General features: G+C 38.5%; 56 protein-coding genes, 12 tRNA genes and 1 other annotated feature (1 of these 69 cut by a window edge). Of the genes, 24 read left to right on the forward strand and 44 right to left on the reverse strand.

Annotated elements, in window-relative coordinates; genetic code table 11:
* On the reverse strand, positions 1-1,252 hold a 1,252-nt coding region (locus GVV19_RS03205), incomplete at its 3' end, for an InlB B-repeat-containing protein (RefSeq protein ID WP_201288186.1).
* A gap of 274 nt (positions 1,253-1,526) precedes the next feature.
* Here GVV19_RS03205 and GVV19_RS03210 point away from each other — a divergent pair.
* Both GVV19_RS03210 and GVV19_RS03215 read left to right on the forward strand, forming a co-directional pair.
* Positions 1,527-2,552 (forward strand): alpha/beta hydrolase, encoded by a 1,026-nt coding sequence (locus GVV19_RS03210; RefSeq protein WP_159645501.1) that lies wholly within the window; start codon positions 1,527-1,529, stop codon positions 2,550-2,552.
* Positions 2,553-2,728: 176 nt separating this feature from the next.
* Positions 2,729-3,250 carry a GrpB family protein gene (locus tag GVV19_RS03215; RefSeq protein WP_159645504.1) on the forward strand — a complete coding sequence of 174 codons (522 nt, stop codon included), beginning with the start codon at positions 2,729-2,731 and terminating at the stop codon, positions 3,248-3,250.
* Between the two features lie 90 nt (positions 3,251-3,340).
* On the opposite strand, the gene GVV19_RS03220 is transcribed toward GVV19_RS03215, so the two are convergent.
* From GVV19_RS03220 to GVV19_RS03235, 4 genes are all read right to left on the reverse strand, one after another.
* Positions 3,341-4,060, reverse strand: a complete 720-nt coding sequence (locus tag GVV19_RS03220) for a DsbA family oxidoreductase (protein WP_159639634.1) — start codon at positions 4,058-4,060, stop codon at positions 3,341-3,343.
* Positions 4,061-4,677: 617 nt separating this feature from the next.
* Entirely contained in the window at positions 4,678-4,884 is a 207-nt protein-coding gene (locus GVV19_RS03225; RefSeq protein ID WP_159645507.1) for a hypothetical protein, read from the reverse strand.
* 268 nt (positions 4,885-5,152) lie between these two features.
* Positions 5,153-5,227: transfer RNA gene (locus tag GVV19_RS03230), tRNA-Gln, on the reverse strand.
* Between the two features lie 187 nt (positions 5,228-5,414).
* Complete coding sequence (locus tag GVV19_RS03235; RefSeq protein ID WP_159639636.1) at positions 5,415-6,515, reverse strand: ABC transporter ATP-binding protein; 1,101 nt, start codon at positions 6,513-6,515, stop codon at positions 5,415-5,417.
* Between the two features lie 102 nt (positions 6,516-6,617).
* On the opposite strand from GVV19_RS03235, the gene GVV19_RS03240 reads away from it, so the two are divergent.
* The 13 genes from GVV19_RS03240 (at position 6,618) to GVV19_RS03300 (ending at position 9,954) form a co-directional block, all read left to right on the forward strand.
* Positions 6,618-7,445, forward strand: coding sequence for a helix-turn-helix domain-containing protein (locus tag GVV19_RS03240; protein WP_159645510.1), 828 nt, complete (start codon positions 6,618-6,620; stop codon positions 7,443-7,445).
* A 104-nt stretch (positions 7,446-7,549) separates the two neighbouring features.
* A complete protein-coding gene (pta, locus tag GVV19_RS03245) occupies positions 7,550-8,524 on the forward strand; it encodes a phosphate acetyltransferase (protein ID WP_159636056.1) in 975 nt (324 codons plus the stop codon).
* A gap of 178 nt (positions 8,525-8,702) precedes the next feature.
* Positions 8,703-8,778 (forward strand) — tRNA-Val (locus tag GVV19_RS03250).
* Between the two features lies 1 nt (position 8,779).
* Positions 8,780-8,855: transfer RNA gene (locus tag GVV19_RS03255), tRNA-Thr, on the forward strand.
* Between the two features lie 18 nt (positions 8,856-8,873).
* Positions 8,874-8,957: transfer RNA gene (locus tag GVV19_RS03260), tRNA-Tyr, on the forward strand.
* Positions 8,958-8,962: 5 nt separating this feature from the next.
* Positions 8,963-9,038 (forward strand) — tRNA-Lys (locus GVV19_RS03265).
* A gap of 23 nt (positions 9,039-9,061) precedes the next feature.
* A tRNA-Gly gene (locus tag GVV19_RS03270) sits at positions 9,062-9,135 on the forward strand.
* A gap of 129 nt (positions 9,136-9,264) precedes the next feature.
* A tRNA-Val gene (locus GVV19_RS03275) sits at positions 9,265-9,340 on the forward strand.
* Between the two features lies 1 nt (position 9,341).
* Positions 9,342-9,415 (forward strand) — tRNA-Gly (locus GVV19_RS03280).
* A gap of 215 nt (positions 9,416-9,630) precedes the next feature.
* Positions 9,631-9,706, forward strand: a tRNA-Val gene (locus GVV19_RS03285).
* A gap of 1 nt (position 9,707) precedes the next feature.
* A tRNA-Thr gene (locus GVV19_RS03290) sits at positions 9,708-9,783 on the forward strand.
* Positions 9,784-9,787: 4 nt separating this feature from the next.
* A tRNA-Lys gene (locus GVV19_RS03295) sits at positions 9,788-9,863 on the forward strand.
* 17 nt (positions 9,864-9,880) lie between these two features.
* A tRNA-Gly gene (locus GVV19_RS03300) sits at positions 9,881-9,954 on the forward strand.
* 153 nt (positions 9,955-10,107) lie between these two features.
* On the opposite strand, the gene GVV19_RS03305 is transcribed toward GVV19_RS03300, so the two are convergent.
* Positions 10,108-10,908 (reverse strand): Cof-type HAD-IIB family hydrolase, encoded by an 801-nt coding sequence (locus GVV19_RS03305; RefSeq protein WP_159645513.1) that lies wholly within the window; start codon positions 10,906-10,908, stop codon positions 10,108-10,110.
* A gap of 333 nt (positions 10,909-11,241) precedes the next feature.
* The gene (gene typA, locus GVV19_RS03310; protein ID WP_159645516.1) at positions 11,242-13,026 is read right to left on the reverse strand and encodes a translational GTPase TypA; all 1,785 of its coding nucleotides are present in this window, start codon (positions 13,024-13,026) and stop codon (positions 11,242-11,244) included.
* 363 nt (positions 13,027-13,389) lie between these two features.
* Between typA and GVV19_RS03315 the strand changes: the two genes are divergently transcribed.
* Positions 13,390-14,577 carry an MFS transporter gene (locus GVV19_RS03315; protein ID WP_159645519.1) on the forward strand — a complete coding sequence of 396 codons (1,188 nt, stop codon included), beginning with the start codon at positions 13,390-13,392 and terminating at the stop codon, positions 14,575-14,577.
* A 10-nt stretch (positions 14,578-14,587) separates the two neighbouring features.
* On the opposite strand, the gene GVV19_RS03320 is transcribed toward GVV19_RS03315, so the two are convergent.
* The 3 genes from GVV19_RS03320 to GVV19_RS03330 all read right to left on the reverse strand — a co-directional run bounded on the left by GVV19_RS03320 (position 14,588) and on the right by GVV19_RS03330 (position 17,673).
* Positions 14,588-15,778 (reverse strand): acyltransferase family protein, encoded by a 1,191-nt coding sequence (locus tag GVV19_RS03320; protein WP_159645522.1) that lies wholly within the window; start codon positions 15,776-15,778, stop codon positions 14,588-14,590.
* Between the two features lie 82 nt (positions 15,779-15,860).
* A complete protein-coding gene (locus tag GVV19_RS03325) occupies positions 15,861-16,664 on the reverse strand; it encodes an alpha/beta fold hydrolase (RefSeq protein WP_159639642.1) in 804 nt (267 codons plus the stop codon).
* 334 nt (positions 16,665-16,998) lie between these two features.
* On the reverse strand, positions 16,999-17,673 hold the full coding sequence (locus GVV19_RS03330; protein WP_159645525.1) for a response regulator transcription factor: 675 nt from the start codon (positions 17,671-17,673) through the stop codon (positions 16,999-17,001).
* Between the two features lie 118 nt (positions 17,674-17,791).
* On the opposite strand from GVV19_RS03330, the gene GVV19_RS03335 reads away from it, so the two are divergent.
* Both GVV19_RS03335 and GVV19_RS03340 read left to right on the forward strand, forming a co-directional pair.
* On the forward strand, positions 17,792-18,136 hold the full coding sequence (locus GVV19_RS03335; RefSeq protein ID WP_159639643.1) for a CidA/LrgA family protein: 345 nt from the start codon (positions 17,792-17,794) through the stop codon (positions 18,134-18,136).
* A complete protein-coding gene (locus tag GVV19_RS03340) occupies positions 18,137-18,844 on the forward strand; it encodes an LrgB family protein (RefSeq protein ID WP_159645528.1) in 708 nt (235 codons plus the stop codon).
* A gap of 24 nt (positions 18,845-18,868) precedes the next feature.
* Here the strand turns inward: GVV19_RS03340 and GVV19_RS03345 are convergent, their stop codons facing one another.
* The 10 genes from GVV19_RS03345 to GVV19_RS03385 all read right to left on the reverse strand — a co-directional run bounded on the left by GVV19_RS03345 (position 18,869) and on the right by GVV19_RS03385 (position 24,732).
* Positions 18,869-19,222 (reverse strand): InlB B-repeat-containing protein, encoded by a 354-nt coding sequence (locus tag GVV19_RS03345; protein ID WP_159639645.1) that lies wholly within the window; start codon positions 19,220-19,222, stop codon positions 18,869-18,871.
* A gap of 157 nt (positions 19,223-19,379) precedes the next feature.
* Positions 19,380-20,165: a metallophosphoesterase gene (locus GVV19_RS03350; RefSeq protein ID WP_159645531.1), complete on the reverse strand. Its 786-nt coding sequence runs from the start codon at positions 20,163-20,165 to the stop codon at positions 19,380-19,382.
* The gene (locus tag GVV19_RS03355; protein WP_159639647.1) at positions 20,162-20,737 is read right to left on the reverse strand and encodes an ECF transporter S component; all 576 of its coding nucleotides are present in this window, start codon (positions 20,735-20,737) and stop codon (positions 20,162-20,164) included. The genes GVV19_RS03350 and GVV19_RS03355 overlap by 4 nt, the downstream gene beginning before the upstream one ends.
* Complete coding sequence (locus GVV19_RS03360; RefSeq protein WP_159645534.1) at positions 20,734-21,486, reverse strand: type III pantothenate kinase; 753 nt, start codon at positions 21,484-21,486, stop codon at positions 20,734-20,736. The genes GVV19_RS03355 and GVV19_RS03360 overlap by 4 nt, the downstream gene beginning before the upstream one ends.
* Positions 21,487-21,571: 85 nt before the next feature.
* On the reverse strand, positions 21,572-21,907 hold the full coding sequence (locus tag GVV19_RS03365) for a hypothetical protein (RefSeq protein WP_159645537.1): 336 nt from the start codon (positions 21,905-21,907) through the stop codon (positions 21,572-21,574).
* The gene (locus GVV19_RS10750; RefSeq protein ID WP_166083462.1) at positions 21,904-22,050 is read right to left on the reverse strand and encodes a hypothetical protein; all 147 of its coding nucleotides are present in this window, start codon (positions 22,048-22,050) and stop codon (positions 21,904-21,906) included. Before GVV19_RS10750 ends, GVV19_RS03365 begins: the two co-directional genes overlap by 4 nt.
* On the reverse strand, positions 22,047-22,751 hold the full coding sequence (locus GVV19_RS03370; protein ID WP_159645540.1) for a hypothetical protein: 705 nt from the start codon (positions 22,749-22,751) through the stop codon (positions 22,047-22,049). The genes GVV19_RS10750 and GVV19_RS03370 overlap by 4 nt, the downstream gene beginning before the upstream one ends.
* On the reverse strand, positions 22,741-23,190 hold the full coding sequence (locus tag GVV19_RS03375) for a hypothetical protein (protein WP_159645543.1): 450 nt from the start codon (positions 23,188-23,190) through the stop codon (positions 22,741-22,743). The genes GVV19_RS03370 and GVV19_RS03375 overlap by 11 nt, the downstream gene beginning before the upstream one ends.
* A 230-nt stretch (positions 23,191-23,420) precedes the next feature.
* Positions 23,421-24,407: a CpaF/VirB11 family protein gene (locus GVV19_RS03380; protein ID WP_159645546.1), complete on the reverse strand. Its 987-nt coding sequence runs from the start codon at positions 24,405-24,407 to the stop codon at positions 23,421-23,423.
* Positions 24,397-24,732 (reverse strand): hypothetical protein, encoded by a 336-nt coding sequence (locus tag GVV19_RS03385; RefSeq protein ID WP_159645549.1) that lies wholly within the window; start codon positions 24,730-24,732, stop codon positions 24,397-24,399. Before GVV19_RS03385 ends, GVV19_RS03380 begins: the two co-directional genes overlap by 11 nt.
* A 141-nt stretch (positions 24,733-24,873) precedes the next feature.
* Between GVV19_RS03385 and GVV19_RS03390 the strand changes: the two genes are divergently transcribed.
* Complete coding sequence (locus GVV19_RS03390; protein WP_159645552.1) at positions 24,874-25,986, forward strand: FAD:protein FMN transferase; 1,113 nt, start codon at positions 24,874-24,876, stop codon at positions 25,984-25,986.
* Positions 25,987-26,061: 75 nt separating this feature from the next.
* Here the strand turns inward: GVV19_RS03390 and GVV19_RS03395 are convergent, their stop codons facing one another.
* The 5 genes from GVV19_RS03395 to GVV19_RS03415 all read right to left on the reverse strand — a co-directional run bounded on the left by GVV19_RS03395 (position 26,062) and on the right by GVV19_RS03415 (position 33,740).
* Entirely contained in the window at positions 26,062-26,958 is an 897-nt protein-coding gene (locus GVV19_RS03395) for a UbiA family prenyltransferase (protein ID WP_159645555.1), read from the reverse strand.
* A 3-nt stretch (positions 26,959-26,961) separates the two neighbouring features.
* Positions 26,962-27,900, reverse strand: a complete 939-nt coding sequence (locus GVV19_RS03400) for a polyprenyl synthetase family protein (protein ID WP_159639656.1) — start codon at positions 27,898-27,900, stop codon at positions 26,962-26,964.
* A gap of 12 nt (positions 27,901-27,912) precedes the next feature.
* Positions 27,913-30,009 (reverse strand): FAD-dependent oxidoreductase, encoded by a 2,097-nt coding sequence (locus tag GVV19_RS03405; RefSeq protein ID WP_159636119.1) that lies wholly within the window; start codon positions 30,007-30,009, stop codon positions 27,913-27,915.
* Positions 30,010-30,182: 173 nt separating this feature from the next.
* A complete protein-coding gene (gene leuS / locus GVV19_RS03410; RefSeq protein WP_159636121.1) occupies positions 30,183-32,585 on the reverse strand; it encodes a leucine--tRNA ligase in 2,403 nt (800 codons plus the stop codon).
* A gap of 33 nt (positions 32,586-32,618) precedes the next feature.
* Positions 32,619-32,829 (reverse strand) — a binding site (T-box leader).
* 101 nt (positions 32,830-32,930) lie between these two features.
* Positions 32,931-33,740, reverse strand: a complete 810-nt coding sequence (locus GVV19_RS03415) for a putative RNA methyltransferase (RefSeq protein ID WP_159645558.1) — start codon at positions 33,738-33,740, stop codon at positions 32,931-32,933.
* 104 nt (positions 33,741-33,844) lie between these two features.
* Here GVV19_RS03415 and GVV19_RS03420 point away from each other — a divergent pair, with 104 nt between their 5' ends.
* Complete coding sequence (locus GVV19_RS03420) at positions 33,845-34,372, forward strand: thioredoxin domain-containing protein (RefSeq protein WP_159636127.1); 528 nt, start codon at positions 33,845-33,847, stop codon at positions 34,370-34,372.
* A gap of 66 nt (positions 34,373-34,438) precedes the next feature.
* On the opposite strand, the gene GVV19_RS03425 is transcribed toward GVV19_RS03420, so the two are convergent.
* The 4 genes from GVV19_RS03425 to GVV19_RS03440 form a co-directional block, all read right to left on the reverse strand.
* Positions 34,439-34,846: a GNAT family N-acetyltransferase gene (locus GVV19_RS03425; protein WP_159636130.1), complete on the reverse strand. Its 408-nt coding sequence runs from the start codon at positions 34,844-34,846 to the stop codon at positions 34,439-34,441.
* A 38-nt stretch (positions 34,847-34,884) separates the two neighbouring features.
* Positions 34,885-35,499 carry a LytTR family DNA-binding domain-containing protein gene (locus GVV19_RS03430; RefSeq protein ID WP_159645561.1) on the reverse strand — a complete coding sequence of 205 codons (615 nt, stop codon included), beginning with the start codon at positions 35,497-35,499 and terminating at the stop codon, positions 34,885-34,887.
* Between the two features lie 164 nt (positions 35,500-35,663).
* Positions 35,664-36,266 carry a LytTR family DNA-binding domain-containing protein gene (locus tag GVV19_RS03435; protein ID WP_159639661.1) on the reverse strand — a complete coding sequence of 201 codons (603 nt, stop codon included), beginning with the start codon at positions 36,264-36,266 and terminating at the stop codon, positions 35,664-35,666.
* Positions 36,267-36,425: 159 nt separating this feature from the next.
* Positions 36,426-38,762: a copper-translocating P-type ATPase gene (locus tag GVV19_RS03440; protein ID WP_328598617.1), complete on the reverse strand. Its 2,337-nt coding sequence runs from the start codon at positions 38,760-38,762 to the stop codon at positions 36,426-36,428.
* 279 nt (positions 38,763-39,041) lie between these two features.
* Here GVV19_RS03440 and GVV19_RS03445 point away from each other — a divergent pair, with 279 nt between their 5' ends.
* Positions 39,042-39,506 (forward strand): CopY/TcrY family copper transport repressor, encoded by a 465-nt coding sequence (locus tag GVV19_RS03445; protein WP_159636139.1) that lies wholly within the window; start codon positions 39,042-39,044, stop codon positions 39,504-39,506.
* Positions 39,507-39,583: 77 nt separating this feature from the next.
* Here GVV19_RS03445 and GVV19_RS03450 read toward each other — a convergent pair whose 3' ends face one another.
* On the reverse strand, positions 39,584-40,087 hold the full coding sequence (locus tag GVV19_RS03450) for a hypothetical protein (RefSeq protein ID WP_159639662.1): 504 nt from the start codon (positions 40,085-40,087) through the stop codon (positions 39,584-39,586).
* Positions 40,088-40,194: 107 nt separating this feature from the next.
* Here GVV19_RS03450 and GVV19_RS03455 point away from each other — a divergent pair, with 107 nt between their 5' ends.
* Both GVV19_RS03455 and GVV19_RS03460 read left to right on the forward strand, forming a co-directional pair.
* On the forward strand, positions 40,195-41,076 hold the full coding sequence (locus GVV19_RS03455; RefSeq protein WP_159645564.1) for an RluA family pseudouridine synthase: 882 nt from the start codon (positions 40,195-40,197) through the stop codon (positions 41,074-41,076).
* Positions 41,077-41,089: 13 nt separating this feature from the next.
* The gene (locus GVV19_RS03460; protein ID WP_159645567.1) at positions 41,090-42,868 is read left to right on the forward strand and encodes a glycerophosphodiester phosphodiesterase; all 1,779 of its coding nucleotides are present in this window, start codon (positions 41,090-41,092) and stop codon (positions 42,866-42,868) included.
* Positions 42,869-42,900: 32 nt separating this feature from the next.
* Here GVV19_RS03460 and GVV19_RS03465 read toward each other — a convergent pair whose 3' ends face one another.
* Positions 42,901-43,755 (reverse strand): Cof-type HAD-IIB family hydrolase, encoded by an 855-nt coding sequence (locus GVV19_RS03465; RefSeq protein ID WP_159639665.1) that lies wholly within the window; start codon positions 43,753-43,755, stop codon positions 42,901-42,903.
* A 55-nt stretch (positions 43,756-43,810) separates the two neighbouring features.
* Positions 43,811-44,197: a pyrophosphohydrolase domain-containing protein gene (locus GVV19_RS03470; RefSeq protein WP_159639666.1), complete on the reverse strand. Its 387-nt coding sequence runs from the start codon at positions 44,195-44,197 to the stop codon at positions 43,811-43,813.
* Between the two features lie 190 nt (positions 44,198-44,387).
* On the opposite strand from GVV19_RS03470, the gene GVV19_RS03475 reads away from it, so the two are divergent.
* Entirely contained in the window at positions 44,388-46,325 is a 1,938-nt protein-coding gene (locus tag GVV19_RS03475) for a heavy metal translocating P-type ATPase (protein ID WP_159645570.1), read from the forward strand.
* A gap of 43 nt (positions 46,326-46,368) precedes the next feature.
* Here GVV19_RS03475 and GVV19_RS03480 read toward each other — a convergent pair whose 3' ends face one another.
* The 12 genes from GVV19_RS03480 to GVV19_RS03535 form a co-directional block, all read right to left on the reverse strand.
* Positions 46,369-46,722, reverse strand: a complete 354-nt coding sequence (locus GVV19_RS03480; RefSeq protein WP_159645573.1) for an MmcQ/YjbR family DNA-binding protein — start codon at positions 46,720-46,722, stop codon at positions 46,369-46,371.
* Complete coding sequence (locus GVV19_RS03485) at positions 46,719-47,096, reverse strand: VOC family protein (protein WP_159645576.1); 378 nt, start codon at positions 47,094-47,096, stop codon at positions 46,719-46,721. Before GVV19_RS03485 ends, GVV19_RS03480 begins: the two co-directional genes overlap by 4 nt.
* Positions 47,097-47,139: 43 nt before the next feature.
* A complete protein-coding gene (locus GVV19_RS03490) occupies positions 47,140-48,048 on the reverse strand; it encodes a helix-turn-helix domain-containing protein (RefSeq protein ID WP_328598618.1) in 909 nt (302 codons plus the stop codon).
* On the reverse strand, positions 47,936-49,387 hold the full coding sequence (locus tag GVV19_RS03495; RefSeq protein ID WP_159645582.1) for a DEAD/DEAH box helicase: 1,452 nt from the start codon (positions 49,385-49,387) through the stop codon (positions 47,936-47,938). Before GVV19_RS03495 ends, GVV19_RS03490 begins: the two co-directional genes overlap by 113 nt.
* 94 nt (positions 49,388-49,481) lie before the next feature.
* Positions 49,482-50,498 carry an acetamidase/formamidase family protein gene (locus GVV19_RS03500; protein WP_159645585.1) on the reverse strand — a complete coding sequence of 339 codons (1,017 nt, stop codon included), beginning with the start codon at positions 50,496-50,498 and terminating at the stop codon, positions 49,482-49,484.
* 196 nt (positions 50,499-50,694) lie between these two features.
* Positions 50,695-51,369 carry a DNA alkylation repair protein gene (locus GVV19_RS03505; protein WP_159645588.1) on the reverse strand — a complete coding sequence of 225 codons (675 nt, stop codon included), beginning with the start codon at positions 51,367-51,369 and terminating at the stop codon, positions 50,695-50,697.
* A 90-nt stretch (positions 51,370-51,459) separates the two neighbouring features.
* Positions 51,460-52,581: a MucBP domain-containing protein gene (locus GVV19_RS10755; RefSeq protein ID WP_201288187.1), complete on the reverse strand. Its 1,122-nt coding sequence runs from the start codon at positions 52,579-52,581 to the stop codon at positions 51,460-51,462.
* A 126-nt stretch (positions 52,582-52,707) separates the two neighbouring features.
* Positions 52,708-53,679, reverse strand: a complete 972-nt coding sequence (locus GVV19_RS03515; RefSeq protein ID WP_159645591.1) for a tRNA dihydrouridine synthase — start codon at positions 53,677-53,679, stop codon at positions 52,708-52,710.
* A 152-nt stretch (positions 53,680-53,831) separates the two neighbouring features.
* Entirely contained in the window at positions 53,832-54,029 is a 198-nt protein-coding gene (locus GVV19_RS03520) for a YwbE family protein (protein ID WP_159634224.1), read from the reverse strand.
* Positions 54,029-55,567, reverse strand: a complete 1,539-nt coding sequence (locus tag GVV19_RS03525; RefSeq protein ID WP_159645594.1) for a DEAD/DEAH box helicase — start codon at positions 55,565-55,567, stop codon at positions 54,029-54,031. The genes GVV19_RS03520 and GVV19_RS03525 overlap by 1 nt, the downstream gene beginning before the upstream one ends.
* Positions 55,568-55,795: 228 nt before the next feature.
* Positions 55,796-57,205 carry a 23S rRNA (uracil(1939)-C(5))-methyltransferase RlmD gene (gene rlmD, locus GVV19_RS03530; protein WP_159645597.1) on the reverse strand — a complete coding sequence of 470 codons (1,410 nt, stop codon included), beginning with the start codon at positions 57,203-57,205 and terminating at the stop codon, positions 55,796-55,798.
* A 392-nt stretch (positions 57,206-57,597) separates the two neighbouring features.
* Positions 57,598-57,671, reverse strand: partial view of an IS3 family transposase gene (locus GVV19_RS03535; RefSeq protein WP_159645627.1) — the 3' end only. It continues 748 nt past the right edge of the window; only the last 74 of its 822 coding nucleotides appear in the window; its start codon lies beyond the right edge, outside the window; its stop codon occupies positions 57,598-57,600.

Genomic DNA, 57,671 nt, shown 5'->3' on the forward strand with positions numbered 1-57,671 from the left:
CTTGGAACCAACCGTCAAAGGTATAGCCTTCGCGGATAGGTGCTTCAGGTTGCGCTACTTTTTCTTTGTCTAAAATTGATTGGGATGTGACTTCACTTCCATCGTTACTATTAAATGTCACTGTATGGTATACAAGTTCGGGTAGATCGACAGCGTTTATACGCATCCACATCACACCCTGAGCATCGTAGGATCTATCGGATGATAAGAGAAGAAAGTTTCCTGCCGAAAAGTCGATATGGCCGGAATTAATAATTTCTTCGACATGTTCATTGTCATACACAACACGCCCATCATCATCAAATGTTCCGTAATAAGGAATATCGTATTCACTTAATTTTAGTGGCTCATAACCTACTGATGCTGTCGGTGGAACAATGCAATCTAAATCCAAGAAATAGACATCGTTTTCAGTATCATATGACATCGTCAACATTGGTGTTAAGCCATCGATAGATAACTTACGACGAACACCTGTCTCAGAATAAGGATATGTTAAAGCACTAAAGTCAGTTATTTGATTTCGCTCACGACCGCGATCACTCACACTAACATTCAACGTACTTAAGTTGTGCATCGACTCCACACCATCCAAATTCGTTAACTGCGCATCACTCAAGTTTAATGTCTTTAAATCCGTTAAGTTTGCGATTGGGACGATAGTCGTCACCATAGAATGCTTTAAGGTTAGGCTTGTTAGTGATTCAATCTTAGAAAGCGAAACCAAATGTTCATCACTAAACGGAGAAAAAAACGAAGTAAATGTATTCAACTTTAGATTCTCAACAGGAACCAAAAAATTTTCATTCGATGCAATGGCATTATGTGTTATATCTGATTGTTCTGTAAATGTGAGTGACTTAAGATTCATTAGGGACTCAAGCGCAACAATATCCTCAATCGGTAAATTGGATAGACTCAAAGAGGTTAACGAATTTTGCAACACTTCAATACCATCTAAAGAAGTCCAACCTGTATTAGCAATTGATAATGACTCCAAGTTCTCTAATTTTCCTAGATCGCTATCAAAGGACACATGTCCATCATCTTCATATAAAGAGAGAGATTTAACGGTCCGAAGATCGTTTTCTGTAATGTCATCTGTCTTTTTAAGGACCTGAGCGACAGCCTTGGCTGTTTGTGGACGACTGAAATAGTCATCAATTGATTTACCAGCAGCACTGATATTCATGATTGGCACGAGTAAAAGTACCATGCAAAGTGAAAACCCTAGTTTAATTATTTTTTTCATAATATGTACCTCTTGACAATATATTAATAAAATTTAAGGTTTTCATGTTCAAGATGTATTAAATGTCTCAAATCACGTCACGAACACCACCCTGTATAGCCTAAAAATAACTAAGTCACTTGCCTCATGTGCAATCCAGGACAATTACAGATAATTGTCATAGTATTTTAATTAAAATAGGATTATGATAAAGAATATATGACAACCTGCAATTTCATGGATGCAACACCATTTCTGCATCCACATGATTGCATCGATGAAAAGAGGAACTACCATGGAATTTATGGATAACAAACAAAAGAAAAAGCCAAAATTAAGATACATCGTTGGTGCAACTGTACTTTCTGTAATTCTTGCACTCTTCATTGTTAATCAACTTACTCCATGGCCATTCGATATGATGTTTCGAGCATTTAACAGTCAGAATAAAAATGCAATTACCCTCGGCCCTTATGAGAATGACATTGCTCAAGTTGTAGCCCAAGAACCAATATCCATTCCTGTGACCGGATATCCGGACGCAACAATCACAATATATGATATCCCTAACAACCAAACCAAGCCACTTGTTTTCTTTATTCACGGTGGTGGTTGGATACTTGGTGACTCAACACAGCTTGAGTCATTAGGAAAACTTATCGCATCACGAGGATACGTAGTTGCATCCTTAGACTATTCTTTAGCACCCGAGCATACTTATCCGACTCCAGTTCACCAAGCACTTGAAGCACTTAGCTATTTAAACCTCAATGCCAATACGTATAACATTGATACAGAAAACATTTTTATTGGTGGTAATTCTGCCGGCGCACAACTCTCAAGTCAAATTGCCTCCATTACTACGCAAACAAATCTTCAAGAACTATTTCCAGTAACATCTTACATTGAACCATCTCAGATTAAAGGATTGCTTCTTTTAAACGGTGTCTATAACTTTGATTCAGTAGGCAAAGCCGGGTTCCCAGGATTTGGAATGTTTGCATGGAGCTATACCGGAAAAAAACAATACACAAGTTATGAACGCATTCGTGAGTTATCAACCGTTTATCACGTTACCAATCAATATCCACCAACATTCATTACTGCCGGGGATGCCGACCCGTTAGAAGCACAGTCTTTCGAGTTCGAACTTAAACTCCGCGAAAATAATGTCCCTGTCACAAGCGTATATTGGACAGGAAGTCACGAAAATCTCAATCATGATTACTTCTTTGATCTAAGTAGAAAAACCTCTCAAGAGATGTTTGAAACAATGATGACATTCATGCAGCAAAACGTTACACAGCCTATTAAAAACTGAAGCACTAATACTATGATGGCATAATAATCCAACGAGATTTAATGTCATCTTTTTTTATGTCATAATCCAATTGATTGCGCCAACAACTATAATAGCGATATAATGATGTAATCGAATTAATAAAAAGAAAGGAGTCTATTCGTTAATTCAGAGACACTACCGATAAGGAGATCTTTATGAATATTATTGTTGAACCATATAATGAACAATGGCCAATACACTTCGAGATAGAAGCACGTAAAATTAGTGATGGATTAGGAGATAATTTAGTACAACTCCATCATATAGGAAGTACTGCAGTCCCAGGTCTCAGTGCTAAACCAGTTATCGACATTCTACTCATCGTTTCAAGTTTAGAAGTACTTGACCAAAATGATCATCACTTTGGCGTTCTTGGCTACGAGGTCATGGGCGAATTTGGAATGGAAGGTAGACGCTACTACCGTAAAGGTGGTGATGACCGAACGCACCAAATCCACGCATTTGAAGTCCGTAGTATTTATGACATAGAACGGCACTTAATCTTTAGAGACTACCTGCGCGCTCATTCCACAGACCGTCTCGCATATGGTGATCTTAAAGAAAGAATTGCACTTGAATACCCCTTCGATATTGACGGTTATGGGGATGCAAAAGACGCATTAGTAAAAGAACTTGAGCGGAAGGCTCTTCTTTGGTACTACAAAAACAAACGCTAGTTAGAGAATAATTAAAAGCTCCATTATTAGGAGCTTTTTTAGTGGTAGTTTAACTTATAAATTATCGTAATAATGACATCGATTACTGCCTTAATCACAGTTCCATTTCCCATTTTCAAAGTTGCAAGCATTTCCACCTGGTCCTTCTTCAACAAGTTCTAAGTGATGCTCTTGCTCCTTTTCAGCAAGTTTTTTCTTAAGAACCTCAATGAGATAGTTTTCATCGAGCGCGCCATTAATGAGATATTTTCCCTCAACAACAAGACTTGGTACGCTTCGGATTCCATATGTCTTTACACGCTCAAAGTCAGCTTCAACGGCATTCAATGCTTCACCAGACTCAAAATATTTTAACCACAGATCGAAATCAAGATTTACCGTCTTGATAATGTCTTTAACGACTTCAACGTTACTAACATCACGAGTATCCGTAAAGAGTCCTTTTTGTAGTGCATCAAATGCATCCCAATATAAATCATCGCCACCTACTAAATACGCTGCTTTTGCCGCAGTCAATGGAACGAGTGATGTCGGAAATAGAAACGACTCTTGTTTCATTCCTTCAATGTTAAAACGATGTAAAGTATCATTTTCATTTGCATGTTCCCAATGATTCATGATTTCTTTTTTTGCACCCTCATGCGAGCCAAACATCATTACGAGATCATCCGAGCTTTGTGCAAGCGCAAATGACCGATGAATAATGTTTAACTCAGGCACGGCTTTAGAAATCTCCCTCATTCTATATGACATTGGATAGCAAAAACTACAAATCACGTCATGAAAAAATTCTACATTTAATGTTGCCATAATTTCCCCTCCATCATTAGTTTACTTTTCAACTATATTTCTATTATATCAATCGAACGCAACGGTGACTAGAAGCATGCATTATACTTTTTCATGTAGATTGACTCCGATGCGCTAAGGACACATTAACAAACGACACCCCTTAAATCTTTTTCGAAATTTTCGAATCATGTCCGACCTGCAACATAAATCCAGACATCCTATTACTACATAGAGTTTTCTTACTAGTTTTCTAGTACTACACTTCAACATGTGTTATAGTTATAACACAATAACACAATCGATATAATTAGGAGGTTACAATCATGGATCAAACAATGAAGTATTTGTTGTGGTTAGGAATTTCGTTGTCTTTTTTTGGTGGAATTAAAGGCGTTAGGTCGTACTATTCTAAAGACAAAAAGAAGTAATCTTTCATATTTTCTTTTAAAATAGGGTAATTCGTGTCATACCATTAACTGATTCAGATTGCTTCGTAGTCGCTAACTTTAAAAGACTTGATTACAATCCAATAGTTTGCAAGAAAAAGAAAGCATCATTATTCAAACTTATTGTGTTTCGACAATAAACTGAATGGACGATGCTTTTTATAATAGAACTCTTGGTTAGCCCATAATCTATATTCTCTTTATCGCAGCTGATATATGAAGTAGCCCAATAACGGTACAAGCAGCACGTATTAAGTAATCTACTCCAACTACGAAAGTAATTCCCGATGGATAAAATTGTTGAGATAACTGAGGCCCTTCTCCAGTAAGTAGAATAGGGGTGAAAATAATTAGTACTCCAATTAATATATCAATATATTTTGTCTTTTTTTCCATACCCTCTCACCTCTCCTTTATAATTTAATTATATCACATTAGAAATTTGTCATTAAAACCTGATTTTAATTCAAACGTGAATATACAACTATCATTCTTGGTATATCAAGGTAGACTTCCAGTATCTGAATAGAATGAGTTTATATATTCATTTAAGTTTGCGAACACTGCTTTTTAAGGTAGAAGTCCATTGACTGATAAGATACTTTAGATTTATGTAAAGCACAAAAAAACGAGTTCAGTAACTGAACTCGAATTAAATTTATATTGGCTGGGCCACCTGGGATCGAACCAGGGAATGTCAGAGTCAAAGTCTGATGCCTTACCGCTTGGCTATGGCCCAATATATTGAGTGCTTTCAAGGCTATTCCCTTGATTGCTTACTCATTATATCATACGACATGTACAATGCAAGCCTAAAATACAAAAATTGTAATAATTTAGATTAGACCCACTTAACACACGATTTTCTACTACATAAAGTATGTTTATTAGGAAGAAAAGTGGTGAATAAGTCACCACTTTTACTATTATTTAATGACGAGTTCTGTCTCTGGATCGAAGAAGTGTGCTTTGTTGATGTTGAATGATAATTCAACTTCTTGATCAGCTTTATAAGTTTGGTTTACACCAACTTTTGCGATAAACTCATGACCACCAACAGATGCGTGAAGCATTGTCTCAGCACCCAATAATTCGGATACAACAACTTTTGCTTTAACAACTGAATCAGGGTTTGATTCAAGAACTAATAACTCATCATGAATATCTTCTGGACGAATTCCAAACACGACAGGTTTTCCTTCATATCCTTTTTCTTTAAGAAGTTTTAGTTTTCCTTCAGGAATGCGGAGGTTTAAGCCATGGCATTCAATATGGTCATTTTCAACAACACAGTGGAAGAAGTTCATTGCAGGAGATCCAATGAAGCCAGCAACAAACATGTTAGCAGGTGTGTTGTAGACTTCTTTAGGTGTTCCGACTTGTTGTACAAATCCAGACTTCATGATTACGATACGGTCAGCCATTGTCATCGCTTCCGTTTGGTCATGGGTAACATAAACTGTTGTTGTTTGAAGACGGTGGTGTAGTTTTGTGATTTCAGCACGCATCGCTACACGTAATTTTGCATCCAAGTTACTCAATGGCTCATCCATCAAGAATACTTGTGCATCACGAACAATTGCACGACCCAACGCAACACGTTGACGCTCTCCACCAGATAATGCTGATGGTTTACGGTCCAAGTATGTATCAAGTCCTAAAATTTCAGCTGCATTTTTAACAGCTTTATCAATTTCGTCTTTTGGAGTCTTACGAATTTTAAGACCGAAAGCCATGTTGTCATAAACTGTCATATGTGGATAAAGTGCGTAGTTTTGGAAAACCATCGCAATATCACGATCTTTTGGTTCAACATCATTTACAAGACGATCTCCAATATAGAGTTCCCCTTCTGTAATATCTTCAAGACCAGCAATCATACGAAGAGTTGTTGATTTACCACATCCTGAAGGTCCAACAAAGACGATAAACTCTTTGTCTTCAACCTCTAAATTAAAATCTGTTACTGAATAATTAGGGTTTTTATCATATTTTTTATGAATCCCTTTTAATGAAATACTTGCCATTGGAAAGTCCTCCTAAATTGTAATTCAATTATAATATAGCGGTTACATTTATGATATAGTATTTATGACCAATGATTTTGTGCAATGTGCAAGGAGACGATTATGGACTTCAAACAGTTAAAAACTTTATATCCAATTGGGACAATTCAAAAGCATAAAAGTAATCTTACCTCAGTACTATCCTTATATAATGGTTACGAGTATTTTGTCCTACCGAAAGATTTGCTGAGCAGTAGCGAGATTCAATTATTACAATCACTAACAATTCGACAAGAACGTTCCTCACCATGGTATGATTTTTTGTATCATCAAATCCTATCATCACAATTTGAATCAAAATACTTTCAAGTGATACACTTCATGGTTGAGAATCTTCACGATAGCTACGACCTTTGGCTTGAATCGTTCACATCATTTATACCCAATATCGAAGAAGCATTTTTTGTCGATGAACGGTATGGTATCTGCATTGTGAATTCACCGATTGTAAGTTCAGAACGTATTGAAGGGTCTATCGCTACATTGGATGATGATTTTGGAACTAAAACATCCTTATTTATTGGGATCAATGCACCAGCAGATAATTCATTCCCTTATATATATAACGAAGAACGTGCAATTTTCACTTCGAACTATCAGAGTCAAAAAGTTCAATCTTTTAAATCCTTATACATTCGTCACTACTTGAAATCAAGCCTTGTCGATTCCACCTATGTTCAAATTATCAAACACCAAATCTACAGTTTTGAAGATATGGAAACACTCATTCGAACAATGTGGAATGAGCAAGGAAATATAACATCTACAGCACAAGCACTTTTCGTACATCGGAATACACTTAATTACCGCATCGATAAATTCTATGAACTAACAGGACTTCAGCTTCGAAAACTGGACGATTTATTGCTCTGTTACTTAATAATTCATTAAAAGAACATTAATTGTGTTCTTTTTTTGCATATCTTTGGCATAACTATAATATAGAACTTTCATCGTGCTATAATAAAAAGGTTATAGGAGGATTATTGATTCATATGGATTTATTTGAAGGACTTAAATCAAAAATTAAGGGACGCGATATTAAAGTTGTCTTCCCTGAAGGTACAGACGCACGTATCATCGGAGCTGCTGTCCGTTTAGCGTCTGATGGATTACTACACCCAATTGTATTAGGTGATCCAGCAGAAATTGCAAAAATTGCTGAAGAAAAAGGATTTATGGTAGAGCGTTTGGAGATCATCAACCCTGAAACTTATTCAGAAAAAGATGCAATGGTAGATGCATTAGTAGAGCGTCGTAATGGCAAACTTGCACGCGAAGATGCATTTAACTGGATTAAAGATGTTAACTATTTTGGTACAATGTTAACATATATGGGACTGGCAGATGCTATGGTCAGTGGTGCAGTTCACTCAACAGGTGACACTGTCCGTCCTGCATTACAAATTATCAAAACAAAACCTGGTGTCTCGCGTACAAGTGGAGCATTCATTATGTCAAAACGTAATGAAACATACCTATTCTCTGATTGTGCAATTAACATCAACCCTTCAGCTCAAGAATTAGCTGAAATTGCTGTTGAATCAGCACGCACAGCAGAATTATTCGGAATTGACCCTGTTGTTGCAATGATGAGTTTCTCAACAAAAGGATCAGCATCAAGTCCAGATGTTGAAAAAGTTATCGAAGCAACACGTATCGCTAAAGAACTTGGACCAGAATTCAAGATTGATGGCGAGTTACAATTTGATGCAGCATTCGTTCCAACAGTTGCTGAACTAAAGGCACCTGAATCAGATGTAGCAGGACAAGCAAAAGTATTTGTTTTCCCAGAAATTCAATCTGGAAACATCGGATACAAAATTGCACAACGTCTTGGTGGATTCGAAGCAATTGGACCAATCTTACAAGGTTTAAATAAACCAGTTTCTGACCTTTCGCGCGGATGTGTTGAAGAAGATGTTTACAAATTAGCAATCATCACTGCAGCACAAACCTTGCTTTCATAATTCAATCAAATATTACATAAAACTATCTGTATTCAGATAGTTTTTTATTTGCTTAAACGCACTTAAATAGCCGTAATTTTGCATTTTTTAAATTAAATCAAAATAATTCATATTTACTGTTGACTATCCTTAGGGGGTCATGGTATATTATTAAGGCGTTAAGGAAACAAGACGTCATGGAGGATTAGCTCAGTTGGGAGAGCATCTGCCTTACAAGCAGAGGGTCAGCGGTTCGAGCCCGTTATCCTCCACCATGCCGACTTAGCTCAATTGGTAGAGCAACTGATTTGTAATCAGTAGGTTGGGGGTTCAAGTCCTCTAGTCGGCACCAGTTTTTAATAAGATGAATGGGGAGATAGCGAAGTGGCTAAACGCGGGTGACTGTAAATCATCTCCTTAGGGTTCGGCGGTTCGAATCCGTCTCTCCCCACCATTCGTGTCCCGTTAGCTCAGTCGGTAGAGCAACTGACTTTTAATCAGTGGGTCGTAGGTTCGAATCCTACACGGGACACCATTTCTTATTATAACAATAAATATGCGGGTGTAGTTTAATGGTAAAACTCCAGCCTTCCAAGCTGGCTACGGGAGTTCGATTCTCCTCACCCGCTCCAATATAAAATCAACACATCGATAAGATGTTTTTTTTTGCTTAAATCGATCTCAAATGTAAAAAAATAACAGAATTTCGAAATAGTTATTTACTCTGAATTCAATTAGAAGTATAATAACTATACGCAAACGGAGGATTAGCTCAGTTGGGAGAGCATCTGCCTTACAAGCAGAGGGTCAGCGGTTCGAGCCCGTTATCCTCCACCATGCGGGTGTAGTTTAATGGTAAAACTCCAGCCTTCCAAGCTGGCTACGGGAGTTCGATTCTCCTCACCCGCTCCAATATGAAAACAAAACCACGTAAACGTGGTTTTTATTTTGATTATCATCGATGTTTTACATGACTTTGCCATCAATTTCTATATGTAATACTGACGCATTAATACTTTTCACTCACTGTAAAAACAACACTTGATTGTATTGTCCCGCTTTTATACTTTTTTTATCTTTTAGGCTTTACATGTGTACTGATTCGGTGTATTATAGGTAAGCGTTACGGAGGATTAGCTCAGTTGGGAGAGCATCTGCCTTACAAGCAGAGGGTCAGCGGTTCGAGCCCGTTATCCTCCACCATGCCGACTTAGCTCAATTGGTAGAGCAACTGATTTGTAATCAGTAGGTTGGGGGTTCAAGTCCTCTAGTCGGCACCATGTTGTCCCGTTAGCTCAGTCGGTAGAGCAACTGACTTTTAATCAGTGGGTCGTAGGTTCGAATCCTACACGGGACACCATTTCATATTATAAAAATGCGGGTGTAGTTTAATGGTAAAACTCCAGCCTTCCAAGCTGGCTACGGGAGTTCGATTCTCCTCACCCGCTCCAATATAAATATCGATAAACGTCTTAAAGAGATTGCATATTCTTGAGACGTTTTTTTATTGTTATAGGATATTCAATTGTTAGTATCACTACTAAAATCTTAATAAAAAAAGACAGCCACTGAATGACGAATGCATTCGGTGTCTGCCTTTCAATCTATTGTTGAGCCACTAAAATAGCTTCAATAAAATCGAGTATCGCTTCTGAGTTATTGTCTTTTTCTAATACCACATCTGAGATATCTTTTACTCCTGGTCTTGCATTACCAACCGCGACACCTATTCCTGCTTTTTTAAGCATTTCGATATCATTATCGTTATCTCCAAATGCAAGAATTTCTGAATCTTTAACATTCAATATTTTTTGGATTTTTTCTATCCCTTTAGCTTTGTGAACTCCAGGTTGGATCAAATCTATTGCAGTGTTTCCGCTCGTGACTGGCGTGATACCATCCCCCAAGACACGATGAAAATCTTCAAGTATTACCTCTAAATCTTGAGGCTCCACAATAAGTGCAAATTTGAGAATATCATCCGCAACATTTTCCAGTGAGTCAACCCACTGAATTCGATGATTATAGTTAATAGCAAGGTCATAGAACGCTTGTGTTTGTTCTTTCGTTAGATATGCAGACTGTTTACCACATACCAAAATATTTACACCTTCGTATCCCCCAACGATATCGAACACTTTATGTACGGTATTCCATGGTATCACTTCATGATCAACGTCTTGGTAATGGTGAATCACGTTAGCACCATTATCCGACACAAAGGACATTTCTTTATGGCGGTGAAAGAATGAACGAAGTTGGTAGTATTGATTCCCACTTGCTACTACGAATTCGACATTTTGTGTTTTCATCATATCAAATAATAAATCAAAGCGTTGTCGATTGTATTCTTTCACATCACTTAAAAAAGTTCCATCCATATCAACAGCAATCAATTTTATCATATTTTAGTCACCCTTCTTATGATCAAACTCAGTGTTCTGTAACCCAAATCTTCGAGGCACCATCTTTTTCTTTGACTTTCTCAAAGATGTGGCGCAACAATCACCCGTCCAGTTCTCATGAGTTTCCAATCTACTGATTACATTTATTATACAGACCTCAAGTATTGTTGAACAGTTAGAAGAAACTCTATGGTTTTTTTCACACGAACTTTAGATTCAAAAGCACACCCTAAAGTTACCCACTATCTAAAAACATCTCTTACAAATAGGGATAGTGGAAAATCCCTTTCTTGTTATTACAGCAGAAAGCCACCTTCAGAAGAAGGCAGCTTTCTATTGTTTTAAATGCTTCTTACGTAACCGAATATTCAAAGGCGTCACTTCAACAAGTTCATCATCATTAATATAATCTAGAGCATACTCTAAAGTAAGTGCGATGGGCTCTTCAAGTTTCAATGCATCTTCTTTACCACCGCGTCCATTACCACGGTAACTATTCAATCGTTTATTACGAATTACGTTGACCCACATATCGTTTTCTTTGTTCGTAACCCCCACTATCATTCCCGGATAGACTTCGGTTTGGGCTCCGATAAAAAAACTTCCTCGGTCTTGAATATGAAACATAGGAAAAGACATCGAATTACCTGCAGCATTGGAAATTAGTGAACCTCGTTTGGGAACCTTCATCGTACCAGCTTGCACATCATACTTATAATGCTGACGCATCATGATCGCATTACCACGCGTCATATTAATAAGATCTGTTCTAAATCCTAAAATGAGACGTGCAGGGATGTACCAGTATTGTCGAACCGTATCATTGTGTTGTTCGACATCATATAGGTTTCCGTGACGCAAGCTCATTTGTTCAATAATTTTTCCACTATACTTCTCTGGAGTCTCGATAATCACCCGATCAATTGGTTCATACGTTACACCGCTACGTTCTTCAAGAATTACGTGTGGTTTTCCAATAGAAAGTTCATACCCTTCACGGCGCATTGTTTCAATCAAAATCGAGAGATGTAACTCTCCTCGACCCGAAACAGTGAAGTAATCTGACGATGACCCTGGCTCTACTTTAAGACCCACATTAACCTCCAATTCGCGATTGAGTCGCTCTTTAATATTCCGACTGGTGATTAACTTACCTTCTTTTCCTTGTAACGGCGAGGTATTCACATAAAAGTTCATGGACAGTGTGGGTTGTTCTACCATGATTGCTTCCATAGGCAATGGCGACTCAAGAGAACAGAGTGTATCTCCAACAGTGATGTTCGATATTCCAGATATTACAACGATATCTCCGCTATTGGCCTTCGCCACCTCTCTATGTGTTATACCATTATATACGAACATTTTTTTGATTCGTGCATGAGAAAGCTTTCCAGAGTTATCAATGACACTGAGAGCTTGCCCTTGTTCTAAAACACCTTGGTGGATCCGCCCAATCCCTAGACGTCCTAAATATGCATCATAGCCTAGTGTTGATACTTGCATCTGTAGTGGTAGATTATCTTTATTCGAGTAAATTTCTGTATGTTCCAGGATTGTATCAAAGAGTACATCCATCGAGGCATCCCGTACGTCTTGATGACGACTTACCTTGAAATCTCGGGTTATGCCATAAAGTATCGGAAAGAATAACTGTGATTCATCTGCATCAAGTTCCAGGAACAAATCATATATTTCTTCAAGGACCGCATCTGGACGGCTTTCAGTCTTGTCCATCTTATTAATCAGTACGATTGGTTTAAGATTTTGTTCCAATGCTTTACGCAGTACGAATCGTGTTTGAGGCATTGGCCCTTCAACAGAGTCTACTAACAAAATCACGGTATCCACTGTCTTAATAATGCGCTCCACTTCTCCTGCAAAATCTGCGTGACCTGGTGTATCAACTATATTAATTTTCGTATCTTTATACATAACCGAACAGTTTTTGGAGTAGATTGTAATCCCGCGTTCTTTTTCGAGATCATTACTATCCATCACACGCTCTACTGACTTTTGCGCATGATTGAAAACACCTGACGCGGATAAGATTCCGTCAACAAGTGTACTCTTACCAGCATCGACATGGGCGATAATGGCAATATTTATTATTTTTTTCATTATTTATTTTCTTCGCTTCCTATTTATCTTTTCATTATGGTACAGGAAGGCACACTAAAAAGAGCTGTTTTTTTGTATAATCTTTTAGTACCTTCAATACACTCTATTTATTTGGATAATATAGGTATTGGAGGCGTCATGACTAGAATTTGTTCGTTAGTTGACATGATATAACCTCGCTTTCGCACATTATATCATAGTTTAGAAAAAAAATGAAAAGTAGCAAATTATGATTGACCTGTGATATAGTATACGACGTTAGGAGATTAATTATGATTTTTACATCTATAATTAAAAAAATAGCTCCCCTACCCGATTTTGATGTTTTTACTCAAGGTATCTAATCGTTAGGAGGATTATTTTTTGATTAAAAACATCGAATTTAGAAAACCAAGTTTTATACTTATAATTATTTTATTGGGCTTTCCTCAACTTCATGAGGCAATGTTTGCCCCTTCATTACAAACTATTGCACTTAATTTTGACATTTCTATCGCTAGTGCTCAATCAACCCTGAGCATTTATTTTGTAGCGTTTGCGATTGGTGTCTTATTTTGGGGCTTTTTCTCAGATAAGTTTGGCCGTCGTCCCGCATTACTATGGGGATTTGTTATATACTGCCTGGGAACGGTCGTAATGCTTACGAGTTCATCGTTCAATTTTTTCCTAGTAGGGCGCTTTGTTGTCGCATTCGGTTTAGCAACCGGTTCAGTCACGACACAAACTATATTAAGAGAGAGTTTTGACACACAAATTCGGAGCAAACTGTTTTCACAAGTATCCATCGCACTCGCAATTGTTCCAGGAATTGGGCCCTTGCTCGGAGGTTATCTGATTGAGTCATACAGTTTACGATTACTCTTAGTAGTATTCTTAGTCTGTGGACTTAGTATTGTAGCTTTAACGTATTTACGTCTTCCCGAGACAAACGTCGTCGCAACGACACGCAATGCCAATTTTTTTGATGTCCTTATGCGAATGTTACGTTCGAAACGAGTATGGATGTATGGTTTTTTCATTGCATCCATGAACGTGATTATGTCTATTTACTATCTTGAGGCACCTTTATTATTCCCAAAATGGTTTGGAATATCGCTTGCAACAACAGGTAGTCTCGGTATTAGTCTTGCGATTGCAACGATTCTTGGTGCAACAATTGCACAATTACTTCTTAGAAATCATGCACCCAAACAAGTGCTTCAATTTGGAAACTATGTACTCATATTAGGAGCTATTTTAATGTTTTTCTTTGGATATACCGCAACGAACACACTCTTATCACTGATATTGTATATGGGAGGAATGTTCTTTGTTCGTGTCGGAACTGCCATTTCCTTATCAAACGCCATAAGTTTAGCACTGGAGGATTTTCAAGATGTTTATGGTACCGCCGGGTCCATTCTTAGTCTCGGATATTATCTCGCAATAAGTGTGTTGTTACACATTATGTCTGTAATCCACAATGGCTCATTATTAGTCATGCCGTTTTACTTTATCATTTTAGCACTCTTAATGATCGCTATGACTGCTATGTCCGCACGTAACGACTAAAAAAACTCTGCTATGCAGAGTTTTTCTTTTTATATGTTCTATATCTTCGATTAATTTGAATAAAACACCAACTTGTTAGGTGCGTCAACACAAGCGTAACGAGCATCAGTAGTAACGCTCCTAATAGCGTTGTCTGCGGTTTAATTGTCTCTAACACACCATATATGATGAGCGGATGAATTAAGTAGTAATATTTATAGTATTCACGTATCGACTCCTTGAACGGCATCCTAATTGTAAATGGCAACTGTATCGCAGTTGTAAACATATAGAAAACGGTCGGAATCGTCATGAACATCAAGTTACTATCCATACGATCTACTTTTTGAAGCAACATCACTTCAACTAAGAACAATAGAAAACTAACTACAAGTTTGGTCAATGATGCTTTTGCAAACACGATGTTCTTTGCTTCTATCGCATATCCCATAGCGACAAAGAAGGTTCCAAAGAATAAGAAGTTACGTGTTGTAATGAAAATATTGTAGTAATATGTGTTTAAAATTGTTTGGATTGCATTTGGTAGCAGCCCAAAATAGGTCTCGGTAGCTCCCAACGCAAATAGAAGAAACGACACAACCAGTAAAGAACTCAGTTTGAAGCGTTTTAACCACGCATTCGTGAATAATAGTGCAACAATTAAGGCGGGGTAATACCAAAGATGATAATATGTACCGGAATAGAGAAGCCCGACAATAAGGCCCACTGGGTACAACATCGGCGAAAGACCCATTTCTTTAATATATTGGAGACCAAACGGCAAATAAATCAGGCACCAAATTAAATATGATGGAATCAATCCTTTAATATAGCGTTTGAAGTATGATGGGTTTTGCTTTTGTTTTTTCGCTACAAAATATCCTGACGTTATGAAAAAGAACGGTACGAACAACCGCGAAATCATATTATTAAACAATAAGTCAAGCGGATATGAAATATCTCTGAATGGTCTCAAGTGTAAGATAACAATTAACACCGCACCAAAATACCGCAGAAAATCTAAGTTCTCAAACTTGGGCTTCTCTGCACAATCATTGTGTGTATCATATTGATCAATTGCATGAAAAAAGAGTCCAATTGAAATGGCAATTGGAATGAGATACGTCAAACTATTTTCATAGCCAGTCAACACTTCATAATTTCTGAGCAAGACTGCAAGAATAAATACTACTACACTGATAACCGTCGCTTTTTTAGTCATTATAATTCACTTTCTCTTATTTCTATTATACATGAAATTACTTCTCGTTTATCAACCTTACAGAAATGTACTAAAAAGAGGCTTACGCCTCTATCTCGTGATCCAACCAGGATGCTATTCGTGCAACAATCGCTGTTGCCTCGCGAATTCTCAGTAAATCATGTTCTTTATCAGGCAGTACTTCGAGCGTTTTATCACTACTTCCAATAGCATCAAAGAATTTTTTACTTCCTTGCCATGGTAAGATTGGATCGTTTTCACCATGCAGTATCAGCACCGGATGAGTGTACATACTTGTATGTTCCCAAATAAACTCTTGAGCTTCAACTAATGATTCTACAATAAACGTTCTACTTGCTCGTTTCAGTACATACGGCGAATCCATCGCCACCAATTGTTTGATACCTGCATCACCTGATGTTCCCATAAGTTCTAAGAACTCATGAATCGAAATTGAAGATTCTGTAATCTCACGAAATTGTGGTTGCGGCAATAGTCCAGGACCTAATAATATTTGCCCCGATATTGCATAAGGATACATGATTCCATAGACTGCAGTAATCATACCTCCCAGACTAAATCCCATTGTGTAAACCGGAAGACTTGAGTCACGATCTTGAACCCATGTTACACATACATTCAAGTCATCCGCAAAGTCTTGAAAATGCTTCAGTTCGCCAAGAGGGGCTGTCGTTCTGCCGTGACCACGGACGTCATATTTAAAGACATTGTATCCATGAGCGTTGAACATTGGTGCTAACCGTGAATAGTGAGCACTGTATTCCACAAATCCATGGCTAAATACAATTGTTGCTTTCGCATTTTCTACTTCATGATATTGGTAGTAGATATCATAATTATCATATGTTTTTAGTGTGCCATCCATACAAAAAAGACCTCATTTCTAACTTCTGTATCTTATCATAATAATCCTTCATGCTCCACTGTAGCGCCATAAGAAAAGCAAGGATCCCCACCCTTGCTTTTCTCTGCTCTGCATGTCTGCAAGTGATTAAATATCACTTACATCCCCGTCTTTCTAAATACCCCACCGTATTTAGAAGACTTATTAACACAAGGATTATGTCTTGTGTACTTTTAATTTACCATATTTATGATGTTAATGTTATAATATTACCCCATTTTTAGTCCCATTAACCATATTTTTGTTCAAATTGTATAAAATTGATAGGTTTTACATGAAAAAAGATAGGGTTTCCCTATCTCTCAGCAAGTCGAACACCAACGCCCCATACAGTTTGAATGTATTCAACACTTGGATCGATGCGACGCAATTTTTTACGAATACTGCTGATGTGTACATTCACGGTATTCTCATCCAAGTTTTCACTGTCGCCCCACACACTGGCATACAGTTGTTCCTTTGACACAGTACTATTTGGATTCGACAAGAGCAGCTTCATAATTTCTGTTTCTTTCTTCGAAAAGTCTACGACTTCTCCACCCAACTCGAAACGATATTCGTTTGGGAAGAATCGGATATTTTTGAAACGTATTCCTCGATTTCCACTCAACTCATGATCCAATGAAAGCTGTTCTTCAATTCTTTTGATGAGAACTGGACTATCGATTGGATAAACATAATAATCATTAGCCCCCGCTAAAAGCATCCCCATTACCCGACTCGGATCTAACCCGTCAGTCAAAACAATTATAGGAACAGGACTCTCGTCTCGAACCATTTCCAAAATCTTTGCGCTTGGCAAATCAGGAAGACTCATATCGAGTAAAATCAAATCTGCAGTATGCGCTTCAAGAATATTGATTGCTTCATAGCCGCTGAATGCGTTAATCGTATGGTAGTGGTCTCGTAAAGTTTGTGATAATTCTACGCCTAACATACGATTGTCTTCGACAATAAGTATTGTTTTCATGCTTTCCCCCTTTGCACTAGTATATCACGTAAATTTAATTAAGTGATTATTAAGCTCCTATATTGGGGTTTTTGACGTTTATATGGTAAAATATCTACGTTTGTTGGAGGAAAAGTCTGTGAAAATTGTATCTCAATTTCTAATTATCGCTGGTTTCACGTTTATTGGCGATAGCATTACAGCGTTTTTCAAACTTCCGATTCCAGGTAGTATTATCGGATTATGTTTGTTATTTGCTGCACTGCAATTTAAACTCATTAAAGTCTCATCTGTCGAAATGGTCGGCACTTGGCTTAAAGATAATCTTGCTTTCTTCTTTGTTCCTGTTACTGTAGGCATCATGATTTATTTTGATGTCTTACAAGCAACATGGGTAGAGTTCGTGATTATCTTAATTATCTCAACCCTCGTGACCTATGTTGTGAGCGCCTATGCAGCAACCCGGGTTCAAGGAGATCAATAGATGGATAAAATATTTACAAGCCCACTGTTTGGATTAGTTTTATCGATGGGAGTATATGTACTGATGACAAAAGTACAAAAAATTCTAAAGTCAGACTTGTTCAACCCCCTACTCATGTCCAGTATTTTTATTATTGCTTTCCTCATGATTTTTAAAATTTCGTATGAATCATACAATATTGGTGGCCAATTTATCTCTGCACTCATTGGCCCTGCGACAGTCGCCCTCGCAATTCCACTTTATATGAACCTTGGAATGCTCGCAAAGTATAAACGCGTCATCCTCGTTTCAATCAGCGCAGGAGTATTGGCTCACGCCATTACAATCGGCGTCCTAGCATCGATCTTAAAGTTATCGCCTCAGATGATTGCAACAGTAATCCCCAAATCTGTAACAACGGCGATTGCTGCTGATGTTGCAGTCTCACTGGGGGGCATTTCAACACTTACTGTCTGCATTGTTATTATCACCGGAATCTTTGGAGCTGCACTTGCACCATTGCTTAATAAAATATTCCGCATTGATAGCCCAATTGCTCAAGGCTTAGCGCTCGGAACTGCAGCACATGCAGTTGGAACGTCAAAGGCTATTGAAATGGGAAAAGAGCAGGGAATTATGTCTACCCTCGCTTTAATTTTGACGGGAATTTTTACAGTTATTATTTCTCCGATTACCAAAATTATAATTTTTGGACTACTTGGTATCTAAAAGGTCGACTTCTGTCGACCTTTTTTATTGTTTGTTTTTATGGATAAAATTGATACTTTCAGCTAAATCAGCAAGAATGCCACCAGCATATATATATTTTTCATCATCCTGAGTTGCTTTCTGAATCGAGGATTGTTTGTTCGCAGCGAATAAGTCTTTTAAATCCCACTTTGCGTGCAAAGTTACATCTTCAATAACTATATCACTTTCAAAGTTCCAAGGATATTTCAGTGCTTCATCGTGGAACCATCCCTTGAAGATAGCGTCGTTACGTGTCGGACGTTGTGGTTCTTGAAGATAACTTCCGTCTGTAACAAGGACGCTCGATATTTGCGTTACAGCATCACCAGCATCAAATTTAACTTTGTAATCATTCATAGTTTATCCTCCATCTGTTCTTGGTGATTTTACTATCTCACGAAGTAGTTCTTTGATGGGAAGAATGTCATTAAGCATAGCATTTATGTCACGAATATAAACTTTTTATTAAACTATGAATAATAATTAACAAATAAAAAGGATACGTTGTATCCTTTTAGAAATCTAAAATTACAATTTCTGGACGAGCAAAGAATCGGATAGGCAACATTCCCACAGTTCCTCCCACGCCCGACGATACGTACATTGAACCCTGTGGTCGACGAATCATTCCATGAACGAGTGTTTGGTCAAATTCAGAATTTGTAATTGGCGCATATAAGCCAAATAGTGTTACCTGTCCCGCATGGAGATGACCAGCTAATGCCATATCGACGTAAGTGGACTTCGGTAATTTTTCAAAGTAATCCGGATTATGCGTTAGTAAAATTGATAAATTGTCTTCGTGAATTGGAAACACTGGGACACCCTTTATGGCATCATCAACCCCAATAATATCGAGACCGCGATAATTATAAATTTCATTAATGAGTACTGTTACACCAATATCTTGTAGCATCGTAACCGATTTTTCATATTCTCGATAATCATGATTTCCGAGAACTGCAACCTTGGGTGCATTGATACTATTTATGTATTCAAAGATAGGGGTATTCTGTTTTCCTTCTTGATGGATATAATCTCCACCTAATAGCACCAAATCCGGTTTGAGAGCATTTACTCTTCGAACAAGATTTCGGGCAGCTCCATGCAAAAATGGTCGTCTCTTGTGATCAAACTGTAAATCGGAAATAAAAATAATTCGTTTTCCCTTTAATCCATCTGGAATCTTATGTTTTGTATCAAAATCTATGGGTTTCAAATATACATTCTTTAGCCAACGGTATTCGATAAACGAATAAATGAATATTCCCAGTAACGCAATTAGCAGATATTTAATCAATGGTTTTTGACCTTATTCAGGGCAACTGAAGTCGGTACTGCAATAACCACGCTGGCAATGATTTCGAATATACCATTTGACAAGAGAACAGATCCGATCAATACAAGTGCGCTTGTTGGTGCTGCAGCTAAAATTTCTGGGCTTGTAGAACCTGTTGCCGCAATATACATCGCAAGCAATACTGCGACCGTATGAACAAGAGTAGCTACCACTGAGGTAACAGAAGCTACCACGACAAAGTTTTTTGTGATCCGCTTCATCAAACCAGCCACCACTACGATACTAAGTCCAAAGATAATTCGCGGTAGTACTGACACTAAAGGATTCACGAACAAAACATCGAAGACGCCTACTGGTCGTGTTGCAGCAATAAACATCGCAGCGACACCAAATGCAGTTGCGTTAATTAACGCCGCTTTTGCTCCGAGTACAAGCCCGGCAATAATTACTGGAATATGCATGATCGTTATCGAAACAAAACCAATATTGATCATTCCTAGACCTGGCACTAATGCCAAGATAAGTGTGATTGCAATGAACATTGCGTTCATTGTTATGTCTCTAACTTTCATCGTTTAAATGCTCCTTTCCGATAGATCTCGTAGAGTCCATCATTTAGTAAAAATTCATCATATATAAACGCTTCTGTTGCTCCATGAATAATTGAAGCATAGCCACCTGTTATAATTTTTGTACAAGAAGTTCCCAGTTCTTTTTCCATTCGCATCGCCAATCCTTCGATTTGCGATACAAGTCCATACAAGGCTCCCGATTGAATTGCATCAATAGTCCCAGAGCCAATCACTGTTTTTGGAAACTCTAATGCAACTTCTGGTAGGTGGGGAATATAATCCGCAAAAGCTCGCATGGATGTCCCAATCCCAGGTATGATGGCACCTCCTAAAAACGACCCTGTTTCATCAACAACCGTTAATTTTGTCGCACTTCCGACATCCGCAATAATCACTGGTGTTTGATACTTTTGAATTGCACCCCATGATGTTGCTATGAAATCAGCCCCAATATCATTTGGATTATCCAACTTAATTGTTAGGCCATCAATGGAAGTTGCGTCAATCATAATTGGTTTCTTTTGATATAGTAATTCAATTGTTTCAATAAACTGATCTTTAATCATTGGTACAACGCAGGATACGATAATATCCTCCGGAATTTCTTTAATAATTTCTTTAAATTTAATGGTATAGTTTTTAATTACATCTTTTTTGTAAGTGTCAATACGCGCTTCTAAAACTCGCTTGTTATCTTTATAACCGACAATGACCGTATTGGAATTACCGATGTCTATCGTAATAATCATACATTCACTCCTAGCGTTTGTTGCAATATTACAATACACGATATTTCACTTTTTTGCCACTAATACGACATTTATGGAGAGGCGCTCATTGCGCCTCTTGACTGTTATATGCGTACCCATAGGCAGATATTTCAACTGTTTGCGGAATATAACTAAAGTTATGTACATATTGAATCAACACTTTGAATTTTCTGTCTTCATTTTTCACAAAATATGTACATTTTTGACAGCTGTTTTTCGACTGTATTCTTTCTTTCACCACAGAGTCGTATCGATCATGGACTTCAATCTCATGAACAATTACATCACGTAGTGTGTGAACTTGTTGAATACCAATAATCAAGTTACAAAAATCCAAGGTAACCAATACTCCAAGTCCAAAGAAAACCATCAATACATAAAATTCAATTGATATCTTCATTTACGTACTTCTGCCATTCCATTCCACTTCCCGACGAGTGTAGTTCTTAAAATATCCTTGAACTCGTTCGAAAAGACAATCATCCCTGTCGCAATAATTGTTACAACAAGGACCATACCAAATTCTTCAAAAAAAGACTTCAAATGCCCCACCCCCTTTCCATTAAGCCAACGATTACTTGCGTCATCAAAACCAAAAACAAGCACCCAACCGATATCAACGGAACTAAACCCAAAGGGGTATACATTTCGACATTCTCCGAATATGCAAGTAAGCGTTGCTGTCTCAACCTTCCATTATTGATTTCAATAATACGCTGTAACTGCCGGGTCGCATCAACAGTTGATTCCACACAATATCGGTACAAATACTTCATTGTTTGACGTATTTCTGGCGTTGATGCTCGCACCATGAAACCAACAAATGCTTCACGATCTTCTGGATTTGCTTCAATTTTTTTAATTAGTATTTCCACATCATGTTCTAAATTCCAAGGTACCGTTTCTAAACTTAATTTCAATGCATGAAGGAGTGTATTTGTCTGAATAAATGCCAAAATTGATTGAATCCAAATTGTGAACGAGAATTGAAGTGTAGCGCGTGTTTTGCGATATACTGAGTTCAATTTTTTTTCATAAAATGTAATAAACAGCGGAATTACGATTAGAACTCTATTGGAGAAACAGGCGCACACAAGGCACATGCCCACAACGAGATACACAGTCCTTTCATAGGATACGCCAATTAATTCATTTCTTGCTTTAACGGAATGCCACAAAAGACTCCGTATAAGTTTGGACCCAAAAACAATCCAGAACATTAATAAAAGAACGTTAACAAACATGTTCCCTCCTTAGAGTCAGGTCATGACGTAGAATTCTAAAAACGACGCATACAAAACTATTAATTAGAACTAAGAATATGAACAGCAGTATTTCGTAGTTAGGAAGCATTAGTCGTTGAGTTGCTTGCAGCAACATTTCGCATACAAAATAGGTCACTAAAATACTTATTGATGAAAGTAGCACTAACATTTTAACTGTTTGAATCAAACGTTCACTATACCCATTTACAGCATCGTACCAATAGTCAACTTCAGCTTCTAAATCATAAAGTTTATCGTCGACCCCCTGGTCCCCATGGATAATGTCCACAGCTAAAACAGAAATCAGCGTTTTCCATGAATAATGAGTATGAATCAAAGCGAGTTTTTTGAAGTCAAAATCTCCCCTTTCAAATTCTAAGAGGGGGAGTTCCTTAGCATTACATTCAATATTTCTCATGCTAACTAAAATATTGTGTGTAAAACGATATCTTACTATCAAACTTAATGTCATTTGATATTGCGCCGTAACCCTTTCTTTGTTTACTTCAAAAGTCGCAAGAGATGCAACTATATCTTTTATAAAAACTATTAAAACAAGCAAATACACACCATTTAAAACTATCGAAAACTTAAACATCATGAGTATGATTAATTGTGCGCATGCATAAACACAAATACTCTTTAGCTTTACCACTGGACACCATAAAGGTCTGCTCGACTTTTGATTTTCTCAGGAAGTTTATCCAAATCAACAACTCCCCCATGTTGATAGATTGTCACTGTTGATCCCTGATTAAAAACGACAATTTCTCTTACACGCCGCACAGTGCCCTTACTCGTGTGCAGTAAATCAATATGTATTCCAACATCAAACAGTGTCTCTATCTGCGCTAACATGCTTACACTATCAATTGATGCCCCATTCATCATGAATAACAAACGGTTGGGTATCTCTTTAGCACTTCGAGCATGAATAGTACTTATTAGATGCAGTCCTGTTGAAACACATTTTAATAATTCGAATGCTTCAGAACCTCTTACTTCACTTAATAGCAACCAATCAGGTCTTTGGCGCAATGATGCTTTAATCGCATCATCATACGACATCACTTTGCTCGTTTTCAGCGCAACGCAATCACGACGTGGATGGAGCACATCATAGTGAATTTCCATACTGTCTTCGAGCGTAATCACGCGTTCTTTGTCACCAATAAACTGTGTTAAAAATTTTAACAACTCTGTTTTCCCCGATCCTGGCAATCCACTTATCATTACATTGCAACGACACCGTATGCAACTCACCAGAAAGTCCAAAGCCGCTTGCGATACGTATTCTTTTTCAATTATTGATTTGACATCGTAACGGCATTGTCCACTTGTCTTACGAATTGAAATACAAACATCTTTAGAAATTGTTGGATGAAGAACACTTATTCTTAGAAATCCAATTTCTGTTTCAAAGATTGGATTACTCACTGTATAAGGAAGATTCACAGCATTTGAAAGCCGCAAGACTAACCGGTAAATGGCGTCTTTATCACTAAAACCTTTAACGACATAACGCCCCTTATTTAGGTCATCAACCCACAAATCTTTGCCATTGTAATTGAGATCAGTCACATCCGCTTGATCTACATACATCTGGAACATCTCGAAATCAAATCTACGAAGCATAATACTCCTCAACCATAAGTCTATCTAAAGAATATGTATAGCCGCCAATTTTTCTTTCAATCCCAAAGCGCATCGCATTAGGAAATAAAGATGTTTCAAATCTCTTAACTGTGATTTCTCCACCATAATTCTCATAAAATACCTTCAGAACATTCACAAGTAATGTCTCTTTAGGATAGTCACTCGCTATATTTCTTCGCATTGCTTGATGGTGGGCAAAACGAATTTGAAAATGATGAGATGCCAATATAGCCACAAACATTGCGAACCCACTTATACACGCAATAATCGTGATAAGACCAACACTCCAAAATATATGTTTCATAATTTCAACCTTTCGTTAGTTCAGTTCCATTTTTCACAGAATTGGATTCAATTTCATTTTTTACCAATCTTCTTTCCCTGACATAACTAAGTATGAAGTGATACCTAAATATCCTAAAAATATCTATGGTATAATACACATATGAAAAAATTCGCATTCATCATGGCGACTCTATTGATCTTAACGGGTTGTTCAATAAAGTCTGGTGATAACTACACAAAATACGAAGCCCGTACCTCCGAAGTAGGATTTGACACTGTCATGACCTTCGTCGCTTATACAAAAGATGAGGCAACTTTCAACGATTATTTTAGTAAAGTTAAAGCAGCTTTTCTGCGCTATAATGCCTTATTTGATAAGTATAATGACTATGAAGGAGTCGCAAACATTAAAACTATCAACGACAACGCTGGAATTGCACCCGTAACCGTTGATCCTCTAATTATAGAAATGCTTGAACGCTCGCGTGACTATACTGAAGTTTCAAATGGTTATTTCGACATTACCTATGGTTCTGTTATGGAAATTTGGCATGACTATCGAGAGGATGGTATTGAAAAGAATGCATCTGGTGAACCTGGAGAAATCCCAACACAAGATGTTCTTGAAGAAGCAGCACGCCACGCTGGGTGGCAATTTGTCGAAATTGACAAGGCAAATAACACCGTCTTTCTTACCGATGCCAAAACAAGACTTGATGTAGGAGCAATTGCAAAGGGCTATGCAACGGAACTTGTTGCTTTGGAACTAGAAGAAGCCGGATTAGAATACGGTGTTGTAAGTGGCGGTGGAAACGTTCGTACAATCAATACCAAACCAGATGGTGAAGCATGGGCAATCGGTGTTGAAAAACCATCAATGCTTGTCAAAAATGAAAGTCTTGATGTATTCCGTGTTCCACATTCAATGTCAATTGTTACATCAGGTGATTACCAACGGTACTATATTGGCCCAAATGATGTTACTTATTCACATTTAATCAACCCAAAAACATTACAACCACAATCAGTATTCCGTTCAGTAACAATATTTACACCAGATTCGACCATGGCTGACGCACTTTCAACTGCTGTCTATATGATGTCATATGAAGAAGCACAGACTTTCATTCAAGACTTCAATACAAAATACCCTGACAAGTCAATTGATGTGTTGTGGGTTTCGGAAGATCATCCTGAATGGTATCAATTGGAAGACTATGACTTTACTTTCACTGACAACATTAAACAATACTCCGCTTTCGCAAATAAATAACTCAAGCAAATCTAACCGAACCACCAATCTTTAACAAAGATTGGTGGTTCGGTTTTTATATAAAAAAGAACTTCTTTATAAGAAGTTCCCAATGATGACCATCAAATCATAAACAAACATGATTGTTATAAAATTTTTGATGATATATTTAAATGATAGACGTTTTACCAAATCTTTGGTATAGGCATTGTAATTCTTTAAAACACGTGGTGCTGTTGCTAATGTCAGCAATGCAAGCCAAGGTATCACACCAAGTGCAACGGCGGCTACAATCGCTGCATACACACTTATATAAAGCATCTTCATCAAAACTACAGCATTTTTCTTACCAATATAATACGGCAACGTATACCGCTTAACAAGCACGTCTGCCTCAATATCACATGTATTGTTAGCAAGCATGATACTTGATGTCAGAAGTGTCGGTGGCAAGAAAATTATCAAGAAATAGATAATATTCACTAGATTAAAGTGCATCGTGACATTTGGTGCTACAAAGTTGAAATCGACCAGTAGCCCTGGATTGTTAGCATGAATCAGGATAAATGGAATAACATAACCATAGAGTACGCCCGAAATGATCTCTCCGTACGGTTGGCGAGAAATCGGAACCGGACCCCATGTATACAAAATTCCAATCCCAAAACAAATCATTCCCAAAATCAAGATGACAAAATCAGTCAAGAATACTAAATATAAACCAGATATAGTAGCAATTGTAAGCATTGTATAAATGATTGCACGTCCTTGGTTTCGCGTATAACCAATATCTTGGCCATTTTCTTTTGAGTCGATGTAATTATTGATAGCAGTTGTCGTTAAATCAAAGACAAACATACCAACAAAGAAAACAAGTGTTGCATCCCAACGGATCTGTGATCCATTAAATACCATAACGCCAAGCGTTAAGGCAAAGGGAAACAAACTTGTTATTTTAGTTTGTATTTCAGTATATTCTAATATTTTTTTCATGTATTACTTTCTCATTGCTAAGTTTAAGATACGCATGAGTTCCTCTCGTTTGGTATCTATGATATCAAGATTTTCAATTGCTGTCTTGGCTGTTGCATAATATGTTTCGGCTTTCGCAATTGTTATCGCAACACCCTTGGAATTGCGAACATACTGATTCACTTCGTTACGTGTGAGCGCATGTTGTTCCGCTTTTTTTAATGCTTCTGGATATATACTAAAAGCATGAATTAATGGTAGTGTAATAACGCCTTGTTCAAAATCTGATTGTACAGGTTTTTTTGCAACAGATTCATTTTCATCAAAGTCCATCACATCATCCAACAATTGGAAAATCATACCTATCGCATGTCCAATTGTTTGATAGGATTCTTGTTGTTCACGAACATCATCCGATGTTGCGACTCCCGAGTACATTGCTGCCTCAAAGAGTTTCGCTGTTTTACCATCAATAATCGATAAATAATCTTTTACTTTTAATTTGTAATTTCCATTATTAATATGTTGATTAAGTTCGCCCAATGCAATGGCTTCCATATATGTTGGTAAACTATAACCAAGATAGGTTTCTTTTTTCTCTGTTTTATTAGCCAATGACATTGACGCTGCCATTAGGTAATCTCCACAAATAACAGCTGTTTTACGCCCATATTTTTTATGGAGTGTTGTGACGCCGCGGCGTGTGTCTGCATCATCCATGACATCGTCATGAACCAGTGTTGCTAAATGTAGCAATTCAATCGATGCAGCAAAAATCACAGCATCGTGATGGATTGTTCCATCTTTGTTTTGTGCAGCAGCAAGGACTGCCGCTGCGCGGATGTATTTTCCTTCGGATTTTAAAAGGTGTTCTATATACTTTCTAACTATTAAAGGAGAGGTTGATATTGTTACACCAACCTCCCGTTTAACATATTCTAAGTATTCTTCAAATATGTTCATTAAGATTACCTACTAATCGTGGTAGATGTACCACTTCTTAACAAACGGTATTCCAGACCACCATTTTTTGAGTTTTGGCATCACCCAGTAATCTAAGCTTAATGTGTTTCCACCGAAGATTAATGCGATACCTGCTACTACCATCCATACAGTATTTAAGTATAAACCAGTTGTCATTAAGAACATCATTTGTAATACAACAGACATTCCTGCTGCCATCGTTGTAAAGAGTCCTACAATTAATGCTAAACCAATTCCAATTTCCATAACAACAACCATTGTTTGCATAAATACTTGTAATTGTGGATTAGGGATAATGACGTCATTTACGAACCATGTCATCAAGTTGAAGTCAATCTTAAATGCAAAGTCTTCAAGACCTGATTCTAATAATGGTTTTCCAGTTACAAAGATTGGTTGAATAATATTTAAGAAGTTCCAGTGTAATAAGACAGATCCTGCAGCTTCGCCACCACCTGCTCCTGTTGCACCTGCGACTGCATCAGCAGCACCTGTAGCACCTGCTGTTACATCAGCAGCGATTTTACCAGCACCGTTAACTACAGAAGCTCCTGCGTTCACAACAGTTGTTGTAGCCGCTTGAGTTGCTTCAACGACTTTACCAATAACGGATGATCCGGCATTGATATCGGCTCCACCGGCACCAAGTAAGCTATCATACCATTGTTGTGCACCACCGAAGAATCCTGAAAGTTTAGGATCTCCCGCTAACCAGCCTTCGTTAACTTTTTTAATTCCTTCAAATAACCAAATTGCTCCTAACCACACACGAAGTGGGAAGAGTAAGAAACTTGGTGTACGGTTTGAGAAGTTTCCACCGACAAAACTACGACGGTTACGGATTGTAAAGATTTCATGTTTCAAGTAGCTAAATACTTTGTTCCAACCTAAAACCTGGAGGAAGTAAACACAGTTCATCATGTGTTTTGCAAACATTGCAAAGAATGATACAAGATTAAACTCAAGTTTTCCAAGTTTAATATTTGCAGTTCCCCAACGTCCACCGATACATACCATTGTTCCGTGGAATGCTGGTTTATATGCTGTTAGGTTTTTACCACCACGAATTTGTTCTGCGATATTCTTCGCAACGAGGCCACCACTTTGTTCAGCATTTTCAACCATTTGTGGCAATGGTCGTTCTTCACCTTCAAGAACGAAGTATGTGTTATCACCGATAACATAAACGTCTTCGCGACCTTTTGCACGTAAGTATTGGTCTGTTTCAATTCGGCCACCACGTTGTGCAGCTTCAAGTTCTGTACCTGATTGCGCCGTAATATCTGTACTTTCAATACCAGCTGTCCAAATAACTGTGTGTACTGGGTTTTCTTCAATATTACCGTTGATGTCTAAATGAATAGCATCTTCAGTGACCTTGATAACTTTTGCGTTCAGTTTAATTTGTACACCCATTTTTTCTAAACGGTTTTGTACTTTGTTTGCGAGTTTTTCTGGCAATGTCATAACTGTACGTGGCATTGCATCGACTTCAACCATTGTGACATCACTTGGGTCGATTGAGAATTTATCACATAATACAGGAACGTATTCAGCAAGTTCCCCCATCATTTCTACACCAGTGAATCCTGCTCCTACAACATAGAATGTTAGCAAGAAACGACGTTTCTCAAGGTTTGGTTCTTGTGATGCTTTTACAAATACATCATTGATATGGTCACGTAAACGAACTGCATCATCGTATGACCACAATGTAAATGTATTTTCTTTAGCGCCTTCAATTCCAAAGAATGTTGGTTTTGAACCTGCTGCGATTACAACATAATCGTATTCGTAGCTTTCGTTCGCACCTTCAACGACTTTTTTGTCAAAGTCAATTTTTTGAACTGTATCAAGTTTTACGTTGACATTACGTCCAGCAAAGATTTTTTTCAAATCCATGCGGATTGAATATTCATCAACACGACCTGCAGCAACTTCATGAAGTTCTGTCAACATCGTACTGAATGGATTGCGGTCTATAATAGTGATTGATACTTCTGGATCCTTTTTGAATTTTTTAGCTAACTTTTTCGCAGCTAAAATCCCAGAGTATCCTGCTCCTACAACAACTACTCTCTTTCCCATTTTCTATTTCTCCTTTAATTACTTTTGCCTTCATATTATAGCGTATCGCTAATTTGTTCACAATCTTGGGGTTTGTTACATCGAGATGTTTCATGCCCCAAAAGAAAACTCATGCAGTTTCCTTTCGAAAAAGACATGAGTTTGTGAAAGTTGTGTATTTTGTTCACAAAACCTTAGGCAGGTTTCACAACTATATTTACGATTTTATTCTTGATAACAATTTCTTTTAGAATTTGCATTCCTTCAAGGTTCTTTTGAACTTGAGGTTGCTCGTATGCGAGTGCTTTTAGAGCATCATCATCGAGTCCAGTAGCCGCCATGAATTTCGCGCGGACTTTACCGTTGATTTGCACAACAATTTCAGTCTCTGATTTCACAAGTTTCGTTTCATCAAATGTCGGCCATTCGGTATAACTAATTCCCGTTTCTTCCGTTAATATTGTATACAATTCTTCACCGATATGAGGTGCAAATACAGCTAGCATTTTAACAAATCCAACCGCATATTCTTTATAAATTGTTTCGGCTTTGTAAGCATCATTAATGAATGTCATTAATTGTGCCAATGCTGTATTCATTCCAAATGATTCAATATCTTCAGTTACTTTTTTGACTGTTTGGTTATATGAGAAATCTAGGGATCCATCATTTGTATCTACAATTTTTCCTGATTCGACAAACAAACGCCATACGCGATCTAACCATTTACGGTTTCCATCAAGTCCTTGTGTACTCCATGCAGTTGCACCATCAAGCGGTCCAATAAACATTTCGTATACTCGCAACGTATCTGCTCCGTGACTGCGAACAATATCGTCAGGATTAACAACATTACCACGAGATTTACTCATTTTTTCATTATTAGCACCTAAAATCATACCTTGATGGAAGAGTTTCTTGAATGGTTCTTTCGTATTCACAACTCCAATATCATAAAGTACTTTATGCCAGAAACGTGCATATAGTAAGTGAAGCACTGCATGTTCTGCACCGCCCATGTAAAGGTCTACTTCCATCCAGTGATTAATAAGTTCTGGATCAGCGATTGCTCCTTCATTGGTTGGATCAATATAGCGTAAGTAATACCAGCAAGACCCCGCCCATTGCGGCATAGTATTGGTCTCACGACGGCCTTTTGATCCATCCGGGAATGTTACATCTAACCAATCACCGGCATTAGCGAGTGGTGATTGACCATCTGGTGCTGGTTTGTAGTTCTCAACCTCGGGAAGCTCTAGTGGTAAATCCTCAAGGTCAACTGTACGCATTGTTCCATCTTCCATATGAACAATAGGAATTGGCTCTCCCCAGTAACGTTGACGTGAAAATAGCCAATCACGTAGTTTATAAGTAACTTTCGCTTCACCGTATTTGTTGTCTTCTAACCATTTATTCATGATTACAAGGGCTTCTTCTTTATTTAAACCATCAAGGAATCCTGAGTTAATATGATTGCCATCTTCAGTATACGCAACTTCCGCGATACTTCCGCCTTCAAGAACTTGAATCATCTCAATGTTGTATTTTTTCGCGAACTCATAATCGCGTTGATCATGTGCTGGTACCGCCATGATTGCTCCTGTACCATAGGCTGCTAGTACATAGTCTGCAATATAGATAGGTACTTGTTTACCATTAACAGGGTTAATCGCATAAGCACCCGTAAAGACACCTGTTTTGTCTTTATTTAGCTCGGTACGTTCTAAGTCTGACTTATGCATCACTTGATCTACATACGCATCAACTGCTGCTTTTTGCTCAGGAGTCGTAATCTGACTTACGAATGGGTGTTCCGGAGCAAGGACTGTATATGTCGCACCAAAAAGTGTATCAGCCCGTGTTGTAAATACCGTGAATTCTAAATCATGGTTATCAACTTTAAAGATTACATTTGCACCTACTGATTTCCCAATCCAGTTGATTTGCATTTCTTTAGTTGATGCTGGCCATTCGACCAAATCTAAATCTTCAAGTAAGCGTTCTGCGTATTCTGTAATACGTAAAACCCACTGACGCATTGGGATACGGATAACATCAAATCCACCAACTTCAGTTTTACCGTTGATAACTTCTTCATTTGCAAGAACCGTTCCCAAATCAGGACTGAAGTTTACGGGTTTCTCATCAACATATGCTAGGCCCATATCGTAGAGTTTCGTAAAAATCCATTGTGTCCACTTATAGTAGTGAGGATCTGTCGTTGAAATTTCACGAGACCAGTCATAAGAAAGTCCTAGTGACTTGATTTGTTTCGTAAAGTTTTGGATATTTTCTTTCGTAAAGGCATCTGGGTGATTTCCTGTTTTTAATGCAAATTGTTCTGCTGGCAAGCCAAAAGCATCCCACCCGATTGGGTGTAAAACGTTGAATCCTTTCATACGTTTGTATCGTGCTAACACATCTGTAGCTGTATAGCCGCGTGGATGTCCAACATGAAGTCCATTCCCTGATGGGTATGGGAACATATCAAGGACGTAATATTTTGGGATATCAAAATTACGAATGTCTGTTTTAAATGTTTCGTTTTCTTCCCAGTATTGTTGCCATTTTTGTTCAATTTTTAAATGGTTATACATCGTTTTTCCTCCTGTAAAATAAAAAAAGCACCTGCAAAGGACGAATGTCTCGCGGTACCACCTTAATTTCTCATCTCATGTTTGAGACAAGCGCTCTTTCCCTTAACGCGGGGCTACGGAATCTCTTACTGAATTCAGAAATTCTGCTCCAAGATGAGTTCTTTATTGTCCACTTACTGATTCACACCACCCATCAGCTCTCTTATAGTTTTCAATAAATACTATTTCTTTTCATCGCTATGCCTTTATCTTATGTGTTTTGCTTTGAATTGTCAATTTCCAAACGCAAACAAATCTAAAAAACCACGCTGATTATCAACGCGGTCTGAAATATCGGTATCATTGTTACGCAACATCACATTTCTTTTTATATATTGCGAATCCAAATTGAATCGGTGTACTTAGGGTTTCTAACGTCTCTAATGTCGCAATGGCATGTTTCGGTGTTCGATGATAATAAGGTGTCATCGCTAAAAGATTGTTGATGGTCGTTTGTCCTGTTAAATGAATGGTGTGTTCAACACGAATGAGCGTTTCCAATTCAAATCCCTCATATGTAGGTAACACAACCTCGTTCTCATAGGGCTTATCATAGAGGATTGATTTCAGTCCCCATAAATGTTTTTCGAGTGGAAAAACCACGACGAAATGTCCATCATTTTTCAGAATTCGATAGACCTCATCAGATGAAAACGGTGCAAAAATACTATATGCGAGATCAAATGCACTATCCATCAGTGGTAACTTCGCAGTCGATGCAACAGCTAGCTTCATATTCTTATTTCGTTTCGCAGCACTGGTGACTGCTTGTTTTGAAATGTCGATTCCATAGATAGTTTTTTCCTGTTGAAGCAACGGTTCGGCATACCAACCCTCGCCACAGCCGACATCAGCCAAGCTATTCGCTGAATATTTTGTTACAATGTCTTTAAGAGCTTCTCGAAATATATCGTAGTATCCGTCATTAAGGAACTGCGTTCGCGCCTGAATCATTTTGGCATCATCACCGTGTTGTTTAGATTTAGAACTTTGTGATTGTAATAGGTTCACATATCCAGCCTTGGCCATATCAAATTGATGACCGTTTTCGCACACATACGATTTGTTTTGGAGTACCAGTTGTTTTTTACAAACCGGGCATTGAAATAAGCTCATAGTTTTACCTCATCTTGTCTTCACAATTATATCACACAATTTTACTTTGATTTAGTTGAATTTTGTACCACTTTACTTATAATAAACACAAGGAGAATTAATTTATGAAAAAAATATTGCTTACAGCAGTTGTATCGTTGTTGGTACTTGTCGGATGTACATCGGCAAATACAAACATTATGAAAGGTTACAAAGGCTTTGATAAAAAAGACCACCATTACCAAGCAATGAGTGCTAGTGATATGGCAACAGCACTTGAAAATAAAACTGAAGGTATTTACTATTTAGGATTTGAAACATGCCCATGGTGTGTCGCCCTTGTTCCTGTTATGGAAGAAGCTGCAGCAGCAGGAAACCACACAATCAACTATGTTGATACACGTGGCAACGATTACACACAAAATGCCGATGCTCAAAAACGTATTGAAGCATTCTCAAATTCATTACCTGAAGAGCAACGCATGACTGGTGTTCCTTATGTTGTCATTATTGGTGGCGATGGCTCAATCCAAGTTAACATTGGAACCGTTCCAGGACACAATGCACCAGTTGACCCATTGACAGAAGATCAAGCGAAATTCTTACAAATCAGACTTACTGAGATGTTTAGTTCAGTTAAATCGAACGCCTAGTTTGTCCATTTTATATAAGCACCTAGACAGGTGCTTTTTTTTATTAAAAAGATAGCAGCTTAGCTGCTATCTAATAAGATTTTTAATTAAGATGAGTTCTAGATTTTCTCCCGGGAAGAGTATATTTCCCGAATCTTGATAGCCAAGTGCTCGGAAAAAATGCTGTGCATCTTGGTCTGCTCTTCCGGAAGTCATAACTAGGTAATTCCCTAATGCCATCATTTCCGTTTCCCAGTAATTAATCATTTCAGTACCATAACCGCGGTGACGGTAAGGCTCTAGAATCTTAAAGTAGTTGAGGAATGGATATTGATCCCAGAACATATTGTATCGAATGATACCTACAATTTTATCGTCGACTTCATACACCAGAACGCGTCCAAGTTCGAGTTTTGATTCAAACTCTTCACGTTCAACGTGTGTGTCCAATTCCATTAGAATATCAATGTCTTCTACTGTAGCTCTACGGATCATATCAGCCACCTCCATGTTAATTCTATTGTAATGAGTAATTATTTTTTGTGCAAGTTTATTTCTTGAATAAGGCCCAACCTTTTCTGTACTTTTGTGTAACGACGTCGCGCTACCGGTAGTCTTATCCCATTTTTTAGGACTAGAAAATCTGTTTCTAGACGCTCAACAACCGCTAAGTTAACAACAACACCGCGATAGATTTCTATGAATGGCGATTTTCGTAATAAATGAATCCAGTGATGAATCGGTCGTCGATCCTTGTAATCTCTTGTTTGTGTTCGAATCAGAAGATGGCGTTTGCACGTTTCAATTGTACAAATTTCAGAAACATCCACAACCGAGCTTTCCCGTCGTCCCACTTGGACAAACTCCGGGTTATAAAGTGGACGTTGAATCAGGCGCGACACAACCCGTAAGGTCATTTGGCAGTTATCTAAGTTCTTTAGACAATGATGCCTTGGTATTTTAAAACCAATGAGGAGCGTTTTGCGGCGATCATAACGGTGATTTGCATAATCAACAATATATAAACCTACCGGTGGCTCTTTGGTATATGTTATTGCTTCTTCATTAAGTTCGGAATATAAGTCAAGTACTTCTTTTACGCAACGACGCGAAAAGCGGTCACGCAAATCAACATGGACATGAATCATTGGACTCCTTTCAAAAGTTCATTGACATCAAAAAGTTCGTATCCAGCAAGTTAATTAAATAGGTTTACTATGAACAATCCGCTATTTCAGCACCTAACATACTGTAGTATCCTATGTTCCCGACAGTAGTATTGTAATGAGATTCCACGTGAGACGCAATATTTTTATTCTTTCATCAAATAGCGCATTTTCGTTAGTATTTCCTGATAGCGACGGCGTGCGACTGGAAGTTTTAAGCCATTTTTTAGAATGACATGATCCTTGTTTACGGTTACAACTTGGCATAAATTCACAAGAACCCCTCGATAAATTTCTAGAAACGGCCATGCTTCAAGATAACCTTGCCAATATGAGATTGTATTCGTATCAAGATATTCATCAGTCGCTGTTTTGATTGACAGGCGGCGCCCTCTTGTTTCGATAACACAAATCATCCCGACATCAATACGCACAACACGACGTTTACCAAGCGTGATTTCTTGGGGTTCATACTTCGGTCGATCGATAATTTTTCGGATTGCTTTGAGTATCTGTTCTTTGTGGTGGCAGGACTGAATGCATTGATAAGATGGAACATCAAACCCTATTAAAATTGTCTTACAGGGGTCATGATATTTCATAATGCAATCTGCAATCATTAAATCTACATTTTCTGGTGAATCAATAACGGTAAAGGGCTGATTGAACAAATCTTGATACAGCACTAAAATTTCTTTAACACGTATGTTTGAATTCCGATTTCGGATGTTTAATTGAACTCGAATCACTGGCATCTCTCCTCGATTTTTGCATAATTTAATATGAACCAGTTTTATTGTAAAGATTCTTTGTATTAGCGGTCGTTTATGTATGGCGAACGGTCATATTTTTAAATAAGTAACCGTTCGCAACATTCCTATCTCATAAAAAAAACTCGCCGAAGCGAGTTATTTTATTTTAAGAAGCATTGCATTAATCGCGACGATAACTGTTGAGAGCGACATTAATACGGCTCCAACTGCTGGAGATAGAATAAATCCAATGCCCGCTAGTATACCAGCTGCCAATGGAATAGCAATGAAGTTATATCCAGCTCCCCAAAGTAGATTCTCTTTCATCTTACGTGACGTGTTACGTGCTAATGACACGAAATGAAGAATATCCGAAGGATTACTCTTAACAAGAATAACATCCGCTGAATCGATTGCAACATCCGTTCCAGCACCAATTGCGACACCAACGTTGGCACGCGCTAAACTTGGCGCATCGTTAACACCATCGCCGACCATGATGACAGTTAGCCCTTGATCTTGATATTCACGAACAATACGTTCTTTGTCTTCTGGCATCAATTCCCCATGAACATCATCGATACCAAGATTCTTAGCAATCACTTGAGCTGCTTGTTTATTATCACCCGTTAGCATTACTGGTTTGATGCCAAGTGCTTTGAGTTGACGAATCATCTCGCGAGAGTCTTCTTTAATTTCGTCTCCTTGAGCAATCCAACCTGTGTTGCGATCATCCACAAGTAAGAAACTAATGGAATAACCTTCACCCGATAACGCCTTAAATGCTGCATCATCGTATGGAATTTTATTGTTTTGAAGATATTTCACACTTGTTATTTTTACATCATGACCTTCAAGCATTCCTTCAAGACCTATCCCTGCAATTGTAGTGACATTTTCTGCCTTCAAGAGCGTGATGTTCTGAGCTTCTGCTTCATCAAGAATTCCAACCGCTAATGGATGGGATGATGATTGTTCTAAGGTTGCGAAGTATTGGAGTACTTTTTCTTTGGAGTATGACTCATCAAATGAACGATAATCTGTAACAACGAAGTTTCCTTCTGTTAATGTTCCGGTTTTATCCATCATGATGACGTCAATATTTTGTGCAACTTCAAGCGCTTGGCGTGATTTGATCAGTAACCCATTTTGAGCTCCTAATGATGTTGAGCGTGCCGTTACGAGTGGAATTGCCAATCCCAATGCATGAGGACACGCAATCACAAGGACGGTAACCATGCGTTCAATTCCTGTATTTACATTGGTTAATATTGACCAAATAATCAATGCTAAGATACCCACGACAACGGCAATATAGAATAACCATTTTGCAACAACATCAGCCATCGATTCTGCTTTAGATTTATCTTTTGACGCTTGATCGACCAACGTCATTACTTGTGCAAGGAAACCGGATTCACCAGTTCCCGTTACTTCGACGGTAAGCGTTCCAGATCCATTAACAGATCCCCCAATAACCTTATCGCCTGGTTTCTTTTGAACAGCTCGTGATTCACCGGTAATCATTGATTCGTTGACGGATGTCTTTCCATCTACAATCACACCATCTGCTGGCATATTTTCTCCTGCTTTAATGATGACTTTGTCTCCGATAGTGATATCTTTCAACGAACGAACTTCTGTTGCCCCGTTTTCAAGGAGTACGGTTGCATCACTTGGAAGTAATTCAGCCATGCGTTGTAAGGCATTACCGGCATTCGAAATTGCCTCCATCTCAATCCAGTGACCAAGTAGCATAATGAGAATTAAGCTCGCAAGTTCCCAAAAGAAGTCCATAATGTGCACGGGACTACCGAGCACCGTGTTCATTACGAATGCATACATACTATAGATATATGCGACGGATATCCCCAATGAAATTAATGTCATCATTGCTGGATTTTTAGATTTTAACTCTGATTTCGCTCCCGCTAAAAACGGCTGTCCACCATAGAAGTATAGAACGGTCGCTAAAATTGCGACAACCCACTCGCTTCCTGGAAATGTAAATTGGAAAGGAAGGGTTACCCCCATCATTGGTGCAAGAAAGAGTATTGGTACACCAAAGAACAGCGAAACGATAAACTTTTGTTTAAATGCTGTACCGTGTCCCGAATGGTCGTGTCCTGAATGATCTCCATGTCCTGAATGATTTCCATGTCCTGAATGATCTCCATGTCCTGAATGATCTCCATGTCCTGAATGATCTCCATGTCCTGAATGATCCATATGTTTCGAATGATCCATATGTTCCGAATGATCCATATGTTCCGAATGATCCATATGTTCCGAATGATCCATATGTTCCGAATGATCCATATGTTCCGAATGATCCATATGTTCCGAATGATCCATATGTTCCATATGTTCCGAATGATCCATATGCTCTAAATGATTATCATGACTCATAGTTCCTTTTCCATCGCTTGAATGGTCATGGTGGCTATGATCGTGCATTGCTTCTTTGTTTTCACTCTTATTTTTTTCTGTCATATTAATCCCTCCACTTTCTTATAGTTTACAACTGTAAACGATATATGTCAAATTACATGCATTTTCGTCATGTAAATGGCTCGTTACCACCCTCATCGTAGCAAAGTACGAATCATTAATTGTGACTTAAGTATGACATTTCGGAAGGAGTCTATGTTTGATCAATGCAACCTTAGCAATAGTTATAATTCACGGTGAATATAGAAGGTTAGGAATTAAAGTGAATTTCTTGACACATTTTGTCTACAACTGTAAACTAATAGTAAGGAAGTGATAACTATGGAAGATATAACAACAGCATCCTCAGCTGAATGGGAGGTAATGCGTGTCATTTGGAGCCTTGATGAAGCAACCAGCCGCAGCGTTTCAGAAGTTCTTAAAGACACACAAAATTGGGAAGTAGCAACGACCAAAACACTTTTGGGACGACTCGTTAAGAAAGGCTATTTAGATACGCGTAAAGATGGTAACCGATTCATTTATTTGCCACTTGTTACAGAAGAGGAAAGTGTATCCAATCGCGTCGACAAACTATTTACATCAATTTGTAATAGCGCTGTTGGTGGCGCAATCGCAAAAGCAATTGACACCCACAACCTGTCAAAAAAAGACCGAGAAATTATTCTCGCAGCCCTCGAAGCAAAAGAGTTTGTTGATTCTGTACCCTGCAGTTGCTTACCGAATCAAACAACAAAATGTAACTGTGAAACTGATAATTGTAAGTGTGGTCACAATAATAACTAACAAAATTAAAAAACACCCCGATTGGAACTTTTCTCCAATGGGGTGTTTTTTTGGGTGATAGGGCCCAATTATAATCTTTACTGTGCAACTTTAAATGTATTACTGATCGCTAATGTTTCTTTAACATTGACGTCAAATGTAAGTTCTTGATTTAAAACATCTGTAGGAACTTGGGCTGCAAATTGAATTACAGCATCTGCTTTTGGTTGTAGTCGTTCAAATTGACTGAATTTTTCTTGATTGCTAATTTCGAAAAATGTTGTCGTCTTGATGACTTCTGAACCAACTTTTAGTGTTCCTAAAATATCTGTTTTTGAATCCAGCTCATCTTTAGTATTGTTGGTTACTTTAGCTTTTACACTAACCCATACTTTACCCTCTTCTTTAATTGGATATTCCAATTTATCTGAAGGTGCTGATGTAGGTTTTAAACCTTTGTCAGCTTCAATAGAGATTATTTCATAAGATAAAGCATTTCCCTCAACCGCTTTACCGATTTCTGCAGGTGACGTTGTTACTGTCTTTGATCCACAACCGACAAGTACAAACATTAATGTCACCAAGGTCACTAATTTTTTCATTGTATTTCCTCAGCTTTCCTCAACTATTGTACACAATTATTGCTTTGATGACTACCTTGATTCACTGACTTTCTTAAGATAAAATAAAGAGAAAACGGAGTCGAACTATGAATCAATGGACAGTAACCACACATGACGTTGGCAAACGCATTGATGTGTTTATCAGTGAAAAACTTAACCTTTCACGAAGTAAGGCATCAGAAATGATTAAAGATGGCATTGTATTTGGTAACGATACATGCTTAAAATCGAAGTATAAAGTTAAATTGAATGATATAATCAAGGCAGAAGACTATCATGTCAAAGCCTCAACACTTGAAGGCGTTGCAATGGCTTTGGATATAGTTTTTGAAGACCGCGATATTTTGGTTCTCAATAAGCAACGTGGGCTGGTTGTTCACCCAGGGAAAGGTGTTCATGAACCCACACTTTTGCATGGCTTAGTTCATTACTTGAACCAAGGTGATGAGGTTATAAAACCTGGGATGGTGCATCGCATTGACCGCGATACTTCAGGACTTCTTGTCATTGCAAAAAATGATAAAGCTCATACATTTTTGGCTGACCAACTTGTGGATAAAACGATGGCCCGTACCTATCTTGCTTTGGTCCATGGTGTTATTGAAGACGCTATGATTACAATTGAAGCGCCAATTGGTATGGATCCCTTAAACACAAAGAAAATGAGTGTTACTGAGAAGAACAGTAAATATGCTAAAACCGATTTTATTGTGAAGCAACGGTTTGATACGATGACGCTAGTTGAATGTCATTTGTATACCGGTCGCACGCATCAAATTCGTGTGCATGCAGCATATTCTGGTCATCCTTTGTTAGGCGATCCTTTGTATGGAATCGATGATGACAAATCATCAGGGCATTATCTTGTTGCTTATCAACTCCAGTTTATCCATCCGCGAACACACCAACGTGTATCGTATCAAGTCGATATTCCTGAATATTTTGAACAGGCATATCCCCTAAAGTAGAGATGAGGTAGCTATGAAGCAGAAAATAAAAGTGCGCGACATTTTTAAATCAACATTTAAATACATACGTTTTGATATGTGGCGTTATTTGGTCGTTGCGATTTTAGCAGAAACCATGGTTATATTATTAACCAAACAAATTACAAATCGACTCTTCGACCTGGCACTTGTCAGTGCGAAAGTTCACGGAATCAACAATGAAAACTTTTTAGGTATACTTTTCAATCCGATTGCCATTACCCTCTTACTGATAATGGTCGTCGTTCTAGGAAGTATTGGTGTTGTTCAGTTAATTGCAATTCTTGCATTTGCTGATCGAAAATACCACCCTGAACCCCTTACGATTCAATCAATCTTTGCGCCCTTAAAACGACTCCGCGCTAAAGATATCCCGATTTTCTTAATTTTTATCTTTATCATTATGCCGTTTGGAAATATTGGATTGACTTCTACGGTAACATCCAGTTTACAAATTCCGCTTTTCTTAATTGATTTTATTTATGAATTTGCCTGGATGAAGTATGCATATATTACACTAGGATGGATTCTTTTCTATCTTAACTTGCGTCTATTTTATGCCATCATCATTTTCTACAATGAAGATGTCAATTTCTATGAAGCACTCAAGAGTAGTTGGAAGATGACCCGCCGCCAAGAGTTTACCATTCTTAAAATCGTGGCTGCGATTGGATTCCTCTCTGTCTTATCGATTTTAGTTGGATCCATGGTATTACTTGTTTCCGGTGCCTTTATCGAAACAGTCTTGCCACAGTACCAATTTATCATTGAAACCATTACAAACACTTTAGTCATCTTCTGGACTTTCACCACTATTGCGTTCGCAAGTGTCTGGCTCATTCAAACTGTTACAGTGAGTTATCATGAACTAAAAGGCACACAGATTCACATCCATGCATTAACACCAAAATCGCGTCGACGTCTCCAACTTATTAATGTTGGCGTTATCTTTGTTTATCTTGGATTTTCTGCACTTCTTTATATGGACATGCCCAATAACGAACTTCGCAATGACACACAAATTGTCGCACACCGTGGTGATACGAAACGTGCCGTTGAGAATTCACTAGAGTCACTTAAATATGCAAATGAATTTAAACCTGACTATGTGGAGATGGACGTTCAAGAAATATCAGATGGTACGATTGTTGTGTTTCACGATCCAGATTTAAAACGTATTGGCACGAACTCGAATGCGATTTATCCTTACACATGGGAAGACCTCTCTAAAGAAACAATTACAAGTAAAGGTCATGAATCAACCATTCCAACATTCAAAGAATATATGGAACTTGCTCGTTCTTTAAACCAAAAGATTATGGTAGAAATTAAAGCACATAAAACTGACAGTCCCGAGTATCTTGCAAATATCATGCAGATTATCCGTGATGCAGACATGGAACACATGGTTTCTTTCCAAAGTCTCGATAAAAATGCGATTGTAAACTTTAAGGCAATGTACCCTAACGCTTACACTGGCTATATTATTGGTTTTAATCTTGGTGGTATTGAACCGATGCCCGTTGATTTCTATTCGATCGAAGATACATCAATTACAACACGTGTCGTAAACGATATCAAAAATCAGAAAAAAGCCCTGTACGCATGGACGATTAATACCTCTGACCTTATGGAAGTATATATTCGAACCAATGTTAATGGTATCATCACCGATGATCCCGAAACAGCAATCCAGGTTAAACAAGATATTAAGAACGGACCTTTGGATCGCCTCTTTTGGTCCCTTGAATCCATTGTCGATAGTATCAACTAAGTAAAAACGCCATGATAATCATGGCGTTTTCTTTAGTCTTGATGGAGGACATGCGTCGCAATATAATGTGCAACACCATCTTCATCATTCGAAAGTGTAATTGCATCAGCAATTGTTTTGAGATTCTCGCGTGCATTGGCCATCGCGACACCACATCCTGCTTTCGCAATCATCGTTAGGTCATTATCGCTATCACCAAATGTCATAACTTCTTCAGGTTTGATCCCTAAAGATGCAGCATAGTTTAGAATGGCATCCCCTTTGTTCACCGAGCGTGGCATAATCTCTGCCCATCCATCTCCAACAATCAATAAATTGTAACGGGAGTCAAATTCTTTTGCAATGCGTTCTTTTACCAATTCGGTATAATCACCATTTTGGATATAAACCATTTTTAGAATCTGATGACCTGTTTCAAAAAGATGTTTGATATCCTTCAGTCCTGTTATTTTTTCTGCATTGAGAGACTCATTAAAGAACTTAAATTGTTGTTCAGAAATTCCCAACTGGTAGTCTTGGAATGCTACATCATCCATATGATAATAAATCTTATCTTCAAAACAATAGAGCACTCCCATAAAATATTTGTTTCCGATTGCTTCTTTTAGCTCGCAATCTTCATATGTCATGGTCGGTGCATGGTAATGGTAGTCTCGTGAATCATTATCAACACGTAGACCGTTTAAGCAAATTATGGCTGTATCATCACCTTCAATACCCAGTTGTCGTGCAATACCACTCGCACTTTCATGGTCACGTCCGGTTGCAAGCGCAAATTGAATGCCTTGCTTTCGTGCTTCGTGAACTATTTTTTTTGTATAATCACTCACTTCATGATTGCTGTTTATTAAAGTTCCATCAATATCACTTGCTATTAATTTAATCATTGCCTTACCTCCCTATGCAACAAAACCAACATTGCGATGCAATGCTGGTTTATGATTATTTCATTTTTTCGATTGCGTCTTTTAATTTTGGATGTGGATCTTCCCACCCTTGTGGTTTAATCGTTTTCCCGTCTTCATTATAGTGAGGTTTCCCGTCCTCCCAAAGTTTCGACATATTTGCATGCTGAACTATTTCAAATAATGCTTCCGGCTCAACGCCCATTTCAACCAATGTTCCCAGCGCAAAATAGATTGTGTCAATCATTGCATCTGCTTGTTCAACAATTTCATCGGCTTCCAAGAATTCATTAATTTCCTCAAGCATCCACTTATAACGTTTTTCAGCACGTTCTTTTGCCATGAATGCAGGTTTTTCGGAAACGGGGTGGTTAAACTTTTCGTGGAAAAGTTTTACATCATTCCATTCTTTATTCATTCCCATATGTCATAATCTCCAATCTTAAATTTGTTTGTTAAATTCTTATATATTATAGCATACTCGCGATTTTAACCCGATGCTTTTCAACGATTATGAAAAACTTTTAACAGATTTTCGAGAAAAGTTGCAATTTCTGGAATTGTCGTTTATAATGAACATATGAACACACACTCATATGTAAGGAGGTAAACATATGGCACACAAACATTCACACGAACATGGACACGATCACAATCACGATCATAACCATGGACACGATCACAACCACGGAAACCTTCCAGTAATTATGTTCTTTATTGGACTCGGTTTCTTTATCGGGGCATTATTCTTACAAGCAGGGATGCTCCAGAATACATTCTACTTTGTTGCAATGTTGGCATCGGGATACCACATTATTATCGAAGGATTTGGAAGTACAATTACCGAAACACGGCGTTTAAAGAAATTTGCACCAAACATCCATATCTTAATGACCCTTGCAGCATTTGGGGCATCACTCATTGGTAACTTTGAAGAAGGTGCATTGCTGATTGTTATCTTTGCAGCAGCTCACTTCCTTGAAGACTACGCAGAAAATCGTAGTAAACGAGAAATTACAAACCTTCTCAAAATGAATCCTACCGAAGCACGCAGAATGCTCCAAGATGGAACCATTGAAGTCGTAGCTGTCGATGAACTAAAAGTTGGGGATCAACTTCAAGTTCTAAACGGTGACCAGATTGCTACCGATGGTGTGATCATCTCTGGGGTCGCAACCATTGATGAGTCATCCATTAACGGAGAAAGTATTCCACGCGAAAAAACAACCGGTGATACAGTCTTCGGAAGTACCATTAACGGAAACTCAACATTTATTATGGAAGTTACGAAAGACAGTTCTGAAACCGTCTTTGCTAAAATTGTGGAATTGGTTAATCAATCACAATCCAACCTTTCTAAAACGGCTACAAAAATTAAAGAACTCGAACCAATCTACGTTACAATCGTTCTAATTATTGTTCCAATCTTTATTCTTCTCGGAACATTTGTTCTCGGTTGGGGTTGGGATACAAGCTTCTACCGCGGCATGGTCTTCTTAACAGTTGCATCACCTTGTGCTCTAGCAGCTGCTGCGATTCCTGCAACACTATCTGCTATTTCAAACTTAGCAAAACGTGGTGTTCTCTTCAAAGGGGGATCATTCTTATCAAATCTTAGCGAAGTTAAAGCTGTTGCTTTTGATAAAACGGGTACATTGACAGCTGGGAAACCTGTCGTTACTGACATCTATTTTACTGAAGATATCGATCAAGAAACAATGACTCTGTACGAAGATGTGATTGTTGCAATGGAAAAAACAGCAAACCACCCATTAGCGAATGCAATCTTAAATTACTACTCCGCAACATTTGATTATGAACTTGAAGTTGAAAATGTCATTGGAAAAGGACTCATTGCGCGTCATGAAGGTATCCACTATCGAATCGGTAAACCCGAAACATTTGATAATGTTCCAGATGCCATTGAAGACCACAATGACCGTTACTCAAATGACGGTAAGACTGTTGTCTACTTCTCTGCTGATGACCTTGTAGTTGGAATGATTGCAATGATGGACGTTCCAAATGAGAAATCAGTTGCTGTTATCAAATACTTACGCAGTCAAGGCATTCATACAGTTATGATTACTGGTGATTCTGAACTGACAGGACAAGCTGTTGGACGACAAATCGGTATCGATGAAGTTATTGGGAACGTCTTACCAGAAAACAAATCAGCAATTGTTGAAGCGTTGCAAGCTAAATATGGTGTTGTCGCCATGCTTGGTGATGGCGTTAACGATGCACCTGCACTTGTTAAAGCCGATATTGGCGTTGCAATGGGTGATGGAACTGATATCGCTATCGATGTCGCTGATGCCGTACTCATGCAAAATGATATGACAAACTTCGCATATGCACACCGTGTCTCCAAACGACTTGATAAAATCGTCATGCAAAACATATGGTTCTCAATGTTGGTTGTTTTAACCTTAGTTCTCTTGAACATATTCGGTAAAATGACATTACCATTAGGTGTCCTTGTTCACGAAGGTAGTACCTTAGTTGTTATCTTCAACGGCTTACGCCTACTTGCGAACACCAAAGAATAACGAACTTTTAAAAAAAGAGACTTCCACCATGGAAGTCTCTTTTTTACAATGTTTCCCTAATACGACGGGGTAATTTATCCACAATGAGATTGTATGAGTTTAAAGCAAGTTGTTGTACGAGTCCATCGTCATGAATTTCATCCAAACGAATCGATATCCAATGACGTTTATTCATATGATAACCCGCTGTAATAATGCTCTCATAGTTCTGTCGCAAATACTCACCATCCTCTGGTTTTGCTTTTAACGTTAAAATCCGATAATTTTCTTTATCAAAACCATGAAGTGCAAAGAGCTTATCTGCTACAAATGCAACTTCGGTTTCCCATTCGATTTTAAATTCGAAACACGCACTTGGAAATGATTCACAAAGCGCTTTTACTGCTTGCGGGCTCATTGTTTTTCACCTGAGAGTGTTAATACATAACCATCCGGATCAACTAAATAAGTTTCCAACGTTCCATAAAACGTTTCGTAGATATCTGGCATTTGATAGCCTTTTTCCTTTAAGGTTGCTACGAGTGCTTCAATGTCATCAAATCGAAAATAGAGCGCAATACTAGCCTTTAGGTCGTCATGTTTGAGTACTGGATACTCCTGGACCATTGCTTCCATTGATTCCATCATAATCAAGACATCGTCACGCCCCAAAATGACAAAATTATTCTCGACACGATCCACAACTTCAAATCCAAGCGTATTATGATAAAAGTGAATGCTTTGTTCAATACTGCTTACCATTAAATTCGGTGTCATTCGTTCTAGTTTCATCGTTTTCCTCCTTAATATTAGTATCGCAGTTTACTATTAAATTCTATTGGAAAAAATGGACATCTTCAAGCCGTTTTAATACGGCGTAAGGAGTCATTCCTAAATTTAGCTTTAAGTCATTAATGAAATGGGATTGATCGTAGTAGCCCATCTCTAATGCTAATGTCGTTAACGCTTCGGATGGGTCATTGATTAGATGAGACAGTGCTTTTTGCATTCTGATAACCATCACCACCGCCTTAACGTTCATCCCATAATATTGTAGAAACAGACGATTCATATGCTTGGAGCTATAACCAAAATGTGCTGAAATTGTATCAACACTACTCAAGTAAAGATCATTGAAAAGTACCTCAAACCATTCGAGTGCTTGATGCGATGTTATTTTAATACTTAGCGTTTCAAGATTTGTCGTGAGCACACCTTCTTGTTCTTGAACACTAAGATTCCAAAAAGATGAGTCTACAAGACGATCTGTCACGTCAAACGGTTTATCCATGGCTTCGGTTGCGTGGATACCAAAAAGCGCATGTGCAGCCCCTGGACGCATTCTGATGCCAAATGAATCACCCGGGTGTTCGGTAATGACATCATGATACATAGTCGATAACCCAGACAAAAAGATTGTCTGGTTTTCTTGATCAACAATACAATCTATACAGGCATCCGCAACAATGATATTTGTAACGGAATGGCCTTTAGGTATTGGCTTGACTTGATGAAAATGCCACATACAAATAACCCACGCATCGAATGACGGCAATTCGGTTTCGTAGTAATTAATATATTCCGAGAAGGTATCATGAAGATACGTAGGTATTTGAACAGGCGTATACATATTATCGCAAGGACGCGTTGACCGCTTTTTGAACGCGACGTGGTTTCCCTTTAATAGAATGTGTTTTAAGGTGTTTGAGAACTTGTTCTCCTTTACCATTATGAATATCAACATACGAAGAATCTTCCAACACTGAAATAACGCCAATATCATCCGCATTCATTCCTGCAAGGCTTGTGATTGCCCCCACAATATCGCCTGGACGAATTTTTTGATTTTTTCCACCACGAATATGCAGTTTCATAATTTCAGCATCAAAATTTGCTGCTTTTGTTTTTCGTGGTTTTTGTTTACGACTTTGTTTATTCAAGAACATTTCTTTACGTGCTTCCACAAGAGATGGACTTGGATGCTTCATATCTAAAATTTCATAGGTTGAATCTGTCCCGTTCTCTTGAATCCAATATTGATCATCACGACTCAACAATGAAACTGCAAGTCCCTCTTTATCCAGACGAGCTGTTCGCCCAATACGATGGGTATAAGTTTCTAAATGGTGTGGTGTATCAAAGTTGACGACAATTTTAACATCATCAATATCAAGTCCACGTGAGGCAACATCTGTCGCAACTAAGAAGCGGAATTGACCCGTCTTAAATGCATGAATTGTTTTGGTTCGTTCTTTTTGGTCCATGCCACCATGAAGCTTACGAATATCAACACCTGCTTCGTGAAGTTGTTGTTCAATTTGATCTACTTTTTCTTTTGTGTTTGCAAAAATCAGACCGTGATCTGGGTTTTTCACAATCAACAACGTTTCTAAAAGCGCAATTTTATCATCCTCGGCGACAGTGTATGCTTCCTGAACAATTCGTGTGCTAACATCGTTTTTGGCATCGATACTTACTGTGATTGGATCGTTTAGAATACTCTCAGCAAATGTTTTAATTGCTTCTGGGAATGTTGCAGATAACAGAATAATTTGGATTCCCTCAGGCATATATTGTAAAACATCATCAATTTGATCTAAGAACCCCATACTGAGCATTTCATCTGCCTCATCCAAAACAACTGTAGTAACTTCGGAGACGTTAATTGTTTCTTGTTTTAAGTGATCAAAAAGACGACCAGGTGTTGCCACAACAATATGGGTTCGTTGTGCCAAGTCACGACGTTGGTGCTCAAAGGAGTCTTTCCCGTATACTGCCTGAACTTTAAGGCGTTTATTACGGCCAATATTGGTGAGTTCATCACGGACTTGTAATGCAAGCTCACGGGTTGGTGTTAAGACAATCGTTTGGGGTGTTCGAATATCCCACGATGTTCTATCTACAACGGGAATACCAAACGCTGCTGTTTTTCCACTTCCGGTTTGTGATTTGATGAGTACGTCACGCTTTTCAAGAATCGGTTGTATTGTTTCTAATTGTACGTCGGTTGGCTCTGTATAGCCTAATGTTTCTAGTGCTTGTAATGTTTTTGGATCCAGTCCAAATTTATTAAATGATGTCATATTTATACCTCTTGTACGTATTATAACCTATCTCAGAAAAAAACACGCAATTTTGCGTGTTTAAAATAAATCCGTAATTATGATTCGGTCAATTTCATTGGAAGATGTCTTTTCGAATCCGGCAATGAACGCCTTTTACACCATTCGCCACTTGGCTAATATGAAAGTCCGCATGAACACTCAAAATCGAATACGCCAAAGTGCGAGATACACCATAATGATGGGCTAAAAACTCAACACCTTCTAATGCAGCTTGGTGCGTTGCTTTATCTAAATCTGCATCAAATCCGTGGACCATCCAATGCGTATCAGTTTCTAATATTGGATTCTCTTTAAGTTTCATATCTTTATGAAGAATGAGTTGAATACGACCATTAACACTGCCTTCTATCGCCGTTCCGCTAAGCTCAGCGTCCCCTTGAGCAAAATGGCTGTCTCCAACATAAAAACCCGCTCCGGGATTATTCACTTCATAATACATGGACGTACCAACAACGAAGTTTTTATTATCCACATTCCCACCAAAATACTTGGGATGAGTTGTATCAACTTTCCCAGTTTCTTTAGGTGTCACTCCTGCAATACCAAAATGCAAGTTAAGCGGCACCTTGATGGCATCAGTGACTGTAATGCGTTCAACTTCATGTTCATGGCGTATTTGTCCAGGCTTTTCAATTTTCCCAGGGTATGTATACATAAATTCTGGGGATGCCGTAACGCCATCATCATTGATCTTATAGATATAGATGTATTCAGTTTGGTCGAATGCATCCGCCAATTCTCCCCAGTTCGCAAGAACATTCGAACCATGAGGCATGCGAGGCTGTAGGTCAAGTATTTTGGCTTCCAACACATCTCCAGGTTCTGCACCTTCGATATAAATTGGACCCGTCACAATGTGATCTCCCATATTACGATCTGGGAATGCATCATAAATTGCAGTAATTGCTTCATCCATCAAGAGTTCGGGGGCATCTCCTGATTGATGGCATATTGCTTCAATTTCTACGATATCGCCTGATTTCACAACAAGTGACGGTTGCCAACTCTTGTCATAATATCCCCAATGTACCGTGTGGGGAGTTGCGGGTAGTTTGTGTATTTGACTCATAAGTATCACCATGACTTTGTATAGGTTTGCGACTATACTCCTTGTACTCTTATTATAATTTGCATGCGTTCAGAACGCTTTTACCATATTGGACAAAGAAAAAGGGATAATTTTCGAAGTTTTATCCCTTTTTGCTATCCGTGTCTTTTCACGTATTTTGCGTCATTGTATAAGAATCTGTCAGATTGTTTTTTCATTATTTCCGTTTCCGATTTACGACAGCTTCGATCCATGCCGGAGCATACGCTGACGTACATCCTGGCGATACTTTCATATCACGGTAGACACCTAACGTCTCACCAATTGTAATACACTTTTGAGTATAGTCCGAAAAACGAAAGCCAATTTCACTTAAAGCACGATTCATCATCCATTGCGTTTGTGATGGTGATGCTACAAGTTCAGCTTCAACAGTCTCCAATATACCTTCAATCCGAGCTGAATCAATCATCTTATCGTTGCCAATTTCATACACAATCATACTCCAATACGCACGTTGAAATGCATCCCGAGAGTCCTCTTTAAGTTCTTTTTTTAATAAATCGTAGTCAGGGATTGCTACAAGTGTTCGAAACATGAGATCATCTTGTAACGGTTCATATGCTGCTTGACCGATCATTGAGATGGCTGTTACTACCGATATTTGTTTCGGGTCCAGAAGCATGACCGCTAATAGTTGCGCATCCACGACTTCACTTTTCCATAACTGAAGGGCGAGTTCATGATTGATTCCCATTGTTTTTGCGAGTTTTCGAACTGGGCCCAACGTTACACCTAATGTTGTTTCGGGTGCTCCTTGTTTGATCATTGATTTTCGGCGGGATGGACTTGCATGTGTCTTAAGGAATTCCATCGTTTCTTCATAGGTCATAGTGATTGCCTCCATTTGCAACATTATAAAATAGATTGGTAATTCAAGCCACTGCAGTGCATAGAAAAGCTCGGATAATCCGAGCTCATTTTATGATTCACGTTTTTTGTAAATGATGATTCCTGTACCTACAACAACGAGTGTTGCTCCGATATTAAGCAGTTTATCGCTCATTCCTGTTTTAGGAAGCCCTTCTTGTGGGCCCTTTGGCGCTACCGGTTTAACTGGTTCAACTGGTTTGACGGGATCAACTGGTTTGACAGGGTCAACTGGTTTGACAGGGTCAACTGGTTTGACAGGGTCAACTGGCTTGACGGGATCGACTGGCTTGACAGCATCTTTCTCGAAGACAATCGTATATTCGCGATCAGCACGATCATAAATACCACTTAGAATATTACCTGCTTTTAGTTTAAAACCATCTATCTTCGGTGCGAGTATCTCATAGGCACTTGCAACTTTACCTGTGATGGTGACATCTTCTATCAATGCATTACCTTCCTCATCAACAAACTTAAATGTATTAACAGGTTGACGTAATTGAACATTGTATGTCTGGTCTCCTTCAACAAAGTCAATGGGTGTTTCTCCAACTGGACCAACTACGATGTAGTCATCCACAATACTATTGAATGCCATTGAATCCGCTGGAACATCAATTTGCATTGCAGGTTCACTGTCATCATAAAAGCTAACTAAGTGACGACCTGTCATTGTTTCAGTTAAAAGTACTTCTTCACTACCATCAGCATTTATCAAGGTATAAGTCACTGTGTTTGTTGGTGCGAGTGCATACATCACACGAACACCATCTATAACTAATCCCTTTGCATCGGCATCGGCAACGATTTCGTTATAATTTACAGTTGTGCCATAATAAGCAATTGCTGAATCATCTGTAAATGTTATCAATGTGTAATAGAATGCATACGTACCGTCGGCTGGTGTCGGATAGAAGGGATTCGCAACTGTTTCCATCGGACTTATCACTTCTGAGCTTTTTGCAGTAAAAACTGGATTGGATGGGCTTAAGGTTCCTGAATCCTCAACCAGCGGATTCACAACCATAATTTCTTCACCTTTGCTTGCTGCTATTAAATTCGTTTTATACTCGATAATCGGAATCTCATAATTTGAAGATTCTGCTTTAGTGTAACCAACACTTCCCAATACGAGTATAACCATCATCAATGATGCTAAGATTTTTTTCATAATAATCCCCCCGGATATGTTTATAATCGAAGTCTACCATACTTTCTTATTCTTAATCAATAATTTTAATACATAGTTAATAATTAAGAAAAACCTGTGAATGTCTCCATTCACAGGCTCTAAATCTTAAAAGAAGTCATGAGATGCTTCAAAGGCATCGATCATTGCACGTGCTTCATCTGTTGTGGTAGTTTCCATGAGTTGAACACGAAGGTCACTTGCTCCTGGAAAATCACGAACATAAATTTTAAAGAAGCGACGAAGTGGTTTGAACACACTTGGTTCATCCTTTACATATTTATCAAATTCATCTAAGTGGAAACGGAAGAGGTCAAGAAGTTCTTTCGGACTGTGGTCTTTCGCATCTTTTTCAAACGCAAATGGATTGTGGAAAATTCCACGGCCAATCATCACCCCATCGACACCATACTTTTCCACAAGTTCCATCCCAACTTGATAGTTAGGAATATCACCATTTATTGTTAGAAGGGTATTTGGCGCAATTTCGTCGCGGAGTTTTTTTATTTCTGGAATTAACTCCCAGTGTGCATCAACCTGACTCATCTCACGTTTCGTTCGTAAGTGGATGGATAAGTTCGCAATATCTTGTTTGAAGATATGGGTTAACCAGTCGCGCCATTCTTCAACACGGGATGTTCCCAAACGTGTTTTGACACTTACAGGTAATCCACCAGCTTTAGCCGCTTGAATTATTTCCGCAGCGACTTCTGGTCTTTTAATCAGTCCTGAGCCACGACCATGTTTGAAAACATTGGGCGCTGGACATCCCATATTAATATCGACACCTTTGAATCCCATTTCTGCCATTCCAATACTCATTTCTCGGAAAAATTCAGGACGATCACCCCAAATATGTGCAACCAGCGGTTGTTCATCTTCGGTAAATAAGAGGCGGCCACGTAAGCTATCACGCGCTTGGGCATGGCAATAGCTTTCACTATTCGTAAATTCTGTAAAGAAAACATCGGGGCGAGCTGCTTTCGCAACAACATGGCGAAAGACCACGTCAGTAACGTCTTCCATTGGTGCTAAGATAAAAAATGGTTTAGGCAAATCTTGCCAAAAATTATGCTTCATGGGGAAATCCTCTCATAACAGGACTTCATCATGCCTGTTGCTTCTCTTCTTTGTATTTTATACTAACTCTCGCGTGTTATTGTCACATTTTTTTTGATTTTTTTCAAGCAGTTAACCCTCGCATTAAAAGAGATGCCGTGGCATCCCTTCTTTTAAGATTCTAAGATTTCGCAAACGCGGCCGACAATACCACTTTCCAACATGACTTTGATACCATGTGGATGATTTGCGGAGTTTGTAAGAAGACGTTGAACGATACCCTCAGTCGTCTTACCCGTACGTTGGTCTTGTTTTTGTACCACCAACACACGGAGTCCGGGTTGGATGTTTTTACGAAGTTTTGGATCCATTAACGTTTACCTCGTTTCGGGCCGTTTCCTTTTTTTCGATCGGCATAGAATGGTTTCTCTGTGAATGAGCGGGAGGCATTTTTTGTACGTGCTTCCCCGCGCATATTGAGATCTTTCGGTTTCCCAGTACCTTTTACTTTTTTCGGTTTAGCGGGTTGGCTATCACGACGGTCATATTTTTTCTCACCGTTCGCATCAAAGCGTTTATCGGAGAAGCGACGGTCAGATTTCTTACCTGATTTGCGTGCATTGACCTTGGATGCCGACTTATCGGATTCAACCCGTGGCGAATCATCAAAACGACGACGTTTGGCACGTTTGGCTTCTTGGCGTTCAAGATCGCGTTTGCTTGGATTTTTTTCACTCTTACGTCCACCTTGACCCGGTTTAGCTTTCGGTGTTTTATCTTCCAACGGGAAGTCGAGGTTTTCAAGGACTGTAATTTTTTGTTTCGTCAATGCTTCAATGTCTTTAAGCAACGGAATCTCATTATAACTTACATATGAAAGGGAGTTCCCGCTGTGACCAGCACGTCCGGTACGACCAATCCGGTGTACATACGTTTCTGGAACATCTGGCATATCATAATTAATGACATAGTTTAATTCATTGATATCAATGCCTCGTGCAGCAATATCTGTTGCCACTAAGACTTGAGTTTCGTAATTCTTGAAATTATCGAGAGCCATCTGACGCGCATTCTGTGATTTATTACCGTGAATAGCTTGTGCTGAAACACCACGACGCATCAAGTCACGAACGACACGGTCTGCTCCACGTTTTGTTCGTGTAAATACAAGCACTGGACCAGGATTTGCTTTCGTGAATCTTTCGAGCAAATGTATTTTGTTGACCTGATCAACATATTGGACTGTTTGCGTTACGGTCTCAACCGTAGAAGATACAGGAGCTACAGATACATGGACCGGATCAATTAATAAGCCGTCCACGATATCCGTAATCTCTTTTGGCATTGTTGCGGAGAAGAAGAGTGTTTGTTTCTTTTTCGGAAGCAGTTTTACCAAACGACGAATATCGTGAATAAATCCCATATCTAACATTCGGTCTGCCTCATCAAGAATAAAAATCTCAATTGATGATAGATCAACATAACCTTGATTGATTAAGTCAACCAAGCGTCCGGGTGTTGCGACCAGAACATCGACCCCTGCACGCAAAGCACTGACCTGCTTTCCTTGACCAACGCCACCAAAGATGACGGTTGATTTGAGGGGCAAGTGATGGCCGTATGTTTCAAAACTCTCGTAGACTTGCATCCCTAGTTCTCGTGTCGGTGCTAAAACCAAAGCCCGAATTGGGCGACGACGATCTTTGCGTGGGTTTGTAGCAAGAAGTTGTAGTGTTGGTACAGCAAACGCTGCAGTTTTACCTGTTCCTGTTTGTGCCAACCCTAAAACATCACGACCTTGTAATGTGACCGGGATAGTTTGCTCTTGGATTGGTGTTGGCTGTGTATAGCCTGTGTCCTGCAGTGCATTTAAGATTGCAGGCATAATTCCTAATTCTTTAAATTCCATAATTTCTCTTTCTTTTCTAATTGTGATATCTTTTGGTAATTATTCCGACCAAAAGAAAAGAGTGTGACCACTCTTATTCATCTACTAATGTTTTTGTACAAATGAATGACTCAATGCATTAATAATACGTTTTTTCACGAAGAAAGTAAACTAAAGCGTCTTCTTAGAGAACGAGTCTTTCGATACTATCCGCATTTATGATGCATCATCTTGTAATTCTTTCTTGGATTATTGTGCAGTTTGTGTTTTTTGAAGTAAGACTACGGTCTCCACGTGTGCGGTATGTGGAAATTGATCAACGGGCTGAACCGATACCAGTTCATATCCAAAATCTCGTAGTGACTTAATATCTTGTGCTAAACTCTTCGGCGCGCACGAGACATAGATTACTTTATCAGTACCAAAACGACCAATACTTCGCATAACTTTTCCACCAGCACCACTACGTGGTGGGTCTAAGAGTAGAATATCCGGTTGTCCCCATTCTTCTTTGAGTTTGGGTAACCCACTGCGGGCATCACTTGTCATAAAGTAGGTATTCTCTAGGCCATTATCATGGGCATTACGACGCGCAGATATTATTGAGTTCTCCACAATCTCAATTCCCGCTAATGATTGGCTCTTCGCCGCAAATGGTAAACTAAAGGTACCAACCCCACAGAATAGATCCAACATTTTCATTGAATCATTCACGTCTGCCATTTCAAGTGCCAAATCAACAAGTTTTTCTGCTTGGACTGGATTTGCTTGAAAGAAAGTATCAGGCCAAATTCGATATTTAAAGCCATTGAGGACATCTACCAAATAATCGCGACCGTGCAAGATGTGAACTGCATCGGCTTGGATACGTTCTACCGCTTCCGCATGTTCAATCCATTGTAGACTGACCAATGAATTAAATTGTGTGGTCATGATTTCAACAAGTTCTTTGATTGCCTCTGGGAAATCCTCTGGTGATTGTGTTGCATAGAAAACAACCATTAACTCTTTGGTTGTGAATGAGTAACGCATCATGAGATTTCGCAACAAACCTGTTTCTGTTTCTTTATTGTATCCAGAAAGTTCATATTTATGTTGCCAAGCACTGACAGCATGTTTCACCGTTACCATAATTTCCGGCATTAACACCGAATCTTTAAGGTCAATAACTTTACGGAAGTTTCCTTGCTGTGTCATACCTAACTCACCATTCACACCAAACGTTAGCTCCATCTTATTACGATAACGCTCCGGTTGTTTCATTCCAATGATTGGTTGAACCAATGATGTATCAAAACCTTCCGCGTCCAGATACTGTTTGACCATATTTTCTTTGAATTGGAGTTGCGCATCATATTGCATGTACTGTAGCGGTGTACCACCAGAAACCGATTCATCGACGGGAACATCCATATTACGAGTTGGCCCCGGTTGGAGCAATGTATCGTAACCAAGTGTAGCCTTTCCTCGCCCCTTTGCATTCGGTACACTCACCCGAACAACATCTCCAGGAACAACATTTGTAATAAAAAGATTCAAACGTCGACCCTGTGATCCTTTTTCCGGTGCATGTGTATAACGTGCGTATCCATATCCATATTCATCTATGTGATCAATCGTGACATCAAGCACCTCAGTTGGGTATGTAATTTTCTTCATTGTTTCACCTCTAGTTTGTAAATTTAATCGTCTATCATTATACGATAAATTATGTAAATTAACACCTATTAGCTTTCTGTTAACCCTAACAACTAAAAAATGCGTCTAGATTCGTCGCATTTTGGATTAGTACTATTGACAGTAAAATGACTTAAACTCTATTTAGAAGTCGAAACAGATTATCGAGAGATTCTTACCTCTTAACAAGTTAGAGAACTCTAGAAACAAATTGCATTACTCAAAGAAGAAAACCTCATCTAAAAAAATAATTACTATATTCACACCCCACCCAAACTGTTCTAGTCAATGTAAATTGCTACAGTAAGATTGAGTTGGAATAGACCTGATTTGGCGCTAACCCATTATTATATATGAGGGCGTTGGTTATTATACTAATCTTCCTCAAATTTATTCATAATCTCATCCATCCTTTCTTTTGTCCGGAACTCGTACTGATTGATGCATT

This window comes from Erysipelothrix anatis (assembly GCF_009828745.1).
In the GTDB taxonomy this organism is placed as follows: Bacteria; Bacillota_I; Bacilli_A; order Erysipelotrichales; family Erysipelotrichaceae; genus Erysipelothrix; species Erysipelothrix anatis.

Bases quoted from the DNA above. Each gene is read 5' to 3' on its own strand.
- GVV19_RS03210 (WP_159645501.1), top strand. From the start codon at position 1,527: ATGGAATTTATGGATAACAAACAAAAGAAAAAGCCAAAATTAAGATAC.
- GVV19_RS03215 (WP_159645504.1), top strand. From the start codon at position 2,729: ATGAATATTATTGTTGAACCATATAATGAACAATGGCCAATACACTTC.
- GVV19_RS03220 (WP_159639634.1), bottom strand. From the start codon at position 4,060: ATGGCAACATTAAATGTAGAATTTTTTCATGACGTGATTTGTAGTTTT.
- GVV19_RS03225 (WP_159645507.1), bottom strand. From the start codon at position 4,884: ATGGAAAAAAAGACAAAATATATTGATATATTAATTGGAGTACTAATT.
- GVV19_RS03235 (WP_159639636.1), bottom strand. From the start codon at position 6,515: ATGGCAAGTATTTCATTAAAAGGGATTCATAAAAAATATGATAAAAAC.
- GVV19_RS03240 (WP_159645510.1), top strand. From the start codon at position 6,618: ATGGACTTCAAACAGTTAAAAACTTTATATCCAATTGGGACAATTCAA.
- pta (WP_159636056.1), top strand. From the start codon at position 7,550: ATGGATTTATTTGAAGGACTTAAATCAAAAATTAAGGGACGCGATATT.
- GVV19_RS03305 (WP_159645513.1), bottom strand. From the start codon at position 10,908: ATGATAAAATTGATTGCTGTTGATATGGATGGAACTTTTTTAAGTGAT.
- typA (WP_159645516.1), bottom strand. From the start codon at position 13,026: ATGAAAAAAATAATAAATATTGCCATTATCGCCCATGTCGATGCTGGT.
- GVV19_RS03320 (WP_159645522.1), bottom strand. From the start codon at position 15,778: ATGACTAAAAAAGCGACGGTTATCAGTGTAGTAGTATTTATTCTTGCA.
- GVV19_RS03325 (WP_159639642.1), bottom strand. From the start codon at position 16,664: ATGGATGGCACACTAAAAACATATGATAATTATGATATCTACTACCAA.
- GVV19_RS03330 (WP_159645525.1), bottom strand. From the start codon at position 17,673: ATGAAAACAATACTTATTGTCGAAGACAATCGTATGTTAGGCGTAGAA.
- GVV19_RS03340 (WP_159645528.1), top strand. From the start codon at position 18,137: ATGGATAAAATATTTACAAGCCCACTGTTTGGATTAGTTTTATCGATG.
- GVV19_RS03345 (WP_159639645.1), bottom strand. From the start codon at position 19,222: ATGAATGATTACAAAGTTAAATTTGATGCTGGTGATGCTGTAACGCAA.
- GVV19_RS03355 (WP_159639647.1), bottom strand. From the start codon at position 20,737: ATGAAAGTTAGAGACATAACAATGAACGCAATGTTCATTGCAATCACA.
- GVV19_RS03360 (WP_159645534.1), bottom strand. From the start codon at position 21,486: ATGATTATTACGATAGACATCGGTAATTCCAATACGGTCATTGTCGGT.
- GVV19_RS03365 (WP_159645537.1), bottom strand. From the start codon at position 21,907: ATGAAGATATCAATTGAATTTTATGTATTGATGGTTTTCTTTGGACTT.
- GVV19_RS03370 (WP_159645540.1), bottom strand. From the start codon at position 22,751: ATGTTTGTTAACGTTCTTTTATTAATGTTCTGGATTGTTTTTGGGTCC.
- GVV19_RS03375 (WP_159645543.1), bottom strand. From the start codon at position 23,190: ATGAGAAATATTGAATGTAATGCTAAGGAACTCCCCCTCTTAGAATTT.
- GVV19_RS03380 (WP_159645546.1), bottom strand. From the start codon at position 24,407: ATGCTTCGTAGATTTGATTTCGAGATGTTCCAGATGTATGTAGATCAA.
- GVV19_RS03385 (WP_159645549.1), bottom strand. From the start codon at position 24,732: ATGAAACATATATTTTGGAGTGTTGGTCTTATCACGATTATTGCGTGT.
- GVV19_RS03390 (WP_159645552.1), top strand. From the start codon at position 24,874: ATGAAAAAATTCGCATTCATCATGGCGACTCTATTGATCTTAACGGGT.
- GVV19_RS03395 (WP_159645555.1), bottom strand. From the start codon at position 26,958: ATGAAAAAAATATTAGAATATACTGAAATACAAACTAAAATAACAAGT.
- GVV19_RS03400 (WP_159639656.1), bottom strand. From the start codon at position 27,900: ATGAACATATTTGAAGAATACTTAGAATATGTTAAACGGGAGGTTGGT.
- GVV19_RS03405 (WP_159636119.1), bottom strand. From the start codon at position 30,009: ATGGGAAAGAGAGTAGTTGTTGTAGGAGCAGGATACTCTGGGATTTTA.
- leuS (WP_159636121.1), bottom strand. From the start codon at position 32,585: ATGTATAACCATTTAAAAATTGAACAAAAATGGCAACAATACTGGGAA.
- GVV19_RS03415 (WP_159645558.1), bottom strand. From the start codon at position 33,740: ATGAGCTTATTTCAATGCCCGGTTTGTAAAAAACAACTGGTACTCCAA.
- GVV19_RS03420 (WP_159636127.1), top strand. From the start codon at position 33,845: ATGAAAAAAATATTGCTTACAGCAGTTGTATCGTTGTTGGTACTTGTC.
- GVV19_RS03425 (WP_159636130.1), bottom strand. From the start codon at position 34,846: ATGATCCGTAGAGCTACAGTAGAAGACATTGATATTCTAATGGAATTG.
- GVV19_RS03430 (WP_159645561.1), bottom strand. From the start codon at position 35,499: ATGATTCATGTCCATGTTGATTTGCGTGACCGCTTTTCGCGTCGTTGC.
- GVV19_RS03440 (WP_328598617.1), bottom strand. From the start codon at position 38,762: ATGACAGAAAAAAATAAGAGTGAAAACAAAGAAGCAATGCACGATCAT.
- GVV19_RS03445 (WP_159636139.1), top strand. From the start codon at position 39,042: ATGGAAGATATAACAACAGCATCCTCAGCTGAATGGGAGGTAATGCGT.
- GVV19_RS03450 (WP_159639662.1), bottom strand. From the start codon at position 40,087: ATGAAAAAATTAGTGACCTTGGTGACATTAATGTTTGTACTTGTCGGT.
- GVV19_RS03455 (WP_159645564.1), top strand. From the start codon at position 40,195: ATGAATCAATGGACAGTAACCACACATGACGTTGGCAAACGCATTGAT.
- GVV19_RS03460 (WP_159645567.1), top strand. From the start codon at position 41,090: ATGAAGCAGAAAATAAAAGTGCGCGACATTTTTAAATCAACATTTAAA.
- GVV19_RS03465 (WP_159639665.1), bottom strand. From the start codon at position 43,755: ATGATTAAATTAATAGCAAGTGATATTGATGGAACTTTAATAAACAGC.
- GVV19_RS03470 (WP_159639666.1), bottom strand. From the start codon at position 44,197: ATGGGAATGAATAAAGAATGGAATGATGTAAAACTTTTCCACGAAAAG.
- GVV19_RS03475 (WP_159645570.1), top strand. From the start codon at position 44,388: ATGGCACACAAACATTCACACGAACATGGACACGATCACAATCACGAT.
- GVV19_RS03480 (WP_159645573.1), bottom strand. From the start codon at position 46,722: ATGAGCCCGCAAGCAGTAAAAGCGCTTTGTGAATCATTTCCAAGTGCG.
- GVV19_RS03485 (WP_159645576.1), bottom strand. From the start codon at position 47,096: ATGAAACTAGAACGAATGACACCGAATTTAATGGTAAGCAGTATTGAA.
- GVV19_RS03490 (WP_328598618.1), bottom strand. From the start codon at position 48,048: ATGTTGATATTCATAATGGTAAAGGAGAACAAGTTCTCAAACACCTTA.
- GVV19_RS03495 (WP_159645582.1), bottom strand. From the start codon at position 49,387: ATGACATCATTTAATAAATTTGGACTGGATCCAAAAACATTACAAGCA.
- GVV19_RS03500 (WP_159645585.1), bottom strand. From the start codon at position 50,498: ATGAGTCAAATACACAAACTACCCGCAACTCCCCACACGGTACATTGG.
- GVV19_RS03505 (WP_159645588.1), bottom strand. From the start codon at position 51,369: ATGACCTATGAAGAAACGATGGAATTCCTTAAGACACATGCAAGTCCA.
- GVV19_RS10755 (WP_201288187.1), bottom strand. From the start codon at position 52,581: ATGAAAAAAATCTTAGCATCATTGATGATGGTTATACTCGTATTGGGA.
- GVV19_RS03515 (WP_159645591.1), bottom strand. From the start codon at position 53,679: ATGAAGCATAATTTTTGGCAAGATTTGCCTAAACCATTTTTTATCTTA.
- GVV19_RS03520 (WP_159634224.1), bottom strand. From the start codon at position 54,029: ATGGATCCAAAACTTCGTAAAAACATCCAACCCGGACTCCGTGTGTTG.
- GVV19_RS03525 (WP_159645594.1), bottom strand. From the start codon at position 55,567: ATGGAATTTAAAGAATTAGGAATTATGCCTGCAATCTTAAATGCACTG.
- rlmD (WP_159645597.1), bottom strand. From the start codon at position 57,205: ATGAAGAAAATTACATACCCAACTGAGGTGCTTGATGTCACGATTGAT.